The 51,124-nt window shown below is 69.8% G+C and carries 41 protein-coding genes and 2 pseudogenes; 31 read left to right on the top strand and 12 right to left on the bottom strand.

The features are described 5' to 3' along the window. The 5 genes from ACZ3II_RS42590 to ACZ3II_RS42570 all read right to left on the bottom strand — a co-directional run. Positions 1-1,322, bottom strand: a 1,322-nt coding sequence (locus tag ACZ3II_RS42590) for a phosphoketolase family protein (protein ID WP_465526425.1), incomplete at its 3' end; no start/stop codon positions are given. A 217-nt stretch (positions 1,323-1,539) separates the two neighbouring features. Beyond that, positions 1,540-2,295, bottom strand: a complete 756-nt coding sequence (gene narI, locus ACZ3II_RS42585) for a respiratory nitrate reductase subunit gamma (RefSeq protein WP_465526423.1) — start codon at positions 2,293-2,295, stop codon at positions 1,540-1,542. Further along, entirely contained in the window at positions 2,292-2,915 is a 624-nt protein-coding gene (gene narJ / locus ACZ3II_RS42580) for a nitrate reductase molybdenum cofactor assembly chaperone (protein WP_465526421.1), read from the bottom strand. Before narJ ends, narI begins: the two co-directional genes overlap by 4 nt. Continuing rightward, positions 2,912-4,588 (bottom strand): nitrate reductase subunit beta, encoded by a 1,677-nt coding sequence (gene narH, locus ACZ3II_RS42575; RefSeq protein ID WP_465526419.1) that lies wholly within the window; start codon positions 4,586-4,588, stop codon positions 2,912-2,914. Before narH ends, narJ begins: the two co-directional genes overlap by 4 nt. Then, a complete protein-coding gene (locus tag ACZ3II_RS42570; RefSeq protein WP_465526417.1) occupies positions 4,588-8,229 on the bottom strand; it encodes a nitrate reductase subunit alpha in 3,642 nt (1,213 codons plus the stop codon). The genes narH and ACZ3II_RS42570 overlap by 1 nt, the downstream gene beginning before the upstream one ends. Positions 8,230-8,648: 419 nt before the next feature. Here ACZ3II_RS42570 and ACZ3II_RS42565 point away from each other — a divergent pair, with 419 nt between their 5' ends. The 11 genes from ACZ3II_RS42565 (at position 8,649) to ACZ3II_RS42515 (ending at position 20,440) form a co-directional block, all read left to right on the top strand. Next, the gene (locus ACZ3II_RS42565) at positions 8,649-9,881 is read left to right on the top strand and encodes an MFS transporter (RefSeq protein ID WP_465526415.1); all 1,233 of its coding nucleotides are present in this window, start codon (positions 8,649-8,651) and stop codon (positions 9,879-9,881) included. Next, on the top strand, positions 9,874-10,350 hold the full coding sequence (locus ACZ3II_RS42560) for a hemerythrin domain-containing protein (protein WP_465526413.1): 477 nt from the start codon (positions 9,874-9,876) through the stop codon (positions 10,348-10,350). The genes ACZ3II_RS42565 and ACZ3II_RS42560 overlap by 8 nt, the downstream gene beginning before the upstream one ends. Positions 10,351-10,686: 336 nt before the next feature. Beyond that, entirely contained in the window at positions 10,687-13,413 is a 2,727-nt protein-coding gene (locus ACZ3II_RS42555) for a hypothetical protein (RefSeq protein ID WP_465526411.1), read from the top strand. A gap of 369 nt (positions 13,414-13,782) precedes the next feature. Next, positions 13,783-14,436, top strand: coding sequence for a CBS domain-containing protein (locus ACZ3II_RS42550; RefSeq protein WP_465526409.1), 654 nt, complete (start codon positions 13,783-13,785; stop codon positions 14,434-14,436). Positions 14,437-14,495: 59 nt separating this feature from the next. Next, complete coding sequence (locus tag ACZ3II_RS42545; RefSeq protein WP_465526407.1) at positions 14,496-14,984, top strand: Crp/Fnr family transcriptional regulator; 489 nt, start codon at positions 14,496-14,498, stop codon at positions 14,982-14,984. Positions 14,985-15,422: 438 nt separating this feature from the next. Further along, complete coding sequence (locus ACZ3II_RS42540; protein WP_465526405.1) at positions 15,423-15,608, top strand: hypothetical protein; 186 nt, start codon at positions 15,423-15,425, stop codon at positions 15,606-15,608. A 164-nt stretch (positions 15,609-15,772) separates the two neighbouring features. Beyond that, positions 15,773-16,783 (top strand): glutamine synthetase GlnII, encoded by a 1,011-nt coding sequence (gene glnII, locus ACZ3II_RS42535; RefSeq protein WP_465526403.1) that lies wholly within the window; start codon positions 15,773-15,775, stop codon positions 16,781-16,783. A gap of 189 nt (positions 16,784-16,972) precedes the next feature. Further along, a complete protein-coding gene (locus tag ACZ3II_RS42530) occupies positions 16,973-17,302 on the top strand; it encodes an STAS domain-containing protein (RefSeq protein ID WP_465526401.1) in 330 nt (109 codons plus the stop codon). Next, positions 17,295-17,672, top strand: a complete 378-nt coding sequence (locus tag ACZ3II_RS42525; protein ID WP_465526399.1) for an ATP-binding protein — start codon at positions 17,295-17,297, stop codon at positions 17,670-17,672. Before ACZ3II_RS42530 ends, ACZ3II_RS42525 begins: the two co-directional genes overlap by 8 nt. An 87-nt stretch (positions 17,673-17,759) precedes the next feature. Next, the gene (locus ACZ3II_RS42520; protein ID WP_465526397.1) at positions 17,760-20,102 is read left to right on the top strand and encodes a rhamnogalacturonan lyase family protein; all 2,343 of its coding nucleotides are present in this window, start codon (positions 17,760-17,762) and stop codon (positions 20,100-20,102) included. A 56-nt stretch (positions 20,103-20,158) separates the two neighbouring features. Further along, positions 20,159-20,440 (top strand): TM2 domain-containing protein, encoded by a 282-nt coding sequence (locus tag ACZ3II_RS42515; protein ID WP_465526395.1) that lies wholly within the window; start codon positions 20,159-20,161, stop codon positions 20,438-20,440. Here the strand turns inward: ACZ3II_RS42515 and ACZ3II_RS42510 are convergent, their stop codons facing one another. Next, entirely contained in the window at positions 20,441-21,940 is a 1,500-nt protein-coding gene (locus ACZ3II_RS42510) for a PP2C family protein-serine/threonine phosphatase (protein ID WP_465526393.1), read from the bottom strand. 79 nt (positions 21,941-22,019) lie between these two features. On the opposite strand from ACZ3II_RS42510, the gene ACZ3II_RS42505 reads away from it, so the two are divergent. Then, complete coding sequence (locus ACZ3II_RS42505) at positions 22,020-22,331, top strand: hypothetical protein (protein WP_465526391.1); 312 nt, start codon at positions 22,020-22,022, stop codon at positions 22,329-22,331. Between the two features lie 484 nt (positions 22,332-22,815). Here ACZ3II_RS42505 and rho read toward each other — a convergent pair whose 3' ends face one another. Beyond that, a complete protein-coding gene (gene rho / locus ACZ3II_RS42500; RefSeq protein WP_465526389.1) occupies positions 22,816-23,877 on the bottom strand; it encodes a transcription termination factor Rho in 1,062 nt (353 codons plus the stop codon). Positions 23,878-24,081: 204 nt separating this feature from the next. Between rho and ACZ3II_RS42495 the strand changes: the two are divergent. After that, positions 24,082-24,321: pseudogene (locus ACZ3II_RS42495) on the top strand (helix-turn-helix domain-containing protein); the annotation flags it as partial. Between the two features lie 94 nt (positions 24,322-24,415). Here ACZ3II_RS42495 and ACZ3II_RS42490 read toward each other — a convergent pair. Further along, positions 24,416-25,267, bottom strand: a complete 852-nt coding sequence (locus tag ACZ3II_RS42490) for a L,D-transpeptidase (protein ID WP_465526387.1) — start codon at positions 25,265-25,267, stop codon at positions 24,416-24,418. 80 nt (positions 25,268-25,347) lie between these two features. Between ACZ3II_RS42490 and ACZ3II_RS42485 the strand changes: the two genes are divergently transcribed. Together ACZ3II_RS42485 and ACZ3II_RS42480 are read left to right on the top strand one after the other, a co-directional pair. Next, a complete protein-coding gene (locus ACZ3II_RS42485; RefSeq protein WP_465526385.1) occupies positions 25,348-26,355 on the top strand; it encodes an LLM class flavin-dependent oxidoreductase in 1,008 nt (335 codons plus the stop codon). Next, entirely contained in the window at positions 26,331-27,449 is a 1,119-nt protein-coding gene (locus ACZ3II_RS42480; protein ID WP_465526383.1) for an S-4TM family putative pore-forming effector, read from the top strand. Before ACZ3II_RS42485 ends, ACZ3II_RS42480 begins: the two co-directional genes overlap by 25 nt. Positions 27,450-27,627: 178 nt before the next feature. Here ACZ3II_RS42480 and ACZ3II_RS42475 read toward each other — a convergent pair whose 3' ends face one another. Beyond that, positions 27,628-28,245, bottom strand: coding sequence for a TetR/AcrR family transcriptional regulator (locus tag ACZ3II_RS42475; RefSeq protein WP_465526381.1), 618 nt, complete (start codon positions 28,243-28,245; stop codon positions 27,628-27,630). A gap of 90 nt (positions 28,246-28,335) precedes the next feature. Between ACZ3II_RS42475 and ACZ3II_RS42470 the strand changes: the two genes are divergently transcribed. From ACZ3II_RS42470 to ACZ3II_RS42450, 5 genes are read left to right on the top strand one after another with little or no spacing between them, the layout of a single operon-like run. After that, positions 28,336-29,484, top strand: coding sequence for an acyl-CoA dehydrogenase family protein (locus ACZ3II_RS42470; protein WP_465526379.1), 1,149 nt, complete (start codon positions 28,336-28,338; stop codon positions 29,482-29,484). A 20-nt stretch (positions 29,485-29,504) separates the two neighbouring features. Then, positions 29,505-30,254: a 3-oxoacyl-ACP reductase FabG gene (fabG, locus tag ACZ3II_RS42465; RefSeq protein WP_465526377.1), complete on the top strand. Its 750-nt coding sequence runs from the start codon at positions 29,505-29,507 to the stop codon at positions 30,252-30,254. A 15-nt stretch (positions 30,255-30,269) separates the two neighbouring features. Next, entirely contained in the window at positions 30,270-31,430 is a 1,161-nt protein-coding gene (locus ACZ3II_RS42460; RefSeq protein ID WP_465526375.1) for an acyl-CoA dehydrogenase family protein, read from the top strand. A gap of 21 nt (positions 31,431-31,451) precedes the next feature. After that, positions 31,452-31,607, top strand: coding sequence for a hypothetical protein (locus ACZ3II_RS42455; RefSeq protein WP_465526373.1), 156 nt, complete (start codon positions 31,452-31,454; stop codon positions 31,605-31,607). Between the two features lie 10 nt (positions 31,608-31,617). Further along, entirely contained in the window at positions 31,618-32,232 is a 615-nt protein-coding gene (locus tag ACZ3II_RS42450; RefSeq protein ID WP_465526371.1) for a CG0192-related protein, read from the top strand. A 72-nt stretch (positions 32,233-32,304) separates the two neighbouring features. Here ACZ3II_RS42450 and ACZ3II_RS42445 read toward each other — a convergent pair whose 3' ends face one another. Next, on the bottom strand, positions 32,305-33,651 hold the full coding sequence (locus ACZ3II_RS42445) for an FAD-dependent oxidoreductase (RefSeq protein WP_465526369.1): 1,347 nt from the start codon (positions 33,649-33,651) through the stop codon (positions 32,305-32,307). A 192-nt stretch (positions 33,652-33,843) separates the two neighbouring features. On the opposite strand from ACZ3II_RS42445, the gene ACZ3II_RS42440 reads away from it, so the two are divergent. The 6 genes from ACZ3II_RS42440 (at position 33,844) to yicI (ending at position 43,457) form a co-directional block, all read left to right on the top strand. Beyond that, on the top strand, positions 33,844-36,747 hold the full coding sequence (locus ACZ3II_RS42440; RefSeq protein ID WP_465526367.1) for a glycoside hydrolase family 3 protein: 2,904 nt from the start codon (positions 33,844-33,846) through the stop codon (positions 36,745-36,747). 185 nt (positions 36,748-36,932) lie between these two features. Next, the gene (locus tag ACZ3II_RS42435) at positions 36,933-37,949 is read left to right on the top strand and encodes a LacI family DNA-binding transcriptional regulator (protein WP_465526365.1); all 1,017 of its coding nucleotides are present in this window, start codon (positions 36,933-36,935) and stop codon (positions 37,947-37,949) included. A 98-nt stretch (positions 37,950-38,047) separates the two neighbouring features. Further along, positions 38,048-39,358 carry an ABC transporter substrate-binding protein gene (locus ACZ3II_RS42430; protein ID WP_465526363.1) on the top strand — a complete coding sequence of 437 codons (1,311 nt, stop codon included), beginning with the start codon at positions 38,048-38,050 and terminating at the stop codon, positions 39,356-39,358. 56 nt (positions 39,359-39,414) lie between these two features. Then, positions 39,415-40,308 carry a carbohydrate ABC transporter permease gene (locus tag ACZ3II_RS42425; RefSeq protein ID WP_465526361.1) on the top strand — a complete coding sequence of 298 codons (894 nt, stop codon included), beginning with the start codon at positions 39,415-39,417 and terminating at the stop codon, positions 40,306-40,308. Further along, positions 40,305-41,189, top strand: coding sequence for a carbohydrate ABC transporter permease (locus tag ACZ3II_RS42420; RefSeq protein ID WP_465526359.1), 885 nt, complete (start codon positions 40,305-40,307; stop codon positions 41,187-41,189). The genes ACZ3II_RS42425 and ACZ3II_RS42420 overlap by 4 nt, the downstream gene beginning before the upstream one ends. A 9-nt stretch (positions 41,190-41,198) precedes the next feature. Next, entirely contained in the window at positions 41,199-43,457 is a 2,259-nt protein-coding gene (gene yicI, locus ACZ3II_RS42415) for an alpha-xylosidase (protein WP_465526357.1), read from the top strand. A 115-nt stretch (positions 43,458-43,572) separates the two neighbouring features. On the opposite strand, the gene ACZ3II_RS42410 is transcribed toward yicI, so the two are convergent. Next, entirely contained in the window at positions 43,573-46,875 is a 3,303-nt protein-coding gene (locus ACZ3II_RS42410) for an NACHT domain-containing protein (protein ID WP_465526355.1), read from the bottom strand. 37 nt (positions 46,876-46,912) lie between these two features. On the opposite strand from ACZ3II_RS42410, the pseudogene ACZ3II_RS42405 reads away from it, so the two are divergent. From ACZ3II_RS42405 to ACZ3II_RS42395, 3 genes and pseudogenes are all read left to right on the top strand, one after another. Then, positions 46,913-47,554: pseudogene (locus ACZ3II_RS42405) on the top strand (rhamnogalacturonan lyase B N-terminal domain-containing protein); the annotation flags it as partial. Positions 47,555-47,564: 10 nt separating this feature from the next. Beyond that, positions 47,565-48,122 carry a polysaccharide lyase family protein gene (locus ACZ3II_RS42400; RefSeq protein WP_465526353.1) on the top strand — a complete coding sequence of 186 codons (558 nt, stop codon included), beginning with the start codon at positions 47,565-47,567 and terminating at the stop codon, positions 48,120-48,122. Positions 48,123-48,151: 29 nt separating this feature from the next. Next, positions 48,152-48,298 carry a hypothetical protein gene (locus tag ACZ3II_RS42395; RefSeq protein WP_465526351.1) on the top strand — a complete coding sequence of 49 codons (147 nt, stop codon included), beginning with the start codon at positions 48,152-48,154 and terminating at the stop codon, positions 48,296-48,298. Positions 48,299-48,427: 129 nt separating this feature from the next. Here ACZ3II_RS42395 and ACZ3II_RS42390 read toward each other — a convergent pair whose 3' ends face one another. Further along, the gene (locus ACZ3II_RS42390; protein WP_465526349.1) at positions 48,428-48,766 is read right to left on the bottom strand and encodes a hypothetical protein; all 339 of its coding nucleotides are present in this window, start codon (positions 48,764-48,766) and stop codon (positions 48,428-48,430) included. Between the two features lie 138 nt (positions 48,767-48,904). Between ACZ3II_RS42390 and ACZ3II_RS42385 the strand changes: the two genes are divergently transcribed. After that, complete coding sequence (locus tag ACZ3II_RS42385) at positions 48,905-49,681, top strand: hypothetical protein (protein ID WP_465526347.1); 777 nt, start codon at positions 48,905-48,907, stop codon at positions 49,679-49,681. A 151-nt stretch (positions 49,682-49,832) separates the two neighbouring features. Continuing rightward, positions 49,833-51,124 (top strand): phosphoketolase family protein (locus ACZ3II_RS42380; RefSeq protein ID WP_465526345.1); only part of this gene is annotated, 1,292 nt, incomplete at its 3' end.

The following is a 51,124-nucleotide window of genomic DNA, read 5'->3' as shown; positions in this document are numbered from 1 at the left end:
CAGAACAGCCGGAACCGGTCGGGGTTGCGGCTGTAGATGTCGCGCATCATCTCGCCCAGCTTGCGGGTGGACTCGGCACGGCCCTGCGCCGGGCGCTGCACGTCGATCGCGTAGTCGCGGAAGTCGGGGATGTCGAGGTCACGGGTGAGCAGGCCGCCGTTGGCGTGCGGGGTGGCGCTCATCCGCAGGTCACCGGCGGGGTTGATCGACCGGACCTGGTCGACCGGGGCGCCGGTGGCGTCGAAGAGCTCCTCCGGACGGTACGACCGCAGCCACTTCTCCAGCTCACGCAGGTGGTCCTCGTTGCCCTTGACCCCCGACAGCGGCACCTGGTGCGAGCGCCACGTGCCGGTCACGGTGATCCCGTCGATCTTGTCGGGGCCGGTCCAGCCCTTCGGGGTTCGCATGACGATCAACGGCCAGTGCGGGCGCTTGCCATCCCAACTGCCGTTGCGAGCCGCAGTCTGGATGGCCTTGATCTTGCCCCACGCTTCGGCGAGGACTGCGGCGAACCGGTGGTGCATACCGGGCACGTCGTCACCCTCGACTTCGAGGACCTCATAACCGTGGCCTTCGAGCAGCTTGCGTACCTCGGCCGGGTCCTTGCGGGCCAGCACCGTCGGGCCGGCGATCTTCGCGCCGTTGAGGTGCAGGATCGGCAGGACCGCGCCGTCGTGCTCCGGGTTGATGAAGGAGACGCCCTTCCAGGAGCCCTCGAGCGGGCCGGTCTCGGCCTCGCCGTCGCCGACCACCGCGATCGCGAGCAGGTCCGGGTTGTCCATGACCGCGCCGAACGCGTGCACCAGCGCATAGCCGAGCTCGCCACCCTCGTGGATGGAGCCGGGCGTGGTCACGCTGACGTGGCTGGGGATGCCGCCGGGGCTGGAGAACTGGCGGAACAGCGTGAGCAGGCCGCCCTCGTCCAGGCTGACCTTCGGGTACACCTCGGAGTAGGTGCCCTCCAGGTATCCGGCGGCGACCAGGGCGGGGCCGCCGTGACCGGGACCGGCCAGGTAGATGGCCTGCTGGTTGGTGTGCTTGATCAGCCGGGACATGTGGGCGTAGATGAACGACAGGCCGGGACTGGTGCCCCAGTGGCCGAGCAGGCGCGGCTTGATGTGCTCGGATGTCAGCGGCTCACGCAGCAGCGGGTTGCCCTGCAGATAGATCTGACCGATGGTCAGATAGTTGTTGGCCCGCCACCAGGCGTCGAGGCCGGCGACCTCGGCGTCGTCCGGAGCTGCGAGCTTCTGAACGAGTTCATCGTGTTCGAGTGGGGCGGTCCGATTCTCCGAAACGGCGGTCACAGAGAGTCCTCTCATCGCGATGTCACCTTGATCGAATGCTATTGAGGCACCCGGCGGTCCGCAGCGAAAGAAGGATTACCCCCTGCCGCCGGCCGAGCTTGTGCGCAGGTCGTCCGGGCGGTGACGCCCCACGCGCTCCCGGGTGTTGCCTGAACTTCAGAGAGGCGGCTCAGCGTCACAGGAAGTCACCAGGAGTGCGGTGTTGGGCGTGCCGACGTCTCTGGCCGACTGCTCAACGGCCGCTGGATCGCCTGCTGGGAGCAGCGGGCCGGTCCCAGCCCGGCCGGGTCGGCCGCAGTCCGGGCCGCGGGTCACGGTAGCGGTAAACCACGTACGGACGGGTGAGGTAGCCGATGGGGGCGCTGAACGCGTGGACGAGGCGAGTGAAGGGCCAGAACGCGAACAGTGCGAACGCCGCGATCACGTGGATCTTGAAGCTGTTGGGGACGGCCGTCATCAGTGCGGCGTCGGGCTGGAGGTAGAACAGTGACCGTAGCCACGGCGAGACGGTCTCGCGGTAGTCGTAACCGCCGCCGGCGATGTTGGCCTTCACGGTTGCCCACAGGCCGAGCCCGATCACGGCGGCGAGGACGACGTACATGGCCTTGTCGTTCTTGGTGGTGGCGGCGAACACCGGGCCGGTGAGGCGGCGGCGGGCGATGAGCAGCGCCATGCCTATCAGGGTGCACAGTCCGGCAACGGTGCCGACGAAGACCGCCATCAGGTGGTAGGCGTGTTCGGTGATGCCGGCGGCCTCGGTCCACGATTTCGGGATGAGCAGGCCGCCGATGTGGCCGATCAGTACGAACAGGACCCCGAAGTGGAACATCGGGCTGGCCCAGCGCAGCAGGGTGGTCTCGTACAGCTGGGAGGAACGGGTGGTCCAGCCGAACTTGTCGTAACGGTAGCGCCAGATGGTGCCGCCGATCAGGACCGCGATCGACAGGTACGGGTAGACCACCCAGAGCAGGATGTCGGTGGTGTTCATCTGCGTCCCCCGCTGATGGTGGAGAGTCCGAAAGGTTCGAGGCCGACCTGTTCGACGGGCGGTCCGTTGCGGGCCAGCCGGGCGGCCGCCGCCAGGTCGTCCGGCGCCGGCGGCGGGAGCATCGCCAGGACCGCGTCGACGGCGTGCCGGTACACCGCGTTGTCGCGTTGCAGGGAGGCGGTGAGCAGGTCCAGGCCGATCCGGTTGTCGTGCAGCAGTCGCCAGCCACTGTCGTGTTCGGCGGCGAGATCCAGGACGGCGGGCAGGTAATCGGGTAGCTCTCCGTCGACGATCTCCAGGCCGGCCGCCTTGAACACGGCGGCGAAGTCGGCGAGGGCCTCACCGCGTTTACGGGTGTCGCCGCACGTGTAGTAGGTCAGGTGCAGGCAGCAGCGCCGGCGGAAGTCGAACAGATCCACGTATGCGGTCCGGAGCGCGCCGATCTCTGTATCGGTGTGGTGCCGGGCTACGACGGTGAGCGGCTCGGCGACCGAGGCGGGCAGTCCGGGCAGCGCGCCGAGGATCAGTGGCAGGGCGGCGTGGACGCTGTCGTCCGGGTAACGCAGCAGCAGAGACGCGGCGCGGGCAGCGGCCGGCCGCCATCCGGGCGTGGCCCTCACGGCGTGTTCTCCTGATCGCTGTCGGTGCGTCGGGGCGGGAACAGGCCCTCCGGACGGCCGTTGCCGTCCCAGTTGAGCAGGTTGACCCGCCGCGGCTCGTCACCGGCGTCGGTGAACCCGTCGGAGGTCTGCCGACTGCGCAGCATGTGGAACGTCTCCACCTGGACCGGGACGGGTGTGCCGGACGCCTCCCCGAACGGGCCGGTCTGGTACATGCCGGGCCCGCCCTCGTACTCCAGGGAGCACTCGGAACCGACGGCTTCCAGGCGGTGGGCGTCCTCGGCGTGGGCGGCCGGGATGACGTACCGCTGCTCGTACTTGGCGATCGCGAGCAGCCGGTACATGTCGTTCATCTCGTCCGGCGCCATGCCCACGGCGGCCGGGATGGAGTCGTCGGGTTTCTCGCCGAGGTTGATGCGCCGCTGGTAGGAGCGCATGGCGGCGAGCCGGTTCAGGGTTGCCCGGACCGGCTCCGGGTCGCCCGCGGTGAACAGCCCGGCCAGGTAGTCGATCGGGATGCGCAGCGCGTCCACGGCGCCGAACAGGTTGTGCGGGTCCTCGCCGTCGTGGCCGGTCTCGCGCAGCACGTCCACGACGGGGGACAGCGGTGGGATGTACCAGACCATCGGCATGGTGCGGTACTCCGGATGCAGCGGGAGCGCCACCTCGTACTTCATGATCAGGTCCCAGACCGGCGACCGTTTCGCCGCGTCGATCCAGTCTGCTGGGATCCCGGCGCGTTCGGCCGCGGCGGCCACGGCGGGATCGTTCGGATCGAGGAACACCGAGCGCTGTGCGTCGTACAGGTCGTGTTCGTTCTTGACCGCGGCGGCCTTGGCGACCTTGTCGGCGTCGTAGAGCATCAGGCCGATGTAGCGCAACCGGCCCACACAGGTCTCGGAGCAGATGGTCGGCTGTCCGATCTCGATGCGAGGAAAGCAGAAGGTGCACTTCTCGGCCTTGCCGGTGCGATGGTTGAAATAGATCTTCTTGTACGGGCACCCGGTCACACACATCCGCCAGCCCCGGCACCGGTCCTGGTCGACGAGCACGATCCCGTCCTCGGCCCGCTTGTAGATCGCGCCGGAGGGGCACGACGCGGCGCACGCTGGGTTGAGGCAGTGCTCGCAGATGCGCGGCAGGAAGAACAGGAACGCCTTCTCGTAGTCCTGGCGTACCTGATCCGACACCTTCTGCAGGATCGGGTCGGCCACCAGGACCTCGTTACCACCGCCCAGCGAGTCGTCCCAGTTCGCCGACCACGTGACCTTCGTGTCCTGGCCGGTCAACAGGGACTTCGGCCGGGCCACCGGTAGGTCCTCGCCGGCGGGTGCGGTGAGCAGGTGCTCGTAGTCGTACGTCCACGGCTCGTAGTAGTCCTGCATCGACGGCAGCTTCGGGTTGGCGAAGATGGTGAACATCTTCTTGATCCGGCCGCCGGAACGGGGCTTGAGCCGGCCGGTGGCGGTACGGACCCAGCCGCCCTGCCACTTCTCCTGATCCTGGTACGTGCGCGGGTAGCCCTGTCCGGGCCGCGATTCGACGTTGTTGAACCAGACGTACTCGACGCCGGAGCGGTTGGTCCACGCCTGCTTGCAGGTCACCGAGCAGGTGTGGCAGCCGATGCACTTGTCCAGGTTCATCACCATGGCGACCTGTGCCATCACGCGCATCAGTACTCCACCTCCTGCGAACGGCGGCGGATCACGGTGACCTCGTCGCGCTGGTTACCGGTCGGGCCGAGATAGTTGAAGGCGAACGACAGCTGGGCGTACCCGCCGATGATGTGGGTGGGTTTGACCAGCAACCGGGTCAGCGAGTTGTGGATGCCGCCGCGCCGGCCGTTGACCTCGGCCTTCGGCACGTCGATGACACGCTCTTGAGCGTGGTAGAAGTACACGGTGCCTTCGGGCATCTTGTGCGACACGATGGCCCGGCAGACCACCACACCGTTACGGTTGACCGCCTCGATCCAGTCGTTGTCCGCCACTTTGATCTTCGCCGCGTCGGCCTCGCTCATCCACATCGTCGGCCCGCCGCGCGACAACGTCAGCATGATCAGGTTGTCCTGGTACTCCGAGTGGATGGACCACTTCGAGTGCGGCGTCAGGTACCGCACGGTGATCTCCAGCTCGCCGTTGCGGCCCAGCTGCGGCTCACCGAACAGGCGATGCATGTTCAGCGGCGGCCGGAAGATCGGCAGCGTCTCCCCGGCCTCGTGCATCCAGTCGTGCGCGACGTAGAAATGCTGCCGGCCAGTGAGTGTGTGCCAGGGTTTCAGCCGTTCGACGTTGATGGTGAACGGTGAGTAGCGGCGCCCGCCGGTCTCGCTGCCGGACCACTCCGGGCTGGTGATCACCGGGACCGGCCGGGCCTGGCAGTCGGCGAAGGTGATCTGCTTGCCCTCGTGTTCGGCCGACAGGTCGGCGAGCTTCACCCCGGTCCGTTTCTCCACGTCGTGGAAGCCCTCAGTGGCGACCCGGCCGTTGGTGGTGCCGGACAGCGCCAGGATCGCCTCGCACGCGTGCACATCTTTCGTCAGTGCGGGCCGGCCGTCGGCGACTCCGCCGCGGACGGCGCCGTTCTTGTGCCGCAGATAGTCGATCTCCGGGTTGACGTCGACCGAGTAGCCCTTGACGGTCGTGCCGAGCTTGTCGAGCAACGGCCCGAGCGCGGCGAGCTTGTCGGCGACCGCGCCGTAGTCGCGTTCCACCACCACGATCTTCGGCATCGTCTTACCCGGCACCGGGATCTCGCCGGTGGTCTTCCAGTCGCGGACCCGGCCGTGCGGGGTGGCCATGGCGTCCGGCGTGTCGTGCAGTAGCGGGGCCGCCACCAGGTCTTTCCGTACCCCGAGGTGGGTCTTGGCCATTGCGGAGAATGCCTTGGCGAGGCCGTGGAAGATGTCGAAGTCGGTACGGGTCTGCCACGGCGGGCTGATCGCCGGAGTGAACGCGTGGATGAACGGGTGCATGTCCGTGGTGTTCAGATCGTGTTTCTCGTACCAGGTGGCGGCCGGTAGCACCACGTCCGACAGCAGCGTCGTCGAGGTCATCCGGAAGTCCAGACTGACCATCATGTCCAGCTTGCCCTCCGGCGCCTGCTCGGTCCACTTCACGTCCTTGGGCCGGTGTTCCGGCCCGGCGTCGGTGGCGCGCAGGTTCGAGCGAGTGCCGAGCAGGTGTTTCAGGAAGTACTCGTTGCCCTTCGCTGACGATCCGAGGATGTTGGCCCGCCAGGCGGTGAACACCCGGGGCCAGTTCCTCTCGTCGTCCGGGTCGGTGCAGGCGAATCCCAGCCGGCCGTCGTGCAGGGCTTGCGCGACGTGCTCGCCGGGGTTGGCGCCGGCTTCGTCGGCCAGGTCGAGGGGGTTGCGGTCGAAGGTCGGCATGGACGGCATCCAGCCGAGCCGCGCCGATTGGGCCAGCAGGTCCATGGTGTGCTTGCCGGCGAACGCGCCGTTGCCGGTCGGTGAGGAGACCGTGTCGGCGGAGTAGGTGTCGTAGCGCCACTGGTCGGTGTGGGTGTACCAGTACGCGGTGCCGATCATCTGCCGGGGCGGGCGGACCCAGTCGAGGGCGAAGGCGAGTTGCTGCCAGCCGGTGACCGGCCGGCATTTCTCCTGGCCGACGTAGTGCGCCCATCCGCCGCCGTTCACCCCCTGACATCCGGTCAGCGTCACCAGCGCGAGGATGCCGCGGTACGTGGCATCGCCGTGGAACCACTGGTTGACGCCCGCGCCGAGCAGGATCATCGACCGGCCGCCGGAGCGTTCGGCGTTGTCGGCGAACTCCCGCGCCACCCGGGCCACCTGCGCCGCGGGGACGCCGGTGATCGGCTCCTGCCACGCCGGGGTGTAGGGGACGGCCGGGTCGTCGTAGCCGGACGGCCATTGCCCCGGCAGCCCGTCACGGGACACTCCGTACTGCGCGAGCAGCAGGTCGAAGACCGTGGTCACCAGCTTCCCGCCCACCGTGCGGGTCGGCACACCACGACGCAGCACACCGGGCTCATCGGTGTCGAAGCGCGGCAGCTCCACCTCGGCCGTCGCCCCGGTCTCCAGGCATGTCAGCACTGGTTCCAGGTCGCCGAGGTCGAGGTTCCACTCGCCGGGCTCACCGAAGCGGTGGCCGAGGCTGCCGCGCGGGACCGCCGGCGCAGCGGTGACCGAGTCCCACAGCACCGTCTTGAACGCCGACTCCCCGCCGAGATCCTCCTCGGTGAGGAACCGGTCCGGCCGATACGCCCCGTCCGCCCCCGGCTCCAGGGTGATCAGGAACGGTAGGTCGGTGTACTGGCGCACGTAGTCGACGAACCGGGGCGTACGCCGGTCGACGAAGAACTCCTTGAGGATCACATGACCCATCGCCATCGCCAGAGCGCCGTCGGTGCCCGGCTGGGCCGGCATCCACTCGTCGGCGAACTTCACGTTGTCCGCGAAGTCCGGGCTCACCACGACGACCTTCTGTCCCCGGTAGCGGGCCTCGGCCATCCAGTGCGCGTCCGGGGTGCGGGTCACCGGCACGTTGGAGCCCCACATCATCAGATAGGAGGCGTCCCACCAGTCGCCGGACTCCGGCACGTCGGTCTGATCCCCGAACACCTGTGGGGAGGCCACCGGCAGGTCCGCGTACCAGTCGTAGAACGACAGCATGGTGCCGCCGATCAGGCTCATGAACCGGGCGCCGACGGCGTGCGACACCATGCTCATGGCCGGGATCGGCGAGAAACCGGCGATCCGGTCCGGCCCGTACTCCTTGATCGCGTGCACGTGCGCGGCCGCGACCATCTCGAGGGCCTCGTCCCAGGAGACGCGGACCAGGCCGCCCTGGCCACGGGCCTGCTGATAGGTGCGCCGCCGGATCGGGTCGGTCTGGATGTCCGACCACGCAGCGACCGGGTCACCGAGACGTTTCTTCGCCTCCCGGAACATCTCGACCAGGACCCCGCGGGCGTATGGATATCGCACGCGCGTCGGCGAGTAGGTGTACCAGGAGAACGCCGCACCACGCGGGCAACCCCGCGGCTCGTACTCCGGCTTGTCCGGGCCGGTGCTGGGATAGTCGGTCTGCTGCTGCTCCCAGGTGATGATGCCGTCGCGGACGTACACCTTCCACGAGCACGACCCGGTGCAGTTGACGCCGTGAGTGGACCGGACCACCTTGTCGTACGACCAGCGATCCCGGTAGAAGGCGTCCGCCTCCCGACCACCGATCTGATACAGCGAACGCCGGTCGGGGGAGACCTCGGCCCGCCGGAGCAGACCTCCGACTCCCAGCAGTGCCCGTTCGGCCGCGCTTACGGTTTCCGTCACGCCTCACCCCCGGCTCAGATGACCTTGTCGACAACATTCGTCCCGACTGGCCCGGGCCGCAACCCGATCACGGCTTTTCGCGCGAATGCCGACGAGGGCGAGGCCTCGGTTTCGGAATCCATCGGATGATCTGGCCTGGTGGGGACGTGGGCTTCTTGCCAGCGGCGAGGACATCGCGGCCGCTGACCTGCAGAATGTGTACGAGGCTGCCCGCCCCTCCCCGCCGTGGTGACGTGTGCGGATCAAAGGTCTACATGCATCCCGGCAGCGCGGGTACAAAGTCCCTACTGCGCCAGGCTTGCGGTCAAGGAAGCTGATCTGCAGACCCATAGGTCGCCGCGACGCGGCCTGGGATGTGGCGGCAGCGGCGTACCGAGGATCGCCGGTCGTTTCCCGACCTCGACACATGGAGAGAACCCATGAGCACCTCATCGGCCCGCACGGCCCGAGACCAGGGCGCTGCCGGCAGGCCCGGGTTGATGCTGGCCCTTGCCACGGCCGGGTTCGCGGTCAACTTCTGGGCATGGGCGCTGCTCAGCCCGCTCGCGGTCCGGTTCACCGCAGCCCTCGAACTGACCGCGTTCCAGCAGGCGCTGCTGGTCGCCGTACCGGTGGTGGTCGGCTCGGTCGGCCGGATCCCGGTCGGCGCGCTGACCGACAAGTTCGGCGGCCGGATCATGTTCCCCCTGGTATCGCTCACGACCATCGCCCCAGTGCTCTACCTCGGGTTGTTCGGGCACGACTCGCTTGCCGCGCTGCTGATCGGCGGGTTCTTCCTCGGCATCGGCGGCACCGCCTTCGCCGTCGGCGTCCCGTTCGTCAACGCCTGGTTCCCGCCGCACCGGCGGGGCTTCGCGGTCGGAGTGTTCGGCGCCGGCATGGGCGGCACCGCGATCAGCGCGCTGACCACGGTCAAACTCGTCGACGCGGGCACCACCAGCACCCCGTTCCTGATCACCGCCGGTGTCCTCGCCGCCTATGCGGGGCTCGCGTGGGCGCTGCTGCGCGACGCCCCGAACCGGCCGGTGCCGACCGCACCACTGGCTCAGCGGCTTGCGGCGACCATGCGCCTGAGGATCACCTGGCAGGCATCGGCCCTGTACGCCGTCGCCTTCGGTGGCTACGTCGCGTTCTCCGTCTACCTGCCCGCCTACCTGAAGACCGCCTACGGGCTGACCCAGGCCGACGCCGCGAACCGGATGGCCGGGTTCGTGCTGCTCGCGGTGATCATGCGGCCCGTCGGTGGCTGGCTGTCGGACAAGGTCGCGCCGAGCCGGGTACTGGCCGCATCCCTTCTCGTGGTCATCGCCGGGGCAGTCGTGCAGTCCTTCACTCCCGGCCTCGCACCGATCGGCACGATCGCGTTCCTGGCCATGGCGGCTGCCCTCGGTGCCGGCAGCGGCGCCACGTTCGCTCTGGTCGCGCAGGTCGCCCCGGCCAATCAGGTCGGCTCGGTCACCGGTGTCGTCGGTGCGGCCGGTGGCCTCGGCGGGTTCGTGCCGCCCCTGGTGATGGGCACGATCTACGGCCAGTTCCAGTCGTACGCTCTCGGCCTCGCCCTGCTCGCCGTCGTCGCCCTGGCCGCGCTGCTACTGGACATTCTGTCGGTCGGCCGGGACCGCAGCAGCGGCGGCAAGATCGCTCATGTGTGAGTACTGCGGCTGCCAGGAGGTCGCCGCGATCGGCGAGCTCACCCGGGAACACGATGAGGTCGTCGGCCTGATGGCGCACGTGCGAGCCGCTCATACGGCCGGGGACGTGGCCGCGATGGCCGAGCTGGCCCGGCGTATCAGCGAGATCCTCCGCCCGCACACCGAGGTGGAGGAGGAGGGACTGTTCCCTCTGCTGGCCCCGGACTTTCCCGATCAGGTGGCGGTTCTCCGTGCCGAACACCGCCAGGTCGAGGCCGTCCTCGGTGCGGCCGCCACCGGCGTGCCGACCGACCCGGACTGGCCGCGAGCGCTGCTGGCGGTATTGCAGGACCTGCGGGTGCACATCCTCAAGGAACAGGACGGTGTATTTCCGGCCGCCTTGACCAGTTTCGATGCGACTGATTGGGAGGCCGTCGACGCCGTTCGTGCCCGCGTCGGCGGCGTACTACCGGGCCGGGTGCAGCGTTAGCCAACAATCCCCTACACCGGTCAGCCTGCCACAGGTCCGGGCCGAACACCTCGTACGGGATGTCGCGTACCGACACCCGCGTTGCAACAGACTGGACCGGATCACCTGCAGGAATGCGATCGGCCCGCACAGGTGGTACACGGCGTCGTCCGGCAGATCCACGCCGGTCAGGTCCATCATGCCGGCATGGGTGCCAGCGACGGGTAGTTCGCTGCTGGAGCCGTCCTCGTACCGGACTTGCAGCGCCGACCCGACCTACCCTGCGAAGCCCCGAATCGATCTTCGAAGCTAACTGTCGTACCCACCGGCTACGGTCGGCGTCATGGTCGGCATGGGGTGGGTGACGGTGTGAGCCTGGAGTGGGAGACGGTCGAGGAGCTCGGCCTGCGGAAAGCATTCGGCAAGCTCGCCGACGTGTTCGTCGCCGCCGGCGAGCAGCAGCGGCTCGCTTTCGCCGACCAGGTGCAGGACCGGATTTTGGCCCGTCCGAACGGGTTGTCGTTCGACCGCGACCCGGCGCCCCTGCACGTGTTCGCCACTCTCGCCTGCATGCCGTCCACCGCCCGCGTCGTCGCCCTGCTGACCCGGCCACAGCTGCGCACCGCGTGGAACTCCGCCGTCCACGACCCCGAACCTTTGCTGCGGGTCATCCGGGCCCGCGCGCTGCCGTGGCTGGGCGAGCTCGCCGTCCGGCTCACCGAGCGCCTGCCGGCCTCCGGCGGCGGCTGGTGGCTGACCTCGGCCCTGCTGCTGGAGGCCGGTGCGGTGCCGCCGGTCACCGAAGGTGTCGTGCGGGGCTGGCTCCGGGAGCTGCTGCGGCCCCGCGGCTTCGGGCGGCGCCCGCCGCTGGCGACCCGGTTGCGTGACGACCCGTGGCTGGACCTGCTGCTGCCCGCCGTCTTCGAGATCGACGGCCTGGGTGACGCGGTGGCCCAGCAGTCCTGGGACGCGACCGCCGACCGTGACGATCCCCGGCCGGTCCTGCCGCTGGTGGTGGCCGAGCTGGTCGCCGAGGGCCGCCTCGACCGGCGCCGGATCCTGGCCGCCACCGTCGACAGGCTCGCCCGCGGCGACCGGGCGGCGGCCCTGAGGCCCTTCGTGGTGCAGTTCGACACCCTCGCACCCACCGTCGACAAACTGGCCGGTTTCCTGCCCGAGCTCACCCGGATCCTCGCCGAGGCCCCGCCGGCGGTCGCCGGTGTCGCGCAGCGGGCCCTGCTCGCCGTCGACGCCGCCGGCCGGCTCGACCTCGACACGCTGCTCGAGGCGAGCGGGGGCGCCCTGCGCCGCCCGGAGAAAGCCCTCGTGAAAGCGCAACTGACCTGGCTGGGCAAGGTGGCCGTCCGCGAGGCGGGCCGGGCCGGTGAGGTGCTCGAGACGGCCGCCGCCGCGTTCGAACACCCGGCCCTCGACATCCAGGACCGGGCCCTGGCGACGATCGCACGCCACCGCACCCGCCTCGACACCGCCACCACCGCCCGGCTCACCCAGGCCGCCACCGTGCTCACCGGCGATGTCGCCGCCCGAGCGGCAGCACTGTTCGGGGCTGTGCCGGCCGCCACCCCCTCACCCGTCCCGGCCCCGTCGTCGCTGCCCGTCGTCCGGCCGCCGGCCGGGATGCCTTCACCGCCACCGCCGGCCCTGTTCCCGCCGTCGATCACCGACGTCGCCGAACTCGCCGAGGAGATCGTCGCGATCGTGCACCACGAGTCGGCGGTGCGCTGGGAACGGGTGCTCGCCGCTCTGGTGGGTCTCGGTGCCACCGTCGCCCGCGACGACCTGGCCGCGGTCCTCGACCCGGTACTGAGACGATGCTCGGCACAGCTGTGGGTCGGCCCGCTGCGCCACCAGGCGCCGGCCGGTTTCCTCGGCGAGGTGATCCATGCCGTCCTGCGGCCCGGCCGGCCCGGCCCCGGCTGGGCACGGATGACCGAGGCCGTCCGCGCGGCCTGGGACGGCGGGCACGTCCCCGCGCACACACCGGTGCTGCCGACCGGCCCGGACGGTGTGCTGCCGTTGCGCGTCTGCGAGATCGCGATGAACGTCGCGGCCGCACCGGTCCCGATGCTGGTGTCCACCCCGACCCACGTCGACGGCAACCTCGACGCCGAGACGCTGTTCGACCGGCTGTGCCGCGCCGAAGCCGACGGCTGGCAGCCCTGGCCGCTGGACCTGGAACAGGCGCTGCTGCGCACGCCCCGGACCGTCGCCGGCGACCTGGCGGCCCGGGCGGCGAGGCTGACCAGCCCCGCCGGCCACCGGTTCGCCGCTTGGATCACCGCCGGCGGACTGCCCGATCCGATCAGCACCCGCTGGGAACAACGCTCCGGGCCGACGTTCCGGCTCTCCGCCACGTCACCGTTCGCGCCACGCCGGGTGCTGGCCAACCTCGCTCCCACCGGCATACGCGACCTACGCCTCGAACCCCGGCTCGTCACCCTGACCCACCCACCGGAGCCGGACTGGTTCGCCCGCGAACCCACCCTCGCCGCCGATCTGCGCACCATGGTGCTGCCCCACCACCGTGAAGTGATCGCGGCGTGGGGACTACCCCGGATCGCGGCCCTCGCCGACCTCGACAATCGCGGGGAAGCCGGCCTGCTCCCGCTGCTCGGCACCATCGGCGGCCCACCCGGCCCGGCGATGTCGCTCGCCGTCGCCTACGGGCTGGGAGCCCGCCACGACACCGACCGGGTCGCCGCCGTGGACGCGTTCCTGACCCTGGCCGCCGGCCCGGCCCCGTTCGCGGCCCGGCTCGGCGCCGACCTCGGCGACCTGTGCGGCGACGGCACCGTCAAACTGACCCGGGTGGTGCCCGGCCTGGGCGACGCCCACGCCGCGGGCGCGTCCGCCGCGGTGTGGGAACTACTGACGGCAGCCGTTCCGGTCCTCCTCGCACCGGCACCACGCGGGCTGCCGGATCTGCTCATGCTCGCCGCACAGGTCGCCGCGGCAGTCGGCGCACGACAGCAGATTCCCGGGCTGGCCGAGGTCGCCCACCGTGGTGGTGGCACCCGGCTGGTACGCGAGGCGAAACGCCTCCAGGACGCCCTCCACTGCTGACCCGCTGACGCTCGCCGCGACCGCCCAGCGCAGAGGCCGTGCTCCTGCGCAGCCGGACATGAACAGCACCTTCAGGCCGGTGCGCCGACTGTTGCAAACGGCTGTGGAGACATCGAACACCAACAGGGCTGCGGCTGCGCCACCCGTAAACGCACGCCTCGCGCGGCGGCGTCGGATTGCACGGTACGGCCCGGCGCCGAACAGCCATCGCATCAGATCGGCGATCCGCGGGGCGTCACACGGTGTGAGCCGCGGGCCGAAAGGCCTGCTGCGATGGTCTGCCGGTCCTGTCCGGCCAGGTCCCCGGGATTTACCGTGAAGGTAACGAGGAGGTCCGAAATGATGCGGGTATGGACTGTCGATGACGTGATGACCACCGCGGTCGTGACCGTTGGCCAGTCGGCTTCGTACCGTGAGGTCGTCGACCTGCTGATCGGCCGCCGGATCAGCGCGGTCCCCGTCGTGGACGAAGATTTGCGCGTGGCCGGGCTCGTGTCCGAGGCCGATCTGCTCCGTAAGATCGAGTATGCGGGTGATGAGAGGCCCCGGATGTTCGAGGGCCGCCGGCGGCGTACCGAGCGGGCGAAGGCGACGGTCGGGACCGCTGCGGACCTGATGAGTGCGCCACCCGTGGTGGCACTGTCCGGTATGTCGATCGCGGCCGCGGCACGTTTGATGAACGCCGAGCACGTCAAGCGTCTGCCCGTCATCGACGACCTGGGGCGTCTGGTCGGCGTGGTCGCGCGCAGCGACCTGCTGAAGGCGCATCTGCGTCCCGACGACGAGATCCGCGACGACGTGCTCTCGGGCATGCTGGCGGCCTACTTCGGTCACGGGGTCGACGATGTCGACGTGCAGGTCAGCGGTGGCGTCGTCACCCTCACCGGCCGCGTCGACCAGGCGTCGACCGCGGACGCGGCCGATCACGTCACCCGGCAGGTGCCCGGCGTGGTGTCGGTCGTCAACGCGATCACCTGGGTGTGGGATGACCGTCAGCCGACGGCCGCCTTCGGTATCGCCTGAACACCACCGGATACCGAACCCGCGCCATCACGCGGCTTCGCCCGACAGAGAGGGATGCCATGCCTTCGTTGAGTGTCTTCGGCCAGTTGGCGATGCACGACTTCGCCGCTGACCTGCCGACCGCATGGCTGCACCGGTGGGCCCTGCACGGTCGGCCGGTCTTCCACGCCGGCCAGGTCCGGCTGTTCCGCGCCGGCGACGCGGCGAACAAGTTCTGGCTGATCAACTCCGGCGTGGTCGCCCTGGACTTCGCGGTGCCGGGCCGCGGTGACATCGTCGTCGAACGCCTGCGGCAGGGATCGGTCGCCGGCTGGTCGTGGCTGGTCGCTCCGTACCGGTGGCGGTTCGGGGCGGTGGTCGCGGAGGACATTCACGCCATCGAGTTCGACGCCGCGAAGGTCCGCGACATGATCGCCGGCGATCCGCAAGTCGGTCGGGACCTCAACGCCCGGTTCCTCACCGTACTCGCCGACCGATTGCACGCCGCCCGTGCTCGGCTCGCCGAACTGTACGCCTATCCGGACGTCGAACCGGGCGAGCACCGCTGACCCTGTACGGGCTGGCCGACGGCCTCGCCCATCCGCCTCCGATGAGAAGGGAAGGCTGGCGAGGCCCGCTTCCGGCGCCTGACCGACGGCGCTGTCAGGACCAGCCGGCGCAAACGGGCATGGCGGAACTTGACGCCGAGGGTGCGTAAGCGCCTGCACCGGTTTCAGGAGCTACGGGCCGCATGAGTCATCGAACCCGGTGACTGCCAGTCGGTTCCCGGTGGTTACGGCATCGCGACCTCGTCGCCGCAATGGCGGACGGCCCGGTTACCGCCGGGAACGTTCCCGTATGCCCGGGGGTCGATACCGTCGGGCTGCACCACCGGGGAGCTCCGCAGCATCCTGGCGGATCGGTGGCAGGAGATCGGCTGCCCGGTCAGCGCTCCGGGCGAGCGCGCGGCCGTCTGGAATCCGAAGGTCGTCGCCGCGGCGGAAAAGGTGCTGCTGCGGACCTACGCCGAGTACTTCTTCGCCGATGACCGGACAGGGCAGCTGGTGGATCTGATGCCTGCCGAGGACCCGCCGATCAACACGCTCTATCTGGCGGCCCGGGCCGCGTCCTGGGACGAGTCGCACGTCACACAGGTCCGAAATGAACTGTTATCAGTGGCGAAAAACTGCTGAAGGTTACGTGGATCACGCGTCCGAGGTGCGGGAACGGAAACATGGAATTGATCTGCGGGGGTTAGCCTTCTGGCGCCGCGCCTGGGTTTAGCGGGTATTCATCGGGTCTATCCAGGCTAGGCGGAGTACGCCCCGAGTACCCCTGTTAGAGGAGAATTAGGACGATGGCGGTCAAGGCCGAATACCTGTGGGTCGACGGAACGCAGCCCACCGCGAAGCTGCGCTCGAAGACCAAGATCCTGGCCGACGGCGAGAAGCCCGGTATCTGGGGCTTCGACGGCTCCAGCACCAACCAGGCGCCCGGCGACAAGTCGGACTGCGTGCTCCAGCCGGTCTTCATCTGTCCGGACCCGCTGCGCGGCGGCGACAACATCATCGTGCTGTGCGAGGTCGAGCTGATCACCGGCGCGCCGCACCCCACGAACACCCGCGCCCCGCTGCGTGAGGTCGCCGAGAAGTACGCCGACCAGGAGGCGATCTTCGGCATCGAGCAGGAGTACACCTTCTTCAAGGACGGCCGCCCGCTGGGCTTCCCGGTCGGCGGCGGCTACCCCGCCCCGCAGGGTGGCTACTACTGCGGCGTCGGCGCGGACGAGGTCTTCGGCCGCGAGATCGTCGAGGAGCACATGGACGCCGTGCTCGCCGCCGGCCTGCACCTTTCCGGCATCAACGCCGAGGTCATGCCCGGTCAGTGGGAGTTCCAGATCGGCCCGGTCGGCGCTCCGCTGGTCGCCGACGAGCTGTGGGTGGCCCGCTGGCTGCTGTACCGCATCGCCGAGAAGCACGGCGTCTCCGCCACCCTCGACCCGAAGCCGGTCAAGGGCGACTGGAACGGCGCCGGCGCGCACACCAACTTCTCCACCAAGGCCATGCGCGAGGGCTACGACGCGATCATCGCGGGCGCCGAGGCCCTCGGCAAGAAGCGTCAGGAGCACGTGGACGGTTACGGCGCCGGCATCGACCAGCGTCTGACCGGTCTGCACGAGACCGCCCCGTGGACCGAGTACAGCTACGGCGTCTCGGACCGTGGCGCGTCGGTGCGTATCCCGTGGCAGGTCGAGAAGGACGGCAAGGGCTACCTCGAGGACCGCCGCCCGAACGCCAACGTGGACCCGTACATCGTCACCCGCCTGCTGATCGACACGATCTGCGGCGACGCGGCCGGCCAGGCCTGATCCGCACCGCCGAAGGCCGCCGCGCGTTTCGTACGCGCGGCGGCCTTCGCCGTTCCGCCCTCGAACGCACTCGCCGCCCTGGTCGGCAGCTTCCCCCGCACGGGGTGACCGGCGGTAGCGCCGAACCGGTCCCCGGGATGACATGATGACCGGGGCACGCGTACGCCCGCGGGAAGGACACGGCAGTCGATGGCGAACTTCGAGGCGAGGACCTCCGGTGGGAGCGGCCGGATCACGGTGGCCCTCGCCGGTGAGTGCGACCTCAGCGCCCGGGAGCATCTCACCGCCGTCCTGCTGGACGCGGTGCACCGCGCCCGGGCCGTCTTCGTCGACCTGGCCGGCCTCACCTTCCTCGACTCCAGCGGAGTGCACAGCCTGATCACCGCACATCACGCGGCCAAGCACAGCGGCGGCCGTGTTTACGTCACCAACGCGGCCGGGCCGGTCGCGGGGGTCCTCGCGATGACCGGCCTCGACTCGCTGCTGCGCGCCCCGGCCGAAGAGCGCCGTCATGCCTGACGTCACCGACGGGATGTCGTACGCCGTCCCCGACGACCTGCGCCGGGTGCGGGCCTTCGTCACCGAGCGAGCGCTCGCGCTCGGCCTGCCGCCCACCCGCGTCGACGTGCTCACCCTCGCCGTCAGCGAGCTGACCACCAACACGCTTCAGCACACCTCCGGCGGCGGCCACATCCGGCTCTGGACCGAGAACGGCAAGCTCGTCTGCGACGTCGTCGACCAGGGCGAGGGCCGGCCGTTCGGCCGCGCGATGCCGTCCGCCGAGGCGGTTCGGGGGCGGGGCCTGGCGATCGTCGAGCTGGTCTGCGACTCCGTCCACACCACCACGGTGCCCGGCGGCACCCTCGTACGCATCTGCCTCAATCTTTAGATCTTTTCTGTTATCGCCTGTGGGCTGCGGCATCTACCCGGGTGGACCCCGTGTCCATCCCCCGCATCCCCATGCGAAAGGAACACCATGTCCTCAGCGAGTACCCGGCGGCGGCGCCGGGCACTGACGGCTGCCGGCGTCCTGGCGGTCGCCGTGCCGGCCGGCATCGTGGCGGTGTCCATGATCCCGGCGGCCGCGGCGGCGACCCCGGTCACCGGCGGCGTGTACACCCTGGCCAACGGCGCGAGCGGCAAGTGCGCCGACGTCACCGGCGCGTCCACCGCCAACTCGGCGCTGCTCGTCCAGGTGGCCTGCAACAGCGCGGCCACCGGCCAGCAGTGGAAGGTGGCCGGTCAGGGCAACCTGGTCAACGGCAACAGCGGCCGGTGCATCGACGTGCCCAGCTCGTCGACGGTGTCCGGCACCCAGCTGCAGCAGTACGGCTGTGGCGACGGCACCAAGACCAACCAGCTCTGGACGTTCGCCGCCTCCACCGCGGCGTCCGGGAAGTTCCTGGTCAAGAGCGCTGCCACCGGGCTGTGTGTCAGCAACAAGGACGGCTCGACGGCCGGCAACAACCCGGTCGTTCAGGAGACCTGCTCGGACATCGCCCGCATGCAGTGGTCGTTCAACCAGGTGTCCGGCCCGACGGCCACGCCGACGGCGACCGCCCCGGCGCAGAGCGGCCGGCAGATGGAGGACCTGGACCGGGGGCTGATCAGCGTACGGTCCGGCAGCGCCAACCTGGTCTCGTGGCGGCTGCTCGGCACCGAGGCGTACACGACCGGCTTCAACGTCTACCGGGCCGGGGTGAAGGTCAACGCCACCCCGGTCACCAACGCCACGAACTACCTGGACTCCGGGGCGGCGGCGAACGCGTTGTACACCGTCAAGGCCGTGGTCAACGGTGTCGAGCAGGCCGCCTCGCCGGCGTCGCTGACGTTCGGCAACGGGTACCTGGACGTGAAGCTGTCGATCCCGGCGGGCGGGACGACCCCGGACGGTGTCGCCTACACCTACTCGGCCAACGACGCGTCGGTCGGTGACGTGGACGGTGACGGGGTCTACGAGATCTTCGTCAAGTGGGATCCGTCGAACGCCAAGGACAACTCCCAGTCCGGATATACCGGCAATGTCTATATTGATGCTTATTCTTTGCAGGGATCTCGGCTGTGGCGCATCAACCTGGGCAAGAACATTCGTGCCGGCGCGCACTACACCCAGTTCCAGGTGTACGACTACGACGGTGACGGCAACGCCGAGATCGCCATGAAGACGGCAGACGGCACCATCGATGGCGCCGGCAAGGTGATCGGCTCGTCGACCGCCGACTACCGCAACTCCTCCGGGTACGTGCTGTCCGGCCCGGAGTACCTGACCATGTTCAACGGCCGGACCGGCGCGGCGCTGTCCACCGTCAACTACACGCCCGCCCGCGGGACCGTGTCGTCGTGGGGCGACTCGTACGGCAACCGGGTCGACCGGTTCCTCGCCGCCACCGCGTACCTCGACGGGCAGCGGCCCAGCCTGATCATGGCCCGCGGCTACTACACCCGGGCCGTCATCGCCGCCTGGGACTTCCGCAACGGCACGCTGACCAGCCGGTGGACCTACGACTCCGGCAACAGCAACACCGGGGCGTACGGCCAGGGCAACCACAACCTGTCGATCGCCGACACCGACGCCGACGGCAAGGACGAGATCATCTACGGCGCCGCGGCGATCAACGACGACGGCAGACTGATGTGGCGTACGGGTCTCGGCCACGGTGACTCACTGCACGTCGGCGACCTGATCCCGTCCCGTCCCGGCATCGAGGTGTACCGGCCGTCCGAGTCCACGACGCAGCCGACCGACGCGATGCTCGACGGGCGGACCGGGGCGGTCATCTGGTCGCACCCCTCCTGCGGCTGCGACAACGGCCGCGCGGTCGCCGGCGACGTCTACGCCGGCAGCGCCGGAGCCGAGGCCTGGTCGTCGTCGGTGAGCGGCCTGTCCAGCACCACCGGCGCCAACGTCGGCCGCAAGCCGTCGTCGACCAACTTCCTCGCCTGGTGGGACGCCGACCCGGTCCGTGAGCTGGTCGACGCCACCCGCGTCGACAAGTACGGCACCAGCGCCGACACCCGGCTGCTGACCGCCTCCGGGGTGGCCTCCAACAACACCACCAAGCAGACCCCGGCCGTCTCCGGCGACCTGTTCGGCGACTGGCGCGAGGAGATCGTCTGGCGCCTGTCCGACTCGTCGGCGTTGCGTATCTACAGCACCCCGACGGTCACCGACCGGCGGATCACCACGCTGATGCACGACGCGCAGTACCGGGTCGCGGTCGCCTGGCAGAACACCGCCTACAACCAGCCGCCGCACCCGAGCTTCTTCCTCGGCAACGGCATGACCACCCCGGCCAAGCCGAACATCTACGTCCGCTGATTCCGTCGGCGGGGCCCGGCGGGTAGGTTCGCCGGGCCCCGCCGCATGATGGGCCGATGGACGAGATGCGGTATCGCGCGCGGCGGGCCGAGTTCGAGTACGACGGGGTACGCAAGGATGCGCGGACGGCGTACCTGCTCTGGTGCCTGACCGGGATCATCGGCGGGCACCGGTTCTACCTGGGCGACACCGGGCGGTCGATCGCGATGCTGTTCACGCTCGGCGGCCTCGGCCTCTGGACGCTCGCCGACCTGTTCCTGATCGGCCGGCGGGTCCGTACGGTCAACCATGCCCGGCGCGCGGCGATCATGGGCCGCCACGGGATCGTCGAAGGCTAGCTAGGCCAGGACCCGGACGGCGAGGGTGCAGGTGTCGTCGTCGGGGCTCGGGGCGTACAGCATGCGGTGGATGCGGGGCAGCGGCTCCGCGCCCGGATCGGCGGAGACCGCCGACAGGTGCTCGCGGATCTCGTCGGTGCGGCCGCCGCCCAGGTGACGGCGTTCCACCAGGCCGTCGGTGAAGAACAGCACCAGGTCGCCGGGCTCCAGCCGGGCGTGCACGGTGGTGAAGTCGATCTCCGGTTCGGCGCCGAGGAGCAGACCCGGCGGCGGGTCCAGCTCGGCGGCCCGGCCCTTCCGGCCCAGCAGCGGCGGCAGGTGCCCGGCCCGCGCCCACGGCAGCGCCCGGGTCCGCGGGTCGTAGATCGCCACCAGCGCGGTGCCGGTGATGCCGAGCTGGGCGCACAGCCGGTTCATGTGGCGCAGCAGCTCGCCCGGTTCCCGGATGCCGATCGACAGCCACGCCACCAGCGCGAACCGCAGATGTGCCATCCCGCTGGCCGCCTCCAGGCCGTGCCCGGCGACGTCGCCGATGGCCAGCGCGACCAGGCCGTCCGGCAGGGTCTGCGCGTGGTACCAGTCGCCGCCCACCTGCACCGCCCGCTCGGCCGGCAGATAGGACACCATCGCCTCCAGGCCGGCCAGCGGGAACGGCGCCGCCGGCACCGGCTGGATCATGTTCTGCAGCTGGCCGGCCAGCCGGTGCTCGGCCAGCGCGGTCAGCTCCTTGCTGCGCAGCCGGTCGCTGAGCGTGTCGATCTCGGTGCGGTACTCCACCCGAGCCGTGACATCCTGCACCACGGCGTAGATCTTCACCGGCGCGCCGGCGGCATCCCGCGCGGTGTCCGACAGGATCCGCAGGTGCTTGACCTTCCCACCGATCCGGAACCGGACCGTCACGTCCGAGGTGGCCCCGCTGTCCAAGGTCTGCCAGGCCGCCTCGGCCAGTCCCCGGTCCTCCGGCAACATCGCCCGCGCCTGGTCGGTCCGCGACAGCGGACCCAGCTCCGGATCACGGCCGAACAGCCGGTACATCCCCGGGGACCACTCCGAGACGCCGGTCGTCAGGTCGAACTCCGACCAGCCGAGATTGCCCAGCACCTCGGTGTGCTCCAGGCGGCGCTGATGCTCGTCGACGCGCTGCCACCACACCAGCAGACCGCCCAGCACCCGGAAGACGCTGATCTCGAAACGGGAGTCGGCGACCACGCCGGTGCGGTTCTCCGCGTACCGGAACTCCTCCAGCCGGCCCGGCGTGCCGGTGGTCATCACCTCGACGTACACCCGCCACAGCGGACCGTCCGGCAAGGTCGGGTACAGCTCGCGGAGCATGCTGTCGACACGCTGCGTGCCCCGGTTGAAGATGTCCCGCATCCGGTCGCTGGTCGCGGCGACCCGGAAGTCCTCGATGGAGCCGTCGGCCGCGTACACCGGCACGAGCCAGGTGAAACCGACGGGCATCGCCGCGAGCAACTCGCGCACCACCGCCTCGTCCACCATCCGGGCAGCCTATCGGGGCCGGACCGGAGAAGCGCTCCCACGGCACGCACAACCCACCGTCCGGGCGCACCATGTGACTGTGGAAGCCGTCATCATCGCCGCGTTCGTGCTCGCCGTCCTGATCCCGGTGCTGTTCCTGCTCCCGGGCGTGACAGCGGAACGGGACCGGGCCCGCACCCGGGCACGCCTGGCCGTCATCGACCGCAAACTCGACGCCGTCCTGCAGCACCTGGAGATCGACATCCCGTCCGACGACCACCCGGACGTGGTGCGTCACCTCACCGACGGCCGCAAGATCCACGCGATCAAGGCGTACCGGGAGCGGACCGGGGCCTCCCTGGCCGATGCGAAAGCCGAGGTGGAGCGGATCGCCCGGGAGCGCGGTCTTTGAGACCTTCCGCGGTACGCCGTGAGCAGCCCCACGCCGCCCCCGACTCCGTGCCTCCCGCGTCCCGAAGAGTATCCGGTTGGTCTCAGGCCGGCGGAAAACCCCAGCTGGCTCTCATAGCTGTCTCCCGGCCGTCGAGACAGCCATGGGAGCCAGCCGCACAAGATCCACCGCTTCGTCGGAGGCCGGCGGGAAGGCCCGTGGTACGGGCGGCGTCCGCGTCGCGAGGGCCTGGGGGCACGGCTGGTCTGCGGGTTGCGGTCGGTGCGGAGCGCGAGCCGTCGTTCAGGTGGGTTTTGAGGGGCGGTTAGGGGGTGTGGGGTACGGCTGGGCCCGGGTTGCGGGTGCCGCGGGACGTGGGCCGTCGCGCAGGCATGGTTCGGCGGGGCGGTGACGGGTCTCAGCGACGGCTGGCGAACCTCGGGGTGACCCGGACCCTCGCATGCGGCCCGGTGGCACCTCGCGGGGTGGCCACGGTTCGTGGGGTTCACCCGTACGAAAGCGTGGTCTTGATCTTGTGCAGGAACGCCGCGTTGGACGGGGCAGCGTGCAAGCCCCGCAGCAGTTGCGTCGTGGCGTCCCGGCGGTCGGTGCCGGACAGGCTGCGCCGCAGGCGGCTGACCAGCGGAAGCTCGTCCGGGTGCAGCAGCAGCTCGTCGTGCCGGGTGCCGGAGGCGGCGATGTCGACCGCCGGGAAGATCCGCGCCTCGGCCAGCGACCGGTCCAGTTTGAGTTCGGCGTTGCCGGTGCCCTTCAGCTCCTCGAAGATCAGCGTGTCCATCGCGGAGCCGTTCTCCACCAGCGCGGTCGCGATGATCGTGATCGAGCCGCCGCCGTCGAGTGCCCGGGCCGCGCCGAGCAGCTGTTTCGGTGGGTGCAGGGCGGACGGGTCGAGGCCGCCGGTGAGGGTACGGCCGCGAGCCGGGGCGATCAGGTTGTGCGCGCGGGCCAGCCGGGTCAGCGAATCGAGCAGCAGCACCACGTCGTCGCCCTGTTCGGCGAGGCGTTTCGCGCGTTCGACGGCCAGGTCGGCGACGGCGGTGTGCTCCTGCGGCGGCCGGTCGAAGGTGGACGCGATCACCTCGCCCTTGACCGTACGGCGCATGTCGGTGACCTCCTCCGGCCGTTCGTCGATCAGCAGCACCATCAGGTGGCAGTCGGGATGATTGCGGGCGATCGCGCCGGCCAGCTCCTGCAGGACGGTCGTCTTGCCGGCCTTCGGTGGCGCGGCGATCAGGGCGCGCTGGCCCTTGCCGATCGGCGTGAACAGGTCGATCACCCGGGTGGTGAGCAGGTGCGGGTCGGTCTCCAGGCGCAGCATCTCGTGCGGGTGCACCGAGGTGCGCTGGTAGAAGTCGGGGTGCCGGGGGCCGGGCGGGCGGCCGTTGACAGCGGTCAGGTGCAGCCGTTTGCTGTCGACCAGGGTGCCGGTGAGGTGGTCGCCGCGGCGCAGGCGCAGGCGGCGCACCTCGCCGATCGGGACGGTGTCGTCGCGCAGCCAGGCCCGGTTGCCGGAGATGTCCAGCACGGCGTCTACGGGTGTGTTCATGGGTGCCTCTTCAGGTGGGGTGCGCACGAGACGCCGGCGTCGACAGCGGAACGCTGGATTACCGGGGTTGTGCTTCGATGCCGTGGGAACGGCGGGAGATCTGGATCATCGGGGGCGATCAGAGGCGCCTGCATCCGGGATCCGGTTGCCGCCACCTTAGCACGGCGATGATGATTGCCTCATCTACCAGAGGGAGGAGCCGGCATGCCACTGTTGCGGCGGGTGATCGGGGCGGTGCTGCGGCGCATCCGGCAGGCCCAGGGCCGGACGTTGCGGGAGGTCGCGGACGTGGCGGGGGTGTCGCTGCCGTACCTGTCGGAGGTGGAACGCGGCACCAAGGAGGCCTCGTCGGAGGTGCTCGCGGCGATCTGCCGGGCGCTCGGGCTGCCGATGCCGGACCTGCTCGACGAGGTGCGCAAGGAGATGCTGCGGCAGGCCGCGCCCGCGTCCCGCCTCACGACGCACCTCGCGGCCCGGCGGCAATCCGGACCCCGCTGCTCGGCCGGCCGGTGGATGGCCTGCAGCCGGGCGGTGCCGGTCAGGCTGTGACGATCACCGGGGTGCCCGGGTCGAGCTGAGCGAGCAGCTCCTTCTGAACCGCTGCGGGGGTACGGACACAGCCGTTGGAGACGTCGTCGCCGAAGACCGACCGGTCCGTCCACGCGTGGATGCCGGTGTGCGCCTTCTGCAGGCTCGCCGCCATCTTCTCCGGCTCCTCCGGCACCGAGCCGAGCACCAGCGCGTCCAGCCCGGCGTAGACCGGGCCGGACGTGCCGGTCCGCCCCATCACGAAGGTGCGGCCGAGCGGGGTCGGGGTCTTCCGGGTGCCGATCGCCACGGTCCAGCGGGCCTTCTCGGCGCCTTCGCGCAGCCAGGTGAGCCGGCGTTCGCTGAGGTCGACGACGAGTTGGTCGCGCAGCGGCTCGGCCGACCAGCCGGCACCGTCCGGGACCCAGCCGATCCGCCGGTTCGCTGCCGGGGCCAGCACGGCGACCCAGCCGTCGCGCCGGGCCACGATCGGGGCGAGCACCCGCAGGCCGCTGATCCGGGCCGGGAGGAAGGCGCGCGGGGCGCCGCCGGGCGCGTCGTACAGCGCCACCTTCGTCTCCGGGTGCAGCGCCTCGGTGATCGGCACGGCCGATGCCGGGGCCGGGTCGGCCGGCAGCCCGTTCGGGCCCTTCGCGTAGGCGATCACCGGCAGCCCGGCGGGTGGTTTCGCGGCCGGCGGGACCGTGGGCGCAACGGACACGGCGGGCGCGGACACCGGCGCGGTGGGGGCCTCGGTGAACACCGCCTGCGGCTCACTGCCCCGGGCCAGGCCGACGATGGCCACGCCGGAGGCGACGGTCACGGCGGCGGCCGTGGACAGCAGCAGGTACGGACGAGCCATCCGACCAGGGTAACGAGGTCTCGTTCGGGGGATCCAGGCGGTGTTCCGGCACTGGACAATCGCCGGATACGCTCGTGATCATGCTGCGTAAGCTGGGATTCCTCACCATCGGCCTGTTCGACGAGGCGGACCCGCGCCGGGGTCACGAGTCCACCCTCGAGATCATCGAGCTGGGGGAGCGTCTCGGGTTCGACAGCGCCTGGCTGCGCCACCGGCACCTCCAGTTCGGCATCTCCTCGCCGGTCGCCGTGCTCGCCGCCGCGTCCCAGCGGACCAGCCGCATCGAACTCGGCACCGCCGTCATCCCGCTCGGCTGGGAGAACCCGCTGCGCCTCGCCGAGGACCTGGCCACCGTCGACATCCTGTCCGGCGGCCGACTCAATCCCGGCGTCAGCGTGGGGCCGCCGATGCACTACGACAGCGTCAAGGACGCGCTCTACCCGGACGCCGAGCCGGACTTCAGCTTCACCCGGGTCTCCCGGCTGCTGTCCGCCGTCCGGGGCGAGCCGGTCACCGACTTCGCCGGCACCGAGGGCTTCGAGCAGTTCTCCGACCGGGTCCAGCCGCACGCGCCGGGGCTGGCGTCCCGCCTGTGGTACGGCGGCGGCAGCCTGCGGTCGGCCGAGTGGGCCGGCGCCCACGGCATGAACTTCCTGACCAGCAGCGTCGTCAAGGCGGAGACCGCGGAGCCGGCCGATTTCGCGGCGATCCAGCTGTCGCAGATCCGGGCGTTCCGTGCCGCCCACCCCGACGGCGACCGGGCCCGTGTCTCGCAGGGGCTGGTGGTGATCCCGACGGACAGCGCCACCCCCGAGCAGATCAAGAGATACCGGGCGTACGCCGAGAAGCGGACCCCGCGCACACTGGCCCCGCAGGGCCCGGCCCGGATGATGTTCGCCCCGGACATCGTCGGCACCTCCGCGGAGATCGCCGAGCGGCTGGCCGAGCACGTCGCTTTCCGTGAGGTCGACGAGGTCGCCTTCGCCCTGCCGTTCACCTTCGACCATGACGACTATGTCCAGATTCTTACTGATATGGCGGGCAGCCTCGGTCCGGCCCTCGGATGGCGCCCGCAATCGCCTCGGTAACCCTCCGGAGTGCTTCGGATACCGTCCGCACCATTGCCGCCATCTGGAGATATGCAAGAACATCGCTGCTTATCGGAGATAATCGTCCGTATCCGGTAAGTTTCTTCGCCCAGGTGGTGGGCGTGATGTCCGACCGTAGGCCTGTAGTCCGTCAGCGCCAGCTCGAGCCGACGCTCTGTCACCTTCTGCGTGCCATGGCCGTCTCCCATGTGCGGGTCCGGAGACTGGCCGCGATCCGGATCGCCATCTCCGTGACACTCGCCGTCGCCGGCCTCGCCACCGTCTTCGCCGGGTCGATCAACTCGACGCCGTTCATCCGGTCCCTGAGCCTGACGATCACCGTCGCCGGGGCGGTGTGGGCGCTGACGTACTCGATCGGGGTCGGCACCTGGGCACACCGCGAACTGCACCGGGCCGCGTTGCTGCAGGAGACCTTCGAGGTACGGTTCTTCCACCTGCGCTGGAACCACGTCCTGGCCGGCGACGAACTGCCCACCGAGGACGTGCACAAGCTCAGCAGCCGGTTCCGGGGGTCCGAGGATTCGCTGCGGTCGTCGTACGCGATGCCGAACCTGCCCGCCCCGTTCGACGTGCTCGCCCGCCAGCAGCAGAACCTCGCCTGGGGCGGCCGGGTCCGCCGCCGGTACGCCAAGGCGGTCCTCGCCACGATCCTCGCCTGGGCGGCGTTCGGCCTGCTCGCCGCGATGATCCGCGGATCGACGGTGACCGACTTCGTGGTGCAGTGGTGCGTGCCGTCGCTCGGCATGCTGATGCTGGGCTGGGACACGTTCCGCGACCAGCGCGGCATCCACACCGAACGGCGGCGCGTCGCCCGCTGGTCCCGTGCCCGGTGCCTGCAGTCGGCGGCGCTCAGCCAGGACCCGGTGGTCCGGGACGACCTGTGGCTGATGGCGCGGCAGGTGCAGGACCAGCTGTTCCTGACCCGGCGGCGGGCGCCGCGGGTGCCGGCGTGGTTCTTCCACCGCTACTACACCCAGGACAGCAGCGACTTCACGGCCGGCTTGGCGGAGATGCGGCGGTCCCTGCTGGACGCGGGCCTCAACGTACGTCCTCCGCCCCGTCCCCGCCCGTAGACCGTTCGCCGGAATGCCGCCGGCTGGTCGTCATGGCTGTCTCAGCGCGCCCGAGACAGCCATGAGAGCCGGCCGGGGGTGACCGGACGGCATGCATGAGCGGTGCCCGGGGGCGGCCGGTGAGGGGACGCCTGCCGTTGCCGCCGCGAGCCACGGGACTGGGGCGGCCCGTACGACCTCAGCCGGCGAGGCGGGCCGCAAGCCCGTCGACGAACATCGTCAAGGCGAAGTCGAAGCTGTCGCGGTCGACGGAGTCGGCGTGTTCGCGGAGGCGGTGGGCGTCGCCGAGGGAGGGGTAGCGGTCCAGGTAGACCTGGACGTCGTCGACGAAACCGCGGGAGAAGGAACCCATCGCCGCGCCCAGGACCAGGTATTTCGTGGAGGCGCCGATCATCGTGGCCTCGCGTGGCGGCCAGCCGGCGGCGACCAGGCCGCCGTGGATGGCGTCGGCGCGGCGCAGTGAGGCGTCGCGCTGGCCGGGGCCGCGGGCCAGGAACGGGACGATGTTGGGGTGTTCGGCCAGGGCGGCCCGGTAGGAACGGGCCCAGGTGAGCAGGCCCTCCCGCCAGCCGAGGGAGAACGCGGACACGTCCACCTTCTCCATGATCTCGCTGGCCACGTCGTCGAGCAGGTGTTCCTTGGTGGGGTAGTGGAAGTACAGCGCGGGCGCGGACACCCCCTGCGCGGCGGCGAGTTTGCGCATGCTGAGGCCGTCGAGGCCGTCCCGGTCGATGATCTCCAGCGCGGAGGCGCGGATGCCGGCCTGGCTGAGCAGGGGCGTCGTGGGCCGGGGCATCAGCGGTCCTTTCAAGCCTTGGAGAATCTAACGGTGTTAAGTTAGCATGCGTCGAGAAACCTGACAGCGTTCAATTATCGGGAGCAGCTGATGGACCTCGGTCTGACCCAGGAGCAGGAGCAGTTCCGGGCGCTCGCCCGCGAGTGGGTGGACCGCGAGGTCGTGCCGCACGCCACCGAGTGGGACCGCGCCGAGCAGGTCGACACGAAGATCGTCGGCAAGCTCGCCGAGCTGGGCTTCCTCGGCCTCGGCATCGACGAGGAGCTGGGCGGGTCGGGCGGTGACTTCCTGACGTACTGCCTGATGATGGAGGAGCTCGGCCGCGGCGACACGTCGGTGCGCGGGATCGTCTCGGTGTCGCTGGGGCTGGTCGCCAAGAGCATTCAGGCGTACGGGACCGAGGAGCAGAAGGTCCGCTGGCTGCCGCAGTTGTGCGCGGGGGAGACCCTGGGCTGCTTCGGTCTCACCGAGCCCGGCACCGGGTCGGACGCCAGCTCTCTGATCACCAAGGCGGTTCGCGACGGCGACGAGTGGGTGATCAGCGGCGAGAAGATCTTCATCACCAACGGCACCTGGGCCGGCGTGGCGCTGATCTTCGCCCGCACGGGTGGGCCGGGGCCGAAGGGCATCACAGCGTTCCTGGTTCCGACCGGCAAAAGCGGATTTGTCAGGACTGAAATCAAGGGCAAGTTGGGGCTGCGCGGCCAGGCGACCGCATCGATCAGCCTCGACGAGGTCCGAGTCGGCGATGATCACCGGCTCGGCGCCGAGGGGGAAGGCTTCAAGATCGCGATGACCGCCCTGGACAAAGGGCGCATCGCGGTCGCAGCCGGATCGGTCGGCCTGGCGCGGGGCTGTCTGGAGGCGTCGATCGCGTACGCCAAGGATCGCACCCAGTTCGGCAAGCCGATCGCGAGTTACCAGCTCGTCCAGGAGATGATCGCCGACATCGCGGTCGAGACCGACGCCGCCCGCCTGCTGGTGTGGCGCGCCGCCGACCTGGTCGACCGGCATCTGCCCTTCCGGACCGAGGCGTCGATGGCGAAGCTGTTCGCCACCGAGTCCGCGGTCAAGGCCGCCAATCAGGCCATCCAGATCTTCGGTGGGTACGGCTACGTCGACGAGTTCCCGGTCGGCAAGGCCATGCGGGACGCCCGCGTCACCACCCTCTACGAAGGCACCAGCCAGATCCAGAAACTGCTCATCGGCCGTGCGCTGACCGGGATCAGCGCGTTCTGACTCTTCGTCATGGAGGATTCATGAGTCGGGTAGCTATCGTCACCGGCGCCGCACGAGGCATCGGCGCCGCCACCGCACTCCAGTTCGCACGTGAGGGCTCGGCCGTGGCCGTGCTCGACCTCGACGAGGCCGCCTGTGCGGAGACCGTCGACCGGATCCGGTCGTCCGGCGGGACGGCTGTCGCGTTCGGCTGCGACGTCTCGGACGAGGCCCAGGTCGACGCCGTGATCAACAAGGTGGCGGGGGAGCTGGGCGGGGTTGACGTGCTGGTCAACAATGCCGGGGTGCTCCGCGACAACCTGCTGCACAAGATGTCCACGTCGGATTGGGACATCGTGATGAACGTGCACCTGCGGGGCGCTTTCCTGTGCAGCCGGGCCGCCCAGCGGCACATGGTCCCGAAGCGGTCCGGCAAGATCGTGAACACGTCGAGCGTGTCCGCGCTGGGTAACCGGGGTCAGGCCAACTACTCCGCCGCGAAGGCCGGTATCCAGGGCTTGACCCGGACCCTGGCGATGGAGTTGGGTCCCTTCAACATCAACGTCAACGCGGTGGCGCCCGGTTTCATCGTCACCGAGATGACCGATGCCACCGCCGCCCGGGTCGGTGTCTCGGCTGCCGACATGCGTGCCAAGGCGGCCGAGATCACCCCGCTGCGGCGGGTCGGCCGGCCGGAGGACATCGCCCGGGTCGTCGGCTTCCTGGCCAGCGACGCGGCGTCCTTCATCACCGGCCAGACGATCTACGTCGACGGCGGACGCCGTCTCTAGTCTCAGATTGGGTAAATGATGCGCCGCACTGTTTTCAACGAGGACCACGAGGCGTTCCGGCAGACGCTCCGGGACTTCATCGAGACCGAGGTGGTTCCCCGCTACGACCAGTGGTTCCAGGACGGTCAGGTGCCGCGGGACTTCTACAAGCAGCTCGCCGAGCTGGGCCTGTTCGGCATCGAGGTGCCGGAGGAGTACGGCGGCGCCGGCATCGACAGCTTCAAGTTCGCCGCGGTGCAGACCGAGGAGACCATGCGGGCCGGGGTGTCGTTCGGCGCGGCCGGGGCGCACGTCGCGCTCGGGCTGCCGTACCTCCTGGAACTCGGCACCGACGAGCAGAAACAGCGCTGGCTGCCGGACTTCGTCTCCGGCGACACCATGTACGCGCTCGCGATGACCGAGCCGGGCACCGGCAGCGACCTGGCCGGCATGAGCACCACGGCCAAGCTGTCGGAGGACGGCACGCACTACGTCCTCAACGGCGCGAAGACCTTCATCACCGGCGGTGTCCTCGCCGACCGGGTGATCGTCTGCGCCCGGACCTCGCCGTCCAAGCCGGACGACCGGCGGTACGGCATCACCCTGCTCAACGTCGACACCACGCTGCCCGGCTACTCGGTCGGCCGCAAGCTCGACAAGCTGGGCCTGCGCACCTCCGACACCGGCGAGCTGGCGTTCGTCGACGTGAAGGTGCCGGTGGAGGACCGGCTCGGCGAGGAGAACAAGGGCTTCTACTACCTCGGCAAGAACCTGCCGAAGGAACGCCTGAGCATCGCCTACGGCGCGTACGCGCAGGCCGCGGCGGCGGTCCGGTTCGCCAAGCAGTACGTGCAGGACCGCAAGGTCTTCGGCCAGCCGGTCGCGTCGTTCCAGAACACCAAGTTCGAGCTGGCCGCGTGCCAGGCCGAGGTGGACGCCGCGCAGGCCGTCGCCGACCGTGCCCTGGAGGCCCTGGACGCCGGCGAGCTGACCGCTGCCGAGGCCGCGTCGGCGAAGCTGTTCTGCACCGAGGTCGCGCACCGGGTCATCGACCGCTGCCTGCAGCTGCACGGCGGCTACGGGTTCATCAACGAGTACCCGATCGCCCGCCTCTACGCCGACAACCGGGTCAACCGGATCTACGGCGGCACGTCCGAGGTCATGAAGATGATCATCGCCAAGGACATGGGCCTTTAAAGATCCTTCTCTGGTACGGGGTTGACGGCGCCCTTCGCCGGACACCCCGTCCCCGGTCCACCGCGCGAGGTCCGCGGTGGACCGGACCGCAGCGCGGCCGCCGGGCCGAATGCGGTGGTCGCGGTCACCCCGCCGCACCGGATCGACGCGGGGGTGGTGGTGGACCCGGCGGCATAGGGTCTCGTGCATGGCTCTTCTTCACAAGGCGACGATCAAGCCCAGCAAGCTCGAGCTGCTCGCGCAGTGGCTGCCCACCCGTTCCTGGTTCCGCGGGGACGCCACCGCGCCGGTGCGGGTCGCCGGCGCACGCCTCGACGACCCGGCCGGCGAGGTCGGCATCGAGATCCTGATCATCAAGGCGGGCGACGGGCCGCTGCTGCACGTGCCGCTGACCTACCGGGGCGCGCCGCTGGTCGGCGCCGAGGAGTGGCTGGTCGGCACCACCGAGCACTCGGTGCTGGGGAAGCGCTGGGTCTACGACGCCGTCGGCGACCCGGTCTACGCCGCCCAGGCCGCCGAGGTGATCCGGACCGCCGGGCGCGAGGCGGCCGAGGAGGTCGAGATCGACGGCGAGCGGGTGCGCCGCGACCCGGATCTGGCGCTGCGCGGCGCGGGCACGGACGCGCCCGCCCACGGCGAGATCGTCACGGCAGCCGACGGAGACCCCGCGACCATCGGCACGTCCACCCACGAGCTGACGGTGATCCGCCACCTCGGGCCGTCCCTGCCCGGCGTGGCGCTCACCGGCGCCTGGAACGGCGACGGCTCGCCTGCCGTCCTCGCCACCCTGACTCCCCGCTGACAGCCGGCCGGCCCGAGCCGGGCGTGTGGAGTTCGGCCGCCATGCGCACCCGAACTCCGCACGCGGCCGGGCCTACAGGGCCTCGGCGGCCTTGCGGGCGGCGATCAGCACCGGGTCCCAGACGGGCGCGAAGGGCGGGGCGTACCCCAGGTCGAGCGCCGTCATCTCGGTGACCGTCATCCGGTTCCAGACGGCGACGGCGAAGGCGTCGATCCGTTTCGCCGCCTCGTCACGGCCGACGATCTGGGCGCCGAGGAGCAGCCCGGTGTCCTTCTCGGCGAGGAGCTTGACGGTCATCGGGACGGCGCCCGGCATGTAGCCGGCCCGGTTGGTGGATTCGACGGTCGCGGTCACGTACCGGAAGCCGGCGGCGTCGGCCTCGCGCGACGACAGGCCGGTCCGGGCCACTTCCAGGTCGCAGATCTTGGTGATGCCGGTGCCGATCACGCCGGGGAAGGTGGCGTACCCGCCGCCGATGTTGATCCCGGCGACCCGGCCCTGCTTGTTGGCGTGGGTGCCCAGCGGAATGTGCACGGCCCGGCCGCTGACCAGATGGTTGACCTCGGTGCAGTCGCCTGCCGCCCACACCCCGTCGACGACGCCGTCCGGGCCGGTGACCCGTTGCCGCAGGTCGGTGGCGAGGGCGCCGGTCGCGCCGAGCGGCAGGCCGGCGGCATCGGCGAGGGCGGTGTTGGGGCGTACGCCGAGCCCGAGCACCACCACGTCGGCCGGGAACGTGCCGGAGTCGGTGACGACGGCGCGGACCCGGCCGTCGCCGGTCTCCAGGGCCTGGACGGTGACACCGGTGCGCAGTTCGATGCCGAGGCCGCGGATCGCGCCGGCGACGAGCGCGCCCATGTCGGGGTCGATGGTGGACATCGGCTGGCCGGCCTTTTCGACCAGGGTGACGCGCAGGCCGCGGCGGATGAGGGCCTCGGCCATCTCGACGCCGATGTAGCCGCCGCCGATCACCACGGCGTCCCGCGGCCGGGTGGTGGTGACCCAGGCGTCGAGGGCGGCGCCGTCGCCGAGGGTCTGCACCCCGAAGATCCCCTCGGCGGGGGTGTCGGCCCACGAGGGGCGGACGGGCACGGCGCCGACCGCGTACACCAGATGGTCGAAATGCTCGGTGCGGTCGCCGACGGTGACCGTCCGTGCGGGCAGGTCGATGCCGGTGACCTCGCTGCTGGTGTGCACCGCGATGCCGTTCTTGCGGAACTCGGCGGGGTCCCGGGCGATCAGCGCGTCCGGCCCGTCGACCAGGCCGCCCACCCAGTACGGGATGCCGCACGCCGAGTACGACGTGTAGTCGCCTCGCTCGTACGCGTGGATCTCCAGCTCGTCGGGTCCGAGGCGTTTGCGGGCCTGCGACGCGGCGGACATGCCCGCCGCGTCGCCGCCGATCACGATCAGTCGCACCGCCCCATTGTGCACTCGTTGCCGGAAGATTTCCGGAAAGCTGCGCGCGGTGGTTGCCTGTCGCATCGGCGCGGTTCTATGGTGGCCTCACCGATTCCCACATTCCACCGGAGTGTTTGCGACCCGTCCGTCGAAGCGCTTCGACCGATTCCGGTAATGGTGGAGAACCCCTTTATATAAGAGGAGACTGCCATGCGTCTCAGACGCGGGCTCACCGTGCTTGCGGCCGCCGTCCTGGTCGTCCCACTGGTCCCCGGCGCGGCCTCGGCCGACCCCGGACTTCCGTTCCGTGACCCGTCCCTGCCGCTGGAGACCCGGGTCGATGACCTGGTCGGCCGGCTCACCCTGGACGAGAAGATCTCCCTGCTGCATCAATACCAGCCGGCCATTCCGCGCCTGGGCATCAAGCTGTTCAAGACCGGCACCGAGGCGCTGCACGGCGTCGCCTGGTCCAGCGACTACTACAACAACTCCGCCAAGATCGACGCGACGGCGACCGTGTTCCCGCAGGCCGTGGGCCTGGCGAGCACCTGGGACCCGGAGCTGATCGAGCGGGTCGGCAGCGCTGTCGGCGACGAACTGCGCGGCTTCCACGCGCAGAACCCGGACATCTGGGGCCTCAACGCCTGGGCGCCGGTGGTCAACCCGCTGCGCGATCCGCGGTGGGGGCGCAACGAGGAGGGGTACTCCGAGGACCCGCTGCTGACCGGCGCGATCGCCACCGCGTACGGGTCCGGCCTGCAGGGCGACGACCCGGACCACCTCAAGGTCGCGCCGACGCTGAAGCACTACGCCGCCTACAACAATGAGACGAAACGGGACGTCACGTCGTCGAACGTGCCGCAACGGGTGCTCAACGAATACGATCGGAAACCGTTCGAGATCGCGTTGCGGAACGACGCCGCCACCGGCGTGATGGCCTCCTACAACCTGATCAACGGGCGGCCCGCGACGGTCGACCCGGACCTCGGCACGCTGCTGCGCGACTGGAGCGGCAAGCGGCTGTTCAACGTCAGCGACGCCTGGGCGCCGACCAACCTGACCGGCTCGCAGGCGTACTTCGCCACCCAGGCCGAGGCGAACGCCGCCACCATCAAGGCCGGCCTGGACAGCTTCACCGTCAACGACACCAACGCCGAACCGACCACCACCGCGGTCAAGCAGGCCCTCACACAGGGGCTGCTCACCGAGGCCGACATCGACGAGTCCGCCGGCAACGCGCTGAGCATCCGGTTCCGGCTCGGCGAGTTCGACCCGGACGGTGGCCCGTACGCCAAGATCTCCCCGTCGGTGATCGACAGCCCGCGGCACCGGGAGCTGGCCCGGCAGACCGCGGCGGAGGCCGCGGTGCTGCTCAAGAACAACGGGATCCTTCCGCTGCAGGCCGGCGGTTCGGTCGCGGTGGTCGGCCCGACCGCCGGCAAGCTTTACAGCGACTGGTACGGGGGCCAGCTCCCGTACCGGGTCAGCATCCTCGACGGCATCACCGAACGCGCCTCCTCCGTGTCCACCGGCACCGGCGCCGACCGGATCGCCCTGAAGGACGTTGCCACCGGCCGCTACGTCACCGCGAACGGCGGCCCGGTCGGCCTCACCGAGACCACCTCGGCGGCGGCTGCGGCCCAGTTCGACACGGTCGACTGGGGTGACGGCGTCTCCACCCTGCGCAGCGTCGCCACCGGCAAGCTCGTCGGCTACAACTGGGGCCCGTTCGTCACCCAGAACCAGGATCCGGCCGGCTGGTTCGTGCAGGAGCAGTTCCGCCAGGAGCCGCAGGCCGACGGCACGGTCCTGCTGCGCTATGCCGGGTACGAGACGCAGGAGTCCTGGTTCCCCGACACCGACTACGTGACGGTGGGCGCCGACGGCAACCTGACCCTCGGTGCCGTGGACGCCGCGACCCGGTTCACCCGGGAGGTGCTGGTCGACGGCGTGGCGCAGGCCGCCGCGCAGGCCAAGAAGGCACGGACCGCCGTGGTCGTGGTCGGCACCGACCCGTTCGTGGCCGGCCGGGAGGTGCACGACCGGGCGACGCTTGGCCTCGGCGCCCGTCAGGAGGCGCTGATCAAGGCGGTCCGGGCGGCCAACCCGCGGACCGTCGTGGTGGTGCAGAGCAGTTACCCGCAGTCGATCAACTGGGCGCAAGCGCACGTGCCGGGCATCCTGTGGACCACCCACGCCGGCGCGGAGACCGGGCACGCGGTCGCCGACGTGCTCTACGGCGACGTCAACCCGTCCGGCAAGCTCACCCAGACCTGGTACAGGTCGACCGATCAACTGCCGGACGACCTGCTCGAGTACGACATCGTCGCCTCGGACCAGACGTACCTCTACAGCGAGGAGAAGCCGCTCTACGCCTTCGGGCACGGGCTTTCCTACACGAGCTTCCGGTACGGCGTGCCGGTGATCCGCGACGGCAAGGTCAGCGTGACCGTCACGAACGCCGGCAAGCGCGCCGGTGACGAGGTGGTGCAGCTCTACACCCACCAGCGGACGTCCCGCGACGAGACCCCGAACAAGCAGCTCCGCGACTTCCGCAAGATCACGTTGCGGCCCGGGCAGTCGCAGACCGTCACGTTCGCCCTCACCAAGTCCGACCTGGCCCGCTGGGACCAGACCCGGCAGCGCTGGGTGACCGAGACGTCGGTGCACGACGTGCTGCTCGGCTCGTCGTCGGCGGACATCCGGCAGCGGGCCACCCTCGCCGTGAAGGGCGAGACCATCCCGCCCCGTGACCTCGCGAAAGAGACACGAGCGGAGACCTTCGACGCGTACGAGGGAATTCAGCTCCTGGACGAGAGCAAGGCGATGGGGACCGTGACCGGCGCGCGGACCGCGGGGGACTGGATCGCCTTCAAGGACGCCGCGCTGCGCGGGGGCACCACCTTCACGGCCCGCGCGTCGGGGGCCGGAAGCATTCAGGTGCGGCTCGGCTCGCCGACCGGGCGCCTGCTCGGGACCGCGACCGTCGCCGACACCGGCGGCGTCTACGAATACACGACAGTGACCGCCGCGCTGGCCAGCTTCTCCGGCCGCCAGACGGTCTACCTGCTGCCGAGCCCGGGCCTGCGCCTGGCCACGTTCAGCATCCGCTAACCCCGAGAGCGTGTGGAGTTCGGCCGTTATGCGCGCCGTAACTCCACACGCTGGGGTGCCGCGGGTGGCGTGTGGGGTTCGGCCGTTATGCGCGCCGTAACTCCACACGCTGCCCCGAGCGGGGGCAACCCCGGTGATCAGTAGGATCGACGAAAGGAGAGGCCGTGGCGACTTGGGGAGGCGCAGTGCCGACTATCAACGACGTCGCCAGAGCAGCGGGGGTCTCGCCGAGCACGGTGTCGTACGTGCTGAGCGGCCGCCGCCCGATCTCCGCCGAGACCCGGGCCCGGGTGCAGGCCGCGATCGCCGAGCTGGGGTTTCACCCGCACGCCGGCGCCCGTGCCCTGGCCAGCAGCAAGACCAACGTGATCGCCCTGGTCGCGCCGCTGCGGGTGGACGTGAACGTGCCGGTCATCATGCAGTTCGCGACGGCGGTGGTGACTGCCGCCCGGTCGTACAACCACGATGTTCTCCTTCTGACGAAGGACGAGGGGACCGCCGGGCTGGAGCGGGTCGCGCACAGCACCATGGTCGACGCGTTGATACTGATGGACCTGGAGCGCGACGACCTGCGGATCCCGGCGCTGCGCAAGTTGAAGCAGCCGTCGGTGCTGATCGGCCTGCCCGCCGACCACACCGGCATCGCCTGTGTCGACCTGGACTTCGCGGCCGCCGCCCGGACCGCGCTGACCCATCTGGCCGGGCACGGGCACCGGCGGATCGGCCTGGTCGGCCCGTCGCCGGCGGTCTACCGGCGGCAGACCACGTACGCCGACCGGTTCCTCAGCGGTTTCCTCGAGGCGTCCGCCGAGCTGGAGCTGCGCACGGTCACGCACCCGTGCGAGCCGGGCGCCGAGGGTGTCCGGTCCGCGCTGGCCGACCTGGACGCCGCCCTCGACGGCATCACCGCCCTGGTGGTGCACAACGAGGAGGCGCTGCGCCCGCTGCTGGACCTGTTGCACGCCACTGGCCGGCGGGTCCCGGAGGACGTCTCGATCGTCGCGATCTGCCCCCGGGACGTGGCGATGTCGATGCCGGTCAATCTCACGTCGATCGACATCCCGGCGCACGACGTCGGCACGATGGCCGTGGAGACCGCGATGCGCCTGCTGGACGGCCGTCGGGTGGAGTACACCCAGTTGCTGGAGCCCCGGCTGGTCGAGCGCGACAGCTGCCGCGAAATCTCCACGTCACACCGTTGACATGAGCTAGGCCACTCAATAGCGTCTCGTTTGCAGCGCATCGTCGAAGCGCTTCGACGAACTTCCCGTACGAACTTTCCCCCTGGGGAGGAACGCCAATGTTCCGATCACGTACCGGCCTCGCGGCCGGAGCTCTTCTTCTTGCGGCGACCCTCGGCCTGACCGCCTGTGGCGGCAGTGACGACGAGTCCACCGAGGGCGCCGACGCGAAGGTCCTCACCCTCTGGCACTACGAGACCCCGGACAGCGCGATGGGGATCGCCTGGAACAAGGCGATCGAGCTGTTCAAGTCCAGCCATCCCGGCGTCGAGGTGAAGTTCGAGGAGAAGGGCTTCGAGCAGATCCAGCAGAACGCCCAGATGATCCTCAACTCCGACAGCGCCCCGGACATCCTGGAATACAACAAGGGCAACGCGACCGCCGGCCTGCTGTCGAAGCAGGGCCTGCTCACCGACCTGTCGGACGAGTTCACCAAGCGCGGCTGGGACAAGAAGCTGAGCCCCAGCCTGCAGACCACCACCCGGTACGACGACGACGGCATCATGGGCAGCGGCAAGTTCTTCGGCGTGCCCAACTATGGCGAGTTCGTCACCGTCTACTACAACAAGAAGCTGTTCGACGAGAACAAGCTCGCGGTCCCGACGACGTACGAGGAGTTCGTCAAGGTCCTCGACACGTTCGCGGCGAAGAAGCAGACCCCGATCGCGGTCGGCGGCGCCGAGTACCCCGCCCAGCAGATCTTCTACGAGCTGGCCCTGTCGAAGTCGGACCGCACGTTCATCGACGACTACCAGCTCTACAAGAACAAGGTCGACTTCAAGGGCCCGCAGCTCAGTCACGGCGCGAACACCTTCGCGGAGTGGGTGAGCAAGGGTTACATCTCGAAGGACTCGGCCGGCCTCAAGGCCGAGGACATGGGCGTCTCGTTCACCCAGGGCAAGTTCCCGATCCTGATCTCCGGCTCCTGGTGGTACGGCCGCTTCGCGTCCGACATCAAGGACTTCGAGTGGGGCACCTTCCTCTTCCCGGGCAACACCCTGCACCCCGGCTCCAGCGGCAACCTGTGGGTGGTGCCGGAGAAGAGCAAGGCCAAGGCGCTGGCGTACGACTTCATCGACATCACCATGTCGCCCGAGGTGCAGGCGCTGCTCGGCAACAGCGGCGGCGTGCCCGTGGCGGCCGACCCGGCGCAGATCACCGACCCGAAGAACAAGGAACTCGTCGAGACGTTCAACAAGATCTCGTCGAGTGACGGGCTGGCGTTCTACCCGGACTGGCCGGCGCCCGGCTACTACGACGTCATGGTCGCCGCCACCCAGGGCCTGATCAGCGGGAAGAAGACTCCGGACGCCTTCCTGGACGAGATCGCGAAGCCGTACAACGAGAACCTGGCCGATCTCGGCAAATGAGCTAAGCGCGGCGCAGGCGGTGACCACCGCCTGCGCCGCGGAGGAAGGGGCCCGGCATGGCCGGTGTTTCGAAACGGGATCGCGGGTACGCGGTCTATCTGATCCCGGGCGTGCTGGCCTCGCTCGCGGTGATCGTGGTGCCGCTGGCGATGACCGTCTACACCAGCTTCACCAAGTGGAACGGGGTCGGCCGGCAGCGCTGGATCGGCTTCGACAACTACACCCGGCTGTTCGGTGACAGCCTGTTCTGGGGATCGTTCGGCAACATCGGGCTGCTGGTCATCGCGATGGCGGTGATCCCGACCCTGCTCGGGCTGGTGCTCGCGGCGGTGCTGTTCGACTACGTGGCCAAGAAGTTCGGCGACCGGTGGGCCGGGCTGTTCCGCTCCGGCTACTACCTGCCGCAGGTGCTGCCGGTCGCGGTCACCGGCATCGTGTGGAGCTGGATCCTGCACCCGAGCTACGGCTCGCTCAACCAGATCCTGGACACCGTCGGCCTCGGTTCGCTGGGCCGCAACTGGCTCGGCGACGAGGACTACGCGCTGTACAGCGTGATGGCCGTGATGATCTGGTTCCAGCTCGGCTACCCGATCGTCATGTTCATGTCCGGGCTGTCGCGGATCGACCCGTCGCTCTACGAGGCCGCCGATCTTGACGGCGCGACCTGGTGGCAGCGGTTCCGCAAGATCACCGTGCACATGATCAAGCCGGAGTTCTACGTCGTGCTGGTCACCACCACGATCGCCGCGCTCAAGATCTTCGGCCAGGTCTTCGTGCTCACCAAGGGCGGGCCGGCGAACTCGACACTGGTGCCGTCCTACTTCGCCTACGAGAACTTCTTCGAGAAAGCCCAGGTCGGGTACGGGTCAGCGATCTCCACGGTGCTCACCGTGCTGATCGTGATCCTGGCCTTCCTCTTCCTCCGGCTCCAGCACAGGGACTCCCGATGACCACCATTGTGGGGAAGGCCCCCGCCCGTACCGCCGCGCCGGCTCCCGAGGCCGCCAAGCACCGCAACCCGGTCCGCTGGGTCGTCCTCGCCGTGCTGCTCGCGCTCCTGCTGCTGATGGTCGGCCCGCTCGCCGCCGTCGCGGTCAACGCGTTCAAGAGCCCCGCCGACTACGCCGCCAACGGGCCGCTGTCGATCCCCGCCGAGATCTACTGGGACGGCATCGTCGACTTCTGGAACCGGGTGAACTTCGGCCAGAAGCTCTGGAACAGCTTCATCACCAGCCTGACCGTGGCCGTCCTCGGCGTCGTGCTGTCCATCCTGAACGCGTACGCCCTCGGCATCGGCCGGGTCCGCGGCCGCGTCTGGTTCCTGGTGTTCTTCCTGGTCGCGAACCTGCTGCCGCAGGAGGCGCTGGTCTACCCGCTCTACTACATGTCGAAGGAGGCCGGCCTCTACGACAGCCTGATCGCGGTCGTCATCATCTTCACCGTCATTCAGAGCGCCTTCGGCACCTACCTGCTGACCTCGGTGTACGCCGAGTTCCCCCGGGAGCTGCTGGACGCGGCCGCCGTCGACGGCGCCGGTAGGTGGCGGACCCTGTGGCGGGTCGTGGTGCCGGTCAGCGGGCCGACCCTGGCGGTGCTGTTCACGTTCTTCTTCATCTGGACGTGGAACGAGTTCTTCCTGCCCCTGGTCTTCCTGGTCTCCAACGACAACCAGACCGTTCCGGTCGCCCTCGGCGTCCTGCAGGGCGACAAGATGATGGACGCCACCACGACCAGCGCCTCCGCCCTGATCGGCATCGTCCCCGCGATCATCTTCTTCCTGATCTTCCAGCGGACCCTCACGCGCGGCATCGCCGCCGGCGCCATCAAGTAAAGGATCTTCATGAAGTTCACCGACGGCTACTGGCGCAAACGTGACGGCTACACCGTGCTGCACCCCGCGCACCTGCAGGACACCGCGACCACCGCGGACTCACTGACCGCCTGGGCCGCGGTCCGCCGGATCCACCACCGCGGCGACACCCTGAACGCGCCACTCATCACTGTCACGTGCACGGCTCCCGCGCCCGACGTGATCCGGGTGACCGTCGAGCACTTCCAGGGAGAGCGTTCCCGAACCCCAAATTTCCACATTTCTGAGTCGCCGGGCGATGTAACGGTAAATGCCACGTCGATCACCTCGGGCGCGCTGACCGCCCGCTTCTCCGACGGCGACGACTGGGCCCTCGACTTCCTCGCCGACGGCAGAAGGCTCACCGGCAGCGGCTGGAAAGGCATGGGTGTCGTCGACGGGCCCGACGGCGACTACATCCACGAGCAGCTCGACCTCGGGGTCGGGCACGCCGTGTACGGCCTGGGGGAGCGGTTCGGGCCGCTGGTCAAGAACGGGCAGACCGTCGACGTCTGGCAGGAGGACGGCGGGACCAGCAGCGAGCAGTCCTACAAGAACGTTCCGTTCTACTTCACCAACGGGGGGTACGGGGTCCTCGTCGACCACCCCGGCAAGGTGTCGTTCGAGGTGGCCTCCGAGATGGTCACCCGTACCCAGTTCAGCGTCGCCGGGCAGCGCCTTTCCTACCTGGTGATCTACGGCCCCACCCCGGCCGACATCATCCGCAAGTACACCGCCCTGACCGGCCGGCCCGCGCTGCCGCCGGCCTGGTCGTTCGGGCTGTGGCTGACCACCAGCTTCACCACCGACTACGACGAGGAGACGGTCAACAAGTTCGTCGGCGGGATGGCCGACCGGGACCTGCCGCTGTCGGTGTTCCACTTCGACTGCTTCTGGATGCGCGAGTTCAACTGGTGCGACTTCGAATGGGACTCCCGGGTCTTCCCTGACCCGCCGGGCATGCTCAAACGGCTCGCCGACCGCGGGCTCAAGACCTGCCTGTGGATCAACCCGTACATCGCGCAAAGGTCTCCGCTCTTCGCCGAAGGCGCGGCCAAGGGGTACCTGGTCAAGCGCCCGAACGGGGACGTCTTCCAATGGGACCTGTGGCAGGCCGGGATGGCCCTGGTCGACTTCACCAACCCCGGCGCCCGGGAGTGGTACGCGTCCAAGCTGCGCGCCCTGGCCGAGATGGGTGTCGACGCGTTCAAGTCCGACTTCGGCGAGCGCGTGCCCACCGACGTGGTGTGGCATGACGGCTCCGACCCGGAACGCATGCACAACTACTACACGCAGCTCTACAACCAGGTCGTCTTCGACGTGCTGCGCGAGGTGAAGGGCGAGGGGGAGGCCGTTCTGTTCGCCCGTTCGGCGACCGTCGGCGGCCAGCAGTTCCCGGTCCACTGGGGCGGCGACAACTCCAGCACGTTCGAGTCGATGGCGGAGAGCCTGCGCGGCGGCCTGTCCCTGATGTCGTCCGGGTTCGGTTTCTGGAGCCACGACATCGGCGGTTTCGAGGGCATGCCCGACCCGGCGGTGTTCAAGCGCTGGGTGGCGTTCGGCCTGCTGTCGTCACACAGCCGGCTGCACGGCAGCTCGTCGTACCGGGTGCCGTGGCTGTTCGACGAGGAAGCCGTGGACGTGCTGCGGTCGTTCACGCACCTCAAGCACCGGTTGATGCCGTACATCTACGGCGCCGCCCGCGAAGCCCATCTGACCGGCCTGCCGGTGATGCGCCCGATGGCCGTGGCGTTCCCGTCCGACCCCGCGGTGACCCACCTGGACCGGCAGTACATGCTCGGCCCGGACCTGCTGGTGGCGCCGGTGTTCTCGGCCGGGGGCGAGGTGTCGTACTACGTGCCGGCCGGCCGCTGGACCCGCTACATCCCGGCCACCGGAACCGCTTCGACGGTCCAAGGCCCCGCCTGGGTCCAGGAGACACACGGTTTCGACAGCGCGCCACTGCTGGTCCGTCCCGGCACGGTGCTGCCGGTCGGCGCCCGCCACGACCGCCCGGACTACGACTACCGCGACGGCGTCACCCTGCACCTCTTCGAGCCGGTCCCCGGCAAGACGGCAGTCGTCGTCCCCGGCTCCGCCGGCGCCGACACCGTCTTCACGGTCTCGGTCTCCGGCTCCGAGATCGTGGTGGGCCGCATGGGCGACCCCCTCCCCTGGAACGTCCGACTCGGCGAGAAGGTCACCACCCTCCCCGCCGACCAGGACAGCTGCACCCTCACCCTGGGATAGGGATTTTTCTGTGTGTGGAGTTGGGGCGCGGATAGCGGCCCAACTCCACACACAGGAGACGGCTTTGTCGGTGTGTGAAGTCCGGCCGCTATCCGCGCCGCAACTCCACACACCGTCAATTGCGCGGGGCGTCCAGCGTCTTGGCCATCCGCTGGAATCGGTCCACGAGATCCGGCCGGACAGGTGCGACCTTCGCCAGCAGCTCAGTGCGGTGATCTTGATTGGTCAGCTCGGCAGGCAGAGCTTGCAGCCGGGACTTCTCGAAGACTCGCACCAGTGCATCCGTGAGGAGCACCGGATCCACCTTGTGGACCGCCTGCCGTACGACCGCATTCAGGACGGTGGCCAGCTTGTCGTCGGCTTCCGAGTCTCTGCCGAGAAAAGTCAGCACGCAGCGAAGGAATTCGTTGCGCACAGGTCGCACCATGGTTTCGGCTTTGATGAACTTCATCAGAAAATCGGCGCACTCCTGGGCGGTCGCTCCGTCATCGGTGCATAAGCGGTTCAGCGTCAGCTTCATCATCCTGCCGTACGATTCCATGCCGTCCTGGCCTCGGCCCGTGCCGCGGATCAGGACGTTGTGAGCGGCGATGAACATAGCTGTCAAATAGTCGACCGGCGAGGGGCTCACGTTGAGTTTGGCGATGAGGTGAACAGGCGAGACGAGGACCTGTTCGCGGTCGGCCGTGGCGGTGAAATTGTTGAAATGTGTGATCGGATCTCGGGCGAACGGTTCCAGCGCATGGTGCGCCATGTCGTCGAGCACGCCACACTGGAAGTAGGACTTGCGGTGCACCTCGAGCGGATTCAGATCCGGGTGCGGTGAATGTTGACCGGGCCCCGTCGGCTTGATCTCGAAAGTCCAGCGAATGTCCACGACCGGCATGGCCGGTGAGGCGGCGGCCAACTCGAGCCCGAGATCACGCCGGTCGTCTTCCCAGAGACGGTCCAGATGAACGGTGGCGACCAGGCTGGTCCAGCCGTCCACGGAAAGCTGGGAACGCCACAACAACGCCTGCGCATGCCACGCGTCCACCGGGTCGGCCTGATCCGGGTACAGCTCGCGGGCGCGCACCGGCCCGGTGCAGAGGGCGAGAAGCAGAAGATTGGCGGCGTAGGCCGCGTAGCGCGCCGGTTCGCTCGCGATCAGCGGCAGGTACGCGGCGTAGCGGGTGCCCGGTGGGGTGTGGTTCACCGTGCGGAACAGGCGTAGCGCCACCTGCCGGACGTCGGGCGGGGCGGATGACGCCAGTGCCTGGAGGAAGTCGACGATCGGGGCGCGCAGGCAGAGCGGCTGGAACGACAGCAGTGCGCGGAGCAGTTCGTCGTCGGCCGGCGCGGCGTCGAAAGACATGATCGAGGCGGCCTCGCGGGCCGCGACGTCACGGATCAGTTGCCAGGTCAGGCGGGCGACGAGGTATTCGGCGAAGGTGGCGTGCAGGAACTCGTACGTCTGAATGGGGGTCTCGGTCTGGGAAGCCCGTGCCCGGTGGATGAAGAAGAACCGGCCGAGCGTCAGTTCGGCGGCCTCCAGAGGGGTGCGGAAGTCGGAGACCGACGTCCGGCGTGGTGGGCTGCCGAACGGGAGGGCCGCGAGGTCGAGCCCGAGATCGGCCTCGGTCACCCAGAGAGCCGCCCGGTTGAACATCGCGAACGCCACCACGGACAGGCGCCGCAGCTCGGTCTCCACGGCCGCGGTCAGCTCCCGGTCGGACAACTCGGGACAGTGCTTGGTGATCTCGCGGACGGCGAAGCTGCGCAGCAACTGCTCGTACAGCTCGTCGGGGCGCAGCCCGGCGCCGGAGCGTTGCAGCACGTTGCCGTCGGCGTCGTAGAGGGCCAGCATGAGCAGCAACAACGGCTGCTCGGCGAGGACGTGATGGGCGAGCACGGTCGCCGGTGGCAAGGGGGCGAGGCCGCGGGCCGCGAAGTCGGCGGCGTTCACCTCGTTCCAGATCGCCAGCCAGGTGGTCACCCGCTCGTCGTCGAACGGCTCAAGGCGCACGGCGACGGTCTGCTCGGGCGCGCGGGCCCGGTCGGCGACCGCGGTCCGGGTCGTGACGATCACCGCGACCGGGCGGCCCTGCTCGGCCTCGCGTTGCTGGAACCGGGCGACCTTGACGAGATAGTCCGTCTGGCTCACCCCGACGGCCTGGAGCAGCTCGTCGAAACCGTCCAGCATGATCACCGGGAGGGCGTCGCCTGACGCCCGGGACAGCTCCGGCCAGTCGGCCCGCTCGCCGGTGGTCCGGCGGAACGCGTGCTCGATCTGGTCCTGCAGGTCACCGGTGGTCGGGACGTCCCGCAGCACCACCCGGACCGGCATGAAGTCGGCCGCCGGGAGCCGGGCGCCCAGAACCCGGGTGAGCACCGACTTGCCGGAACCGGGCTGCCCCAGCACCAGCAGCGGCGCCCGGACCGCCTGCGGTGAGGTCAGGTGGCCGACCAGGAAGTCCTGCAGGTCGTCGCGGGCCGGTCGCTCGGCCCACCACGACTCCTCACTGATCTGTGCGGACGACAGCACATCGGCGGCCCGGAACCGGGGCGGCACGTACGCCTGGCCGAGGGTGGGCATCCGGATGCCGTCGGGAACGTCACCGGACTCGGCGACCCGGCGGCCCAGCTCCGCACGGTTCGCCGCATCCAGGCTGCGCCGCCGGTCACCGGGTGTGCGGCCGGTGGAGACCGCCTGGAGTATCTCCTCCAGGTCGGCGAGAGCAGCGCGGGTCGCTCGGTGCTCACGTTGGCCGGCCCAGCACGCCACCTCGGGGAACTCCGCGACGAGCTGCCGGAAGGATTGCTCGTAGAACGCCCGCGCGCGACCGGGGGTGGCCCACAGCGCGGACAGGAACTGCTCACGGTTGTCCTCGGGCAGTGTCTCCCATGCGGCCAGCCCGGTGACGAAACGCGCCAGGCTCTCCGCGAGTTTCGAATATCGATCGCGCAACACGACGTGGAAGTCCTCGGGGGCCTGCTGAGGGTTCGGCAGCCACTCCCCGATCGACTGCAGGGCGTCGACCATCCATCTCATGCCGGACTCCGGCACGACGCCGCCGCCCCCGGCGAGAGACAGTTGCTCCGCCGGCGCCGGTTTCAGGTCCCGGGCCGGGAAGGGCACCTCGATCTCGTCGAAGGCCTCGAAGAACGCGCCGACGGCGATGACGGTCAGGGCGGCCTCCAGACGCTGGGTGCGGTCGTAGCGGGCGAGGCCGCTCTTGCGCTCGGAGAAGCCCCGCACCAGATCGTGGCTCAGGCGGACCAGGTCGGATTTGTAGTCGAACCAGCTCAGGACGTCGCCCACGAACGGGGCCGTGCCGGCCATCAGCCACCCCGCGGTCTTCTCCAGGGCGGTAACGACCTTGCTGTCCTGGCCGCCGAGGATCCGGGCGGCGTCTGCGTAACTCAGCGACCTTGCCACCGCTCCATTCTGGACCCCGGGTACGACACCAACCGTCGTCGACACCGGCGCCGGCCTGGTCTTCAAGGTCAGCAAGGCGAACGGCGACCTCAACTCGTTCGTCTACCGCGGCGTCGAATACCAGGGTTACGGCAAGAACAGTCACGTCGAGAGCGGCCTCGGCGCCTCCACCGTGACGGCCTCGAAAAGCGGATCCACCATTCTCGTCACCGTGGCGCACGGCTCGCTCATCCATTACTACGCGGCCCGGTCCGGCGAGAACAACATCTACATGTGGACCTACAAGGCCGCTGATTCCGTGACGATGCAGCGTTACATCGTACGGCTCAAGCCCGGTCTTCTGAGATTCACCGGTGGCGACGCCTGGGACTCCGCGACGGTCCGCACGATCGAGGCCGGGGACGTCTTCAAGGCCACCGACGGCACCACGCGTTCCCAGCACTATTCCGGACTGCGGGTGATGGATCACGACTACATCGGCGCGAAGAACGCGGCCGGAACGGTCGGCATCTGGATGGTGCGCAGCAATCACGAGAAGGCGTCCGGCGGCCGGCGCCCCGTCGAGCGCCCTCTACTCCCGGAACATCAGCACGTCCTGGGCCGACACGCTCGGCATCCGGGGTCACGTTCCCGCGTCCGGCCGTGGCCGGGTCGCCGGGGTCGGCATCACCGGGCGTGACAGCGCGTACGTGTACACCGTCGGGTTCGCCAACGCCGCCGCGCAGTACTGGGCCTCGGCCACCGCGAGCACCGGCTATTTCTCCAGCACCGGGATGCTGCCCGGCACGTACATGTTGACCGTCTACAAGGACGAGCTGGCGGTGCACACACAGTCGGTCACGGTGACACCCGGCGGCACCACCACCGTCAACACGATCGCGATCACCGGCGACCCGTCCACCGCGGCCACCGTCTGGCGCATCGGCGACTGGACGGGATCGCCGAAGGGCTTCAAGAACGCCGAACTGATGACGTACGCCCACCCGAGCGACCCCCGGGTCGCCTCCTGGACCGGCAACTTCATCGTCGGGACGGCGGCCGCGAGCACGTTCCCGTGCTACCAGTGGGTGGGTGTCAACAACGACCTGCTGATCTACTTCAAGCTGACCGCGGCGCAGGCCGCTGCCGCGCACACGCTGCGGATCGGCCTGTCCGCCAGTTACGCCGGCGGCCGGCACCGGGTCTCGGTGAACAGCTGGACGTCGGCGATCCCGCGGCCCCGGCCAGCTCCGGCACCCGCAGCCTGACGGTCGGCGCGTACCGCTCGTACCCGGCGATGCTGACGTACCCGGTCCCGGCGTCGGCGTTCCAGACCGACCCGAGCCAGTGGAACATCCTGAAACTCTCGGTGGTCAGCGGTTCCTCCGGCGACACCTACCCGAGCCCGGGCGTCGCCTTCGACTGCATCGACCTGCTCGCCTGAGGGCGGCGGGGTGTCAGGGCGCGTCCTGGGACAGATCACCAGGTCACCGGCGAGCCGGTAGGCGCGCGGCGCCGATTGCACGGGGGCCGGGTCACCGACGTACGCCTCAGCGCACGCGGCACCGCTCCATCATGAACGGTTGAAGCGGCGGCCCAGCTCGCGGTGGTGGGCGGCGGCCGAGGCGGCGTCGGCGGCGCTGAGCGGGGAACCCGGCATCGGGCCGAGCGTCTCCACCTGCTCCGCCAGCCGCAGGTGCTGCGCGCCGGCGTGCTCCCGGCACGGCAGGCAGGTGACGCGGTCCGGGTCGGCGGAGGTCATGGCGAGCGGAACCTGCCGGCCACAGCCGGTGCGGACCTCCGTCGGCAAGCTGCTGACCAGCCCGAACATGGAGGCGAGGAACTTGCGGGTGGCGGTGGAGGAGCCCGGCAGCCCGGCTTCGACGTGGATGTGCGGGTCGTCGGCCGGCATGTCCCGAGTCTGCCACGCCGGCGGCGGTCACCGGCGGGAGTGACATGCCGCCGTTTTCCTGCGGCGGGCCGGCGGCGGTGGTGACAGTGGACGCCACAGCCGGTGGAGGAGTGCCAGATGCACGGGACGCGGCGTCGGATGACAGCGGCGGTCGCCGCTGTCCTGGTTCTGGTCGCCGGGTGCACCGGCGCCGACGGGTACGGCCCGGCGGAGGGCCCGCCGGGCTCCGGAGCGCCGACCCGGCATCCGCTCACTGCCGCGACCACGTCGTATGCCGTCCCGGAGCTGCCGGCCCTGAGCGGGCTGCCGTCCCGTGTCGTCGTTCCGGGCCCGACCATGGCGGCGCAGGCCCAGATGCCGCCGGCGACCACACCCGCGCCGGTACGGGTCACCACCGGACGGCCGGTGAAGCCGCTCCCGGCGCGTACCGTGACCAGGACGGTGACGGTGACGGTGACCCCGGCGGCCACGCCGACGCGGCGGCACCGGCCGGGCTGGATCTCGGACATCTTCCAGAACGACAGCGGCGACTCCGGTGAGTTCGCCTGTGCCGTGGCCCGGCCGGACCGTGACGACGAGATCCTGGTTCTGCACCGGCTCCAGCCGGGCGCCGTGTGCCTGCGCGGTTTCGCCGCCGATCCCGCGCCGAAACTGGTGATCACGGCGCCGAGCGGGGCGCGGACGACGATGCGCGGAAGCGACCTGGTGGACGGCTGGCGGTGGCCGCTGCGGCCGGGCGCGGAGGTCCCGGACGGCCTGGTGGATCTGCGGGAGCGCCGCTGCCTGCTCTATCTGGGGCAGAACGCGACGACCACGGTCTTCTACGACGTTCGGACGCGGGACAGCCTGCGTGTGCCGTCGGCGCAGATCGTGGTGCTGCTGAAGAACACCGAGGGCGTCCCGCTGGACTGCTGAGCGCGATCGGCTTTACGCGACCTTCATCTTGCGGTCGCCGTGTGCCGTACGGCGGCGGGGGTAACGTCCCACCCGGAGGGGCCGAAAGACCCGTGTCGCACGTCCATGCCGCCGATAAGTTGATCGTGACCTGGAAAGACGATCGAGAGGAATGATGGTGACCGTCGTTTCGGAAAGCCAGGACCTCGTGCGGAAGCTCGCCGCCCCGGACGACACCGAGGTGGCCGCCCTGGACGCCTGGTGGCGGGCGAACAACTACCTGACCATCGGCCAGATCTACCTGCAGGGCAATCCGCTGCTGCGTGAGCCGCTGAAGAACGAGCACATCAAGCCGCGCCTGCTCGGTCACTGGGGCACCAGCCCGGGCCTGTCGTTCGTCTACGCCCACGTCTCCCGGCTGATCAAGCAGACCGGTCAGCAGACGATCTACCTGGCCGGTCCCGGTCACGGTGGCCCGGCGCTGGTCGCCGCGGGCTACCTGGAGGGCACCTACTCCGAGGTGTACCCGAAGGTGGACCTGTCCGAGGGCGGCATGCTCCAGCTGTTCCGCCAGTTCTCCAGCCCCGGCGGCATCCCCAGCCACGTCAGCGTGACCACGCCCGGTTCCATCCACGAGGGTGGCGAGCTGGGGTACGTTCTGGTGCACGCGTTCGGCGCGGTCATGGACAACCCGGACCTGCTCGCGATCGCGGTGGTCGGTGACGGCGAGGCGGAGACCGGCCCGCTCGAGGGCTCCTGGAAGGGCGTCTCCTTCATCAACCCGGAGCACGACGGCGCGGTCCTGCCGATCCTGCACCTCAACGGCGCGAAGATCGCCGGCCCGACGGTGCTGTCCCGCAAGGACCCCGAGGAGGTGCGCAAACTCCTCGAAGGCCACGGGTACGACGTGATCGAGGTCGAGGGCGCCGACCTGCCGGGCATGCACCACCGGTTCGCCGCGGTGCTCGCCGAGGCCTGGGGCAAGATCAAGAGCATTCAGAGCGAGGCCCGCGGCGGTACGTGGGACGGCACCCGGCCGCGGTGGCCACTGATCATCATGCGTACGCCCAAGGGCTGGACCGGTCCCGAGAAGATCGACGGCATCCAGGTCACCGGCACGTGGCGCTCGCACCAGGTCCCGCTGTCGGGGGTCAAGGGCAACGAGGAGCACCTGGCGGAGCTGGAGAAGTGGCTGCGGTCGTACCGTCCGGAGGAGCTGTTCGACGCCACCGGCGCGCCGGTGCGGCAGATCCGGGACGTGGCCCCGGCAGGCGACCTGCGGATGAGCGCCACCCCGCACGCCAACGGCGGGCTGCTCACCCGTGACCTCGACATCCCGGACTTCCGCGACTACGCCGTCGAGGTGAAACGCCCGGCGCAGGGCCGTGCCGAGTCCACCCGCAAGCTGGGCGAGATGATGCGCGACATCTACAGCCGCAACCCCGACCGGTTCCGGCTGTTCTG

The organism is Actinoplanes sp. NPDC019969, assembly GCF_055562375.1.
This window is presented reverse-complemented; position numbering and strand designations above follow the sequence as displayed.

Bases quoted from the DNA above. Each gene is read 5' to 3' on its own strand.
- narI (WP_465526423.1), bottom strand. From the start codon at position 2,295: ATGAACACCACCGACATCCTGCTCTGGGTGGTCTACCCGTACCTGTCG.
- narH (WP_465526419.1), bottom strand. From the start codon at position 4,588: ATGCGCGTGATGGCACAGGTCGCCATGGTGATGAACCTGGACAAGTGC.
- ACZ3II_RS42565 (WP_465526415.1), top strand. From the start codon at position 8,649: ATGAGCACCTCATCGGCCCGCACGGCCCGAGACCAGGGCGCTGCCGGC.
- ACZ3II_RS42560 (WP_465526413.1), top strand. From the start codon at position 9,874: ATGTGTGAGTACTGCGGCTGCCAGGAGGTCGCCGCGATCGGCGAGCTC.
- ACZ3II_RS42550 (WP_465526409.1), top strand. From the start codon at position 13,783: ATGACCACCGCGGTCGTGACCGTTGGCCAGTCGGCTTCGTACCGTGAG.
- ACZ3II_RS42545 (WP_465526407.1), top strand. From the start codon at position 14,496: ATGCCTTCGTTGAGTGTCTTCGGCCAGTTGGCGATGCACGACTTCGCC.
- glnII (WP_465526403.1), top strand. From the start codon at position 15,773: ATGGCGGTCAAGGCCGAATACCTGTGGGTCGACGGAACGCAGCCCACC.
- ACZ3II_RS42530 (WP_465526401.1), top strand. From the start codon at position 16,973: ATGGCGAACTTCGAGGCGAGGACCTCCGGTGGGAGCGGCCGGATCACG.
- ACZ3II_RS42525 (WP_465526399.1), top strand. From the start codon at position 17,295: ATGCCTGACGTCACCGACGGGATGTCGTACGCCGTCCCCGACGACCTG.
- ACZ3II_RS42520 (WP_465526397.1), top strand. From the start codon at position 17,760: ATGTCCTCAGCGAGTACCCGGCGGCGGCGCCGGGCACTGACGGCTGCC.
- ACZ3II_RS42515 (WP_465526395.1), top strand. From the start codon at position 20,159: ATGGACGAGATGCGGTATCGCGCGCGGCGGGCCGAGTTCGAGTACGAC.
- ACZ3II_RS42510 (WP_465526393.1), bottom strand. From the start codon at position 21,940: ATGGTGGACGAGGCGGTGGTGCGCGAGTTGCTCGCGGCGATGCCCGTC.
- rho (WP_465526389.1), bottom strand. From the start codon at position 23,877: ATGAACACACCCGTAGACGCCGTGCTGGACATCTCCGGCAACCGGGCC.
- ACZ3II_RS42490 (WP_465526387.1), bottom strand. From the start codon at position 25,267: ATGGCTCGTCCGTACCTGCTGCTGTCCACGGCCGCCGCCGTGACCGTC.
- ACZ3II_RS42485 (WP_465526385.1), top strand. From the start codon at position 25,348: ATGCTGCGTAAGCTGGGATTCCTCACCATCGGCCTGTTCGACGAGGCG.
- ACZ3II_RS42480 (WP_465526383.1), top strand. From the start codon at position 26,331: ATGGCGCCCGCAATCGCCTCGGTAACCCTCCGGAGTGCTTCGGATACC.
- ACZ3II_RS42475 (WP_465526381.1), bottom strand. From the start codon at position 28,245: ATGCCCCGGCCCACGACGCCCCTGCTCAGCCAGGCCGGCATCCGCGCC.
- ACZ3II_RS42470 (WP_465526379.1), top strand. From the start codon at position 28,336: ATGGACCTCGGTCTGACCCAGGAGCAGGAGCAGTTCCGGGCGCTCGCC.
- fabG (WP_465526377.1), top strand. From the start codon at position 29,505: ATGAGTCGGGTAGCTATCGTCACCGGCGCCGCACGAGGCATCGGCGCC.
- ACZ3II_RS42460 (WP_465526375.1), top strand. From the start codon at position 30,270: ATGATGCGCCGCACTGTTTTCAACGAGGACCACGAGGCGTTCCGGCAG.
- ACZ3II_RS42450 (WP_465526371.1), top strand. From the start codon at position 31,618: ATGGCTCTTCTTCACAAGGCGACGATCAAGCCCAGCAAGCTCGAGCTG.
- ACZ3II_RS42440 (WP_465526367.1), top strand. From the start codon at position 33,844: ATGCGTCTCAGACGCGGGCTCACCGTGCTTGCGGCCGCCGTCCTGGTC.
- ACZ3II_RS42430 (WP_465526363.1), top strand. From the start codon at position 38,048: ATGTTCCGATCACGTACCGGCCTCGCGGCCGGAGCTCTTCTTCTTGCG.
- ACZ3II_RS42425 (WP_465526361.1), top strand. From the start codon at position 39,415: ATGGCCGGTGTTTCGAAACGGGATCGCGGGTACGCGGTCTATCTGATC.
- ACZ3II_RS42420 (WP_465526359.1), top strand. From the start codon at position 40,305: ATGACCACCATTGTGGGGAAGGCCCCCGCCCGTACCGCCGCGCCGGCT.
- yicI (WP_465526357.1), top strand. From the start codon at position 41,199: ATGAAGTTCACCGACGGCTACTGGCGCAAACGTGACGGCTACACCGTG.
- ACZ3II_RS42395 (WP_465526351.1), top strand. From the start codon at position 48,152: ATGCTGACGTACCCGGTCCCGGCGTCGGCGTTCCAGACCGACCCGAGC.
- ACZ3II_RS42390 (WP_465526349.1), bottom strand. From the start codon at position 48,766: ATGCCGGCCGACGACCCGCACATCCACGTCGAAGCCGGGCTGCCGGGC.
- ACZ3II_RS42385 (WP_465526347.1), top strand. From the start codon at position 48,905: ATGACAGCGGCGGTCGCCGCTGTCCTGGTTCTGGTCGCCGGGTGCACC.